The sequence below is a fragment of the Periweissella fabalis genome (assembly GCF_012396505.1).
In the GTDB taxonomy this organism is placed as follows: Bacteria; Bacillota; Bacilli; order Lactobacillales; family Lactobacillaceae; genus Periweissella; species Periweissella fabalis.
In genome coordinates, this window is the sequence record NZ_JAAXPN010000006.1 from 57,672 (window position 1) to 113,402 (window position 55,731).

The 55,731-nt window shown below is 38.8% G+C and carries 64 protein-coding genes and 5 tRNA genes (1 of these 69 cut by a window edge); 6 read left to right on the forward strand and 63 right to left on the reverse strand.

The window, feature by feature from the left end; translation table 11 throughout:
• From rpsI to HF964_RS06370, 6 genes are all read right to left on the reverse strand, one after another.
• Nucleotides 1-368, reverse strand: partial view of a 30S ribosomal protein S9 gene (rpsI, locus tag HF964_RS06345; RefSeq protein WP_168722215.1) — the 5' portion only. The gene continues 25 nt to the left of window position 1, outside the view; the window shows 368 of its 393 coding nt (coding positions 1-368); the start codon lies at nt 366-368; the stop codon falls past the left edge of the window.
• 14 nt (nt 369-382) lie between these two features.
• Complete coding sequence (rplM, locus tag HF964_RS06350) at nt 383-826, reverse strand: 50S ribosomal protein L13 (protein WP_168722216.1); 444 nt, start codon at nt 824-826, stop codon at nt 383-385.
• A gap of 157 nt (nt 827-983) precedes the next feature.
• Nucleotides 984-1,748 carry a tRNA pseudouridine(38-40) synthase TruA gene (gene truA / locus HF964_RS06355; protein ID WP_168722217.1) on the reverse strand — a complete coding sequence of 255 codons (765 nt, stop codon included), beginning with the start codon at nt 1,746-1,748 and terminating at the stop codon, nt 984-986.
• Between the two features lie 10 nt (nt 1,749-1,758).
• A complete protein-coding gene (locus tag HF964_RS06360; protein ID WP_168722218.1) occupies nt 1,759-2,559 on the reverse strand; it encodes an energy-coupling factor transporter transmembrane component T family protein in 801 nt (266 codons plus the stop codon).
• Complete coding sequence (locus HF964_RS06365; protein ID WP_168722219.1) at nt 2,552-3,421, reverse strand: energy-coupling factor transporter ATPase; 870 nt, start codon at nt 3,419-3,421, stop codon at nt 2,552-2,554. The genes HF964_RS06360 and HF964_RS06365 overlap by 8 nt, the downstream gene beginning before the upstream one ends.
• Nucleotides 3,397-4,245 (reverse strand): energy-coupling factor ABC transporter ATP-binding protein, encoded by an 849-nt coding sequence (locus HF964_RS06370; protein WP_210727002.1) that lies wholly within the window; start codon nt 4,243-4,245, stop codon nt 3,397-3,399. The genes HF964_RS06365 and HF964_RS06370 overlap by 25 nt, the downstream gene beginning before the upstream one ends.
• 296 nt (nt 4,246-4,541) lie before the next feature.
• Between HF964_RS06370 and HF964_RS06375 the strand changes: the two genes are divergently transcribed.
• Nucleotides 4,542-5,525, forward strand: a complete 984-nt coding sequence (locus tag HF964_RS06375; RefSeq protein ID WP_168722221.1) for a polyprenyl synthetase family protein — start codon at nt 4,542-4,544, stop codon at nt 5,523-5,525.
• A 21-nt stretch (nt 5,526-5,546) separates the two neighbouring features.
• Here HF964_RS06375 and HF964_RS06380 read toward each other — a convergent pair whose 3' ends face one another.
• Together HF964_RS06380 and HF964_RS06385 are read right to left on the reverse strand one after the other, a co-directional pair.
• Nucleotides 5,547-6,209 (reverse strand): 2,3-bisphosphoglycerate-dependent phosphoglycerate mutase, encoded by a 663-nt coding sequence (locus HF964_RS06380; RefSeq protein WP_168722222.1) that lies wholly within the window; start codon nt 6,207-6,209, stop codon nt 5,547-5,549.
• Between the two features lie 100 nt (nt 6,210-6,309).
• Nucleotides 6,310-7,284 carry a beta-ketoacyl-ACP synthase III gene (locus HF964_RS06385; RefSeq protein WP_168722223.1) on the reverse strand — a complete coding sequence of 325 codons (975 nt, stop codon included), beginning with the start codon at nt 7,282-7,284 and terminating at the stop codon, nt 6,310-6,312.
• A 259-nt stretch (nt 7,285-7,543) separates the two neighbouring features.
• On the opposite strand from HF964_RS06385, the gene HF964_RS10115 reads away from it, so the two are divergent.
• Entirely contained in the window at nt 7,544-9,607 is a 2,064-nt protein-coding gene (locus HF964_RS10115; RefSeq protein WP_420850129.1) for an IMP dehydrogenase, read from the forward strand.
• Between the two features lie 33 nt (nt 9,608-9,640).
• Entirely contained in the window at nt 9,641-11,188 is a 1,548-nt protein-coding gene (guaA, locus tag HF964_RS06395) for a glutamine-hydrolyzing GMP synthase (protein ID WP_168722224.1), read from the forward strand.
• A gap of 217 nt (nt 11,189-11,405) precedes the next feature.
• Here the strand turns inward: guaA and HF964_RS06400 are convergent, their stop codons facing one another.
• From HF964_RS06400 to HF964_RS06440, 9 genes are all read right to left on the reverse strand, one after another.
• Nucleotides 11,406-12,143, reverse strand: coding sequence for a glycerophosphodiester phosphodiesterase (locus HF964_RS06400; RefSeq protein ID WP_168722225.1), 738 nt, complete (start codon nt 12,141-12,143; stop codon nt 11,406-11,408).
• A 16-nt stretch (nt 12,144-12,159) separates the two neighbouring features.
• Nucleotides 12,160-13,503 (reverse strand): extracellular solute-binding protein, encoded by a 1,344-nt coding sequence (locus HF964_RS06405; RefSeq protein ID WP_168722226.1) that lies wholly within the window; start codon nt 13,501-13,503, stop codon nt 12,160-12,162.
• An 11-nt stretch (nt 13,504-13,514) separates the two neighbouring features.
• Nucleotides 13,515-14,336, reverse strand: a complete 822-nt coding sequence (locus HF964_RS06410; RefSeq protein ID WP_168722227.1) for a carbohydrate ABC transporter permease — start codon at nt 14,334-14,336, stop codon at nt 13,515-13,517.
• Nucleotides 14,333-15,253: a carbohydrate ABC transporter permease gene (locus HF964_RS06415; RefSeq protein WP_168722228.1), complete on the reverse strand. Its 921-nt coding sequence runs from the start codon at nt 15,251-15,253 to the stop codon at nt 14,333-14,335. Before HF964_RS06415 ends, HF964_RS06410 begins: the two co-directional genes overlap by 4 nt.
• Complete coding sequence (locus HF964_RS06420) at nt 15,243-16,367, reverse strand: ABC transporter ATP-binding protein (protein WP_168722229.1); 1,125 nt, start codon at nt 16,365-16,367, stop codon at nt 15,243-15,245. The genes HF964_RS06415 and HF964_RS06420 overlap by 11 nt, the downstream gene beginning before the upstream one ends.
• A gap of 274 nt (nt 16,368-16,641) precedes the next feature.
• Nucleotides 16,642-17,082, reverse strand: a complete 441-nt coding sequence (locus HF964_RS06425) for a hypothetical protein (RefSeq protein WP_168722230.1) — start codon at nt 17,080-17,082, stop codon at nt 16,642-16,644.
• A gap of 171 nt (nt 17,083-17,253) precedes the next feature.
• On the reverse strand, nt 17,254-17,841 hold the full coding sequence (locus HF964_RS06430) for a DUF1349 domain-containing protein (RefSeq protein ID WP_168722231.1): 588 nt from the start codon (nt 17,839-17,841) through the stop codon (nt 17,254-17,256).
• A 71-nt stretch (nt 17,842-17,912) separates the two neighbouring features.
• Complete coding sequence (locus HF964_RS06435) at nt 17,913-18,125, reverse strand: DUF2798 domain-containing protein (RefSeq protein ID WP_168722232.1); 213 nt, start codon at nt 18,123-18,125, stop codon at nt 17,913-17,915.
• Nucleotides 18,109-18,969 (reverse strand): NAD-dependent epimerase/dehydratase family protein, encoded by an 861-nt coding sequence (locus HF964_RS06440; RefSeq protein ID WP_168722233.1) that lies wholly within the window; start codon nt 18,967-18,969, stop codon nt 18,109-18,111. Before HF964_RS06440 ends, HF964_RS06435 begins: the two co-directional genes overlap by 17 nt.
• Before the next feature lie 100 nt (nt 18,970-19,069).
• On the opposite strand from HF964_RS06440, the gene HF964_RS06445 reads away from it, so the two are divergent.
• The gene (locus HF964_RS06445) at nt 19,070-20,410 is read left to right on the forward strand and encodes an aminotransferase-like domain-containing protein (RefSeq protein ID WP_168722234.1); all 1,341 of its coding nucleotides are present in this window, start codon (nt 19,070-19,072) and stop codon (nt 20,408-20,410) included.
• A gap of 53 nt (nt 20,411-20,463) precedes the next feature.
• On the opposite strand, the gene HF964_RS06450 is transcribed toward HF964_RS06445, so the two are convergent.
• The 30 genes from HF964_RS06450 to rpsJ all read right to left on the reverse strand — a co-directional run bounded on the left by HF964_RS06450 (nt 20,464) and on the right by rpsJ (nt 35,460).
• A complete protein-coding gene (locus HF964_RS06450) occupies nt 20,464-21,342 on the reverse strand; it encodes a sodium:solute symporter (protein WP_168722235.1) in 879 nt (292 codons plus the stop codon).
• A 200-nt stretch (nt 21,343-21,542) separates the two neighbouring features.
• On the reverse strand, nt 21,543-21,926 hold the full coding sequence (rplQ, locus tag HF964_RS06455) for a 50S ribosomal protein L17 (RefSeq protein ID WP_168722236.1): 384 nt from the start codon (nt 21,924-21,926) through the stop codon (nt 21,543-21,545).
• 30 nt (nt 21,927-21,956) lie between these two features.
• On the reverse strand, nt 21,957-22,901 hold the full coding sequence (locus tag HF964_RS06460) for a DNA-directed RNA polymerase subunit alpha (protein WP_168722237.1): 945 nt from the start codon (nt 22,899-22,901) through the stop codon (nt 21,957-21,959).
• Between the two features lie 94 nt (nt 22,902-22,995).
• Nucleotides 22,996-23,382, reverse strand: a complete 387-nt coding sequence (gene rpsK, locus HF964_RS06465; RefSeq protein ID WP_168722238.1) for a 30S ribosomal protein S11 — start codon at nt 23,380-23,382, stop codon at nt 22,996-22,998.
• A gap of 32 nt (nt 23,383-23,414) precedes the next feature.
• The gene (rpsM, locus tag HF964_RS06470; RefSeq protein ID WP_168722239.1) at nt 23,415-23,780 is read right to left on the reverse strand and encodes a 30S ribosomal protein S13; all 366 of its coding nucleotides are present in this window, start codon (nt 23,778-23,780) and stop codon (nt 23,415-23,417) included.
• Nucleotides 23,781-23,843: 63 nt separating this feature from the next.
• Entirely contained in the window at nt 23,844-23,963 is a 120-nt protein-coding gene (rpmJ, locus tag HF964_RS06475) for a 50S ribosomal protein L36 (RefSeq protein ID WP_010621648.1), read from the reverse strand.
• Between the two features lie 28 nt (nt 23,964-23,991).
• Nucleotides 23,992-24,207, reverse strand: coding sequence for a translation initiation factor IF-1 (infA, locus tag HF964_RS06480; protein WP_168722240.1), 216 nt, complete (start codon nt 24,205-24,207; stop codon nt 23,992-23,994).
• 148 nt (nt 24,208-24,355) lie between these two features.
• Nucleotides 24,356-24,916, reverse strand: coding sequence for an adenylate kinase (locus tag HF964_RS06485; protein WP_168722241.1), 561 nt, complete (start codon nt 24,914-24,916; stop codon nt 24,356-24,358).
• A 3-nt stretch (nt 24,917-24,919) separates the two neighbouring features.
• Nucleotides 24,920-26,224, reverse strand: a complete 1,305-nt coding sequence (gene secY, locus HF964_RS06490) for a preprotein translocase subunit SecY (RefSeq protein ID WP_168722242.1) — start codon at nt 26,222-26,224, stop codon at nt 24,920-24,922.
• Complete coding sequence (gene rplO, locus HF964_RS06495) at nt 26,224-26,658, reverse strand: 50S ribosomal protein L15 (protein WP_168722243.1); 435 nt, start codon at nt 26,656-26,658, stop codon at nt 26,224-26,226. The genes secY and rplO overlap by 1 nt, the downstream gene beginning before the upstream one ends.
• Before the next feature lie 34 nt (nt 26,659-26,692).
• Nucleotides 26,693-26,875, reverse strand: coding sequence for a 50S ribosomal protein L30 (gene rpmD, locus HF964_RS06500; RefSeq protein ID WP_168722244.1), 183 nt, complete (start codon nt 26,873-26,875; stop codon nt 26,693-26,695).
• Nucleotides 26,876-26,890: 15 nt separating this feature from the next.
• Nucleotides 26,891-27,394 (reverse strand): 30S ribosomal protein S5, encoded by a 504-nt coding sequence (rpsE, locus tag HF964_RS06505; protein ID WP_168722245.1) that lies wholly within the window; start codon nt 27,392-27,394, stop codon nt 26,891-26,893.
• Nucleotides 27,395-27,414: 20 nt separating this feature from the next.
• Nucleotides 27,415-27,771 (reverse strand): 50S ribosomal protein L18, encoded by a 357-nt coding sequence (gene rplR / locus HF964_RS06510; RefSeq protein ID WP_168722246.1) that lies wholly within the window; start codon nt 27,769-27,771, stop codon nt 27,415-27,417.
• Between the two features lie 52 nt (nt 27,772-27,823).
• Entirely contained in the window at nt 27,824-28,360 is a 537-nt protein-coding gene (gene rplF / locus HF964_RS06515) for a 50S ribosomal protein L6 (RefSeq protein ID WP_168722247.1), read from the reverse strand.
• A 33-nt stretch (nt 28,361-28,393) separates the two neighbouring features.
• Nucleotides 28,394-28,792, reverse strand: a complete 399-nt coding sequence (gene rpsH / locus HF964_RS06520) for a 30S ribosomal protein S8 (RefSeq protein WP_168722248.1) — start codon at nt 28,790-28,792, stop codon at nt 28,394-28,396.
• Nucleotides 28,793-28,851: 59 nt separating this feature from the next.
• Nucleotides 28,852-29,037 carry a type Z 30S ribosomal protein S14 gene (locus HF964_RS06525; protein WP_133363096.1) on the reverse strand — a complete coding sequence of 62 codons (186 nt, stop codon included), beginning with the start codon at nt 29,035-29,037 and terminating at the stop codon, nt 28,852-28,854.
• 17 nt (nt 29,038-29,054) lie between these two features.
• A complete protein-coding gene (gene rplE / locus HF964_RS06530) occupies nt 29,055-29,597 on the reverse strand; it encodes a 50S ribosomal protein L5 (protein WP_168722249.1) in 543 nt (180 codons plus the stop codon).
• Nucleotides 29,598-29,629: 32 nt separating this feature from the next.
• Nucleotides 29,630-29,938, reverse strand: a complete 309-nt coding sequence (rplX, locus tag HF964_RS06535; protein ID WP_168722250.1) for a 50S ribosomal protein L24 — start codon at nt 29,936-29,938, stop codon at nt 29,630-29,632.
• Between the two features lie 39 nt (nt 29,939-29,977).
• Nucleotides 29,978-30,346, reverse strand: a complete 369-nt coding sequence (gene rplN / locus HF964_RS06540) for a 50S ribosomal protein L14 (protein ID WP_168722251.1) — start codon at nt 30,344-30,346, stop codon at nt 29,978-29,980.
• Nucleotides 30,347-30,406: 60 nt separating this feature from the next.
• Nucleotides 30,407-30,673, reverse strand: a complete 267-nt coding sequence (gene rpsQ, locus HF964_RS06545; protein ID WP_168722252.1) for a 30S ribosomal protein S17 — start codon at nt 30,671-30,673, stop codon at nt 30,407-30,409.
• Nucleotides 30,674-30,696: 23 nt separating this feature from the next.
• On the reverse strand, nt 30,697-30,891 hold the full coding sequence (gene rpmC, locus HF964_RS06550; protein WP_168722253.1) for a 50S ribosomal protein L29: 195 nt from the start codon (nt 30,889-30,891) through the stop codon (nt 30,697-30,699).
• A 2-nt stretch (nt 30,892-30,893) separates the two neighbouring features.
• Nucleotides 30,894-31,313, reverse strand: a complete 420-nt coding sequence (gene rplP / locus HF964_RS06555) for a 50S ribosomal protein L16 (protein WP_168722254.1) — start codon at nt 31,311-31,313, stop codon at nt 30,894-30,896.
• A gap of 1 nt (nt 31,314) precedes the next feature.
• Entirely contained in the window at nt 31,315-31,965 is a 651-nt protein-coding gene (rpsC, locus tag HF964_RS06560) for a 30S ribosomal protein S3 (RefSeq protein ID WP_168722255.1), read from the reverse strand.
• Between the two features lie 14 nt (nt 31,966-31,979).
• Nucleotides 31,980-32,330, reverse strand: coding sequence for a 50S ribosomal protein L22 (gene rplV, locus HF964_RS06565; RefSeq protein WP_168722256.1), 351 nt, complete (start codon nt 32,328-32,330; stop codon nt 31,980-31,982).
• Nucleotides 32,331-32,349: 19 nt separating this feature from the next.
• Nucleotides 32,350-32,631 (reverse strand): 30S ribosomal protein S19, encoded by a 282-nt coding sequence (gene rpsS, locus HF964_RS06570; RefSeq protein WP_168722257.1) that lies wholly within the window; start codon nt 32,629-32,631, stop codon nt 32,350-32,352.
• 45 nt (nt 32,632-32,676) lie between these two features.
• On the reverse strand, nt 32,677-33,510 hold the full coding sequence (gene rplB, locus HF964_RS06575) for a 50S ribosomal protein L2 (protein WP_168722258.1): 834 nt from the start codon (nt 33,508-33,510) through the stop codon (nt 32,677-32,679).
• Between the two features lie 24 nt (nt 33,511-33,534).
• A complete protein-coding gene (gene rplW / locus HF964_RS06580) occupies nt 33,535-33,822 on the reverse strand; it encodes a 50S ribosomal protein L23 (RefSeq protein ID WP_168722259.1) in 288 nt (95 codons plus the stop codon).
• Nucleotides 33,822-34,445, reverse strand: a complete 624-nt coding sequence (gene rplD, locus HF964_RS06585; RefSeq protein WP_168722260.1) for a 50S ribosomal protein L4 — start codon at nt 34,443-34,445, stop codon at nt 33,822-33,824. Before rplD ends, rplW begins: the two co-directional genes overlap by 1 nt.
• Before the next feature lie 22 nt (nt 34,446-34,467).
• Complete coding sequence (gene rplC / locus HF964_RS06590; protein WP_168722261.1) at nt 34,468-35,094, reverse strand: 50S ribosomal protein L3; 627 nt, start codon at nt 35,092-35,094, stop codon at nt 34,468-34,470.
• Between the two features lie 57 nt (nt 35,095-35,151).
• A complete protein-coding gene (rpsJ, locus tag HF964_RS06595) occupies nt 35,152-35,460 on the reverse strand; it encodes a 30S ribosomal protein S10 (RefSeq protein ID WP_133363110.1) in 309 nt (102 codons plus the stop codon).
• Nucleotides 35,461-35,767: 307 nt separating this feature from the next.
• Between rpsJ and HF964_RS06600 the strand changes: the two genes are divergently transcribed.
• Nucleotides 35,768-36,316 carry a cysteine hydrolase family protein gene (locus tag HF964_RS06600; RefSeq protein WP_168722262.1) on the forward strand — a complete coding sequence of 183 codons (549 nt, stop codon included), beginning with the start codon at nt 35,768-35,770 and terminating at the stop codon, nt 36,314-36,316.
• A gap of 209 nt (nt 36,317-36,525) precedes the next feature.
• Here HF964_RS06600 and HF964_RS06605 read toward each other — a convergent pair whose 3' ends face one another.
• The 7 genes from HF964_RS06605 to rpsL form a co-directional block, all read right to left on the reverse strand.
• The gene (locus HF964_RS06605; RefSeq protein WP_168722263.1) at nt 36,526-37,617 is read right to left on the reverse strand and encodes an ABC transporter substrate-binding protein; all 1,092 of its coding nucleotides are present in this window, start codon (nt 37,615-37,617) and stop codon (nt 36,526-36,528) included.
• On the reverse strand, nt 37,617-38,432 hold the full coding sequence (locus tag HF964_RS06610) for an ABC transporter permease (RefSeq protein WP_168722264.1): 816 nt from the start codon (nt 38,430-38,432) through the stop codon (nt 37,617-37,619). Before HF964_RS06610 ends, HF964_RS06605 begins: the two co-directional genes overlap by 1 nt.
• Nucleotides 38,432-39,238 carry an ABC transporter permease gene (locus HF964_RS06615; protein WP_168722265.1) on the reverse strand — a complete coding sequence of 269 codons (807 nt, stop codon included), beginning with the start codon at nt 39,236-39,238 and terminating at the stop codon, nt 38,432-38,434. Before HF964_RS06615 ends, HF964_RS06610 begins: the two co-directional genes overlap by 1 nt.
• A 10-nt stretch (nt 39,239-39,248) precedes the next feature.
• Nucleotides 39,249-40,334: an ABC transporter ATP-binding protein gene (locus tag HF964_RS06620; protein WP_168722266.1), complete on the reverse strand. Its 1,086-nt coding sequence runs from the start codon at nt 40,332-40,334 to the stop codon at nt 39,249-39,251.
• Between the two features lie 130 nt (nt 40,335-40,464).
• Nucleotides 40,465-42,582: an elongation factor G gene (gene fusA / locus HF964_RS06625; protein ID WP_168722267.1), complete on the reverse strand. Its 2,118-nt coding sequence runs from the start codon at nt 42,580-42,582 to the stop codon at nt 40,465-40,467.
• Nucleotides 42,583-42,688: 106 nt separating this feature from the next.
• Entirely contained in the window at nt 42,689-43,159 is a 471-nt protein-coding gene (gene rpsG / locus HF964_RS06630; protein WP_168722268.1) for a 30S ribosomal protein S7, read from the reverse strand.
• Nucleotides 43,160-43,176: 17 nt separating this feature from the next.
• A complete protein-coding gene (rpsL, locus tag HF964_RS06635) occupies nt 43,177-43,590 on the reverse strand; it encodes a 30S ribosomal protein S12 (protein WP_168722269.1) in 414 nt (137 codons plus the stop codon).
• Nucleotides 43,591-43,884: 294 nt separating this feature from the next.
• Between rpsL and HF964_RS06640 the strand changes: the two genes are divergently transcribed.
• Entirely contained in the window at nt 43,885-44,190 is a 306-nt protein-coding gene (locus HF964_RS06640; RefSeq protein ID WP_168722270.1) for a hypothetical protein, read from the forward strand.
• Between the two features lie 331 nt (nt 44,191-44,521).
• On the opposite strand, the gene rpoC is transcribed toward HF964_RS06640, so the two are convergent.
• From rpoC to HF964_RS06685, 9 genes are all read right to left on the reverse strand, one after another.
• Entirely contained in the window at nt 44,522-48,169 is a 3,648-nt protein-coding gene (gene rpoC / locus HF964_RS06645; RefSeq protein WP_168722271.1) for a DNA-directed RNA polymerase subunit beta', read from the reverse strand.
• 18 nt (nt 48,170-48,187) lie between these two features.
• Nucleotides 48,188-51,769 carry a DNA-directed RNA polymerase subunit beta gene (gene rpoB / locus HF964_RS06650; protein ID WP_168722272.1) on the reverse strand — a complete coding sequence of 1,194 codons (3,582 nt, stop codon included), beginning with the start codon at nt 51,767-51,769 and terminating at the stop codon, nt 48,188-48,190.
• A 307-nt stretch (nt 51,770-52,076) separates the two neighbouring features.
• Nucleotides 52,077-54,542, reverse strand: coding sequence for an ATP-dependent Clp protease ATP-binding subunit (locus tag HF964_RS06655; RefSeq protein ID WP_168722273.1), 2,466 nt, complete (start codon nt 54,540-54,542; stop codon nt 52,077-52,079).
• Nucleotides 54,543-54,566: 24 nt separating this feature from the next.
• Nucleotides 54,567-55,034: a CtsR family transcriptional regulator gene (locus tag HF964_RS06660; protein WP_168722274.1), complete on the reverse strand. Its 468-nt coding sequence runs from the start codon at nt 55,032-55,034 to the stop codon at nt 54,567-54,569.
• 152 nt (nt 55,035-55,186) lie between these two features.
• A tRNA-Arg gene (locus tag HF964_RS06665) sits at nt 55,187-55,260 on the reverse strand.
• Between the two features lie 15 nt (nt 55,261-55,275).
• Nucleotides 55,276-55,347, reverse strand: a tRNA-Gly gene (locus tag HF964_RS06670).
• Nucleotides 55,348-55,352: 5 nt separating this feature from the next.
• Nucleotides 55,353-55,425 (reverse strand) — tRNA-Thr (locus HF964_RS06675).
• A gap of 61 nt (nt 55,426-55,486) precedes the next feature.
• Nucleotides 55,487-55,560: transfer RNA gene (locus HF964_RS06680), tRNA-Pro, on the reverse strand.
• A 45-nt stretch (nt 55,561-55,605) separates the two neighbouring features.
• Nucleotides 55,606-55,679: transfer RNA gene (locus HF964_RS06685), tRNA-Arg, on the reverse strand.
• Nucleotides 55,680-55,731: the final 52 nt, after the last annotated feature.

The window sequence follows — 55,731 nt, forward strand, 5'->3', positions numbered from 1 at the left end:
TTACGGGCTTTCTTAAGACCTGGTTTCTTACGTTCCTTGATACGTGCATCACGAGTCAAGAGACCGGCACGCTTCAATGGACCACGGAAATCTGGATCAACTGTAAGTAATGCACGAGCAATACCGTGACGAGTTGCACCAGCTTGACCTGAGAAACCACCACCGTTTACGTTTACAAGAACATCGTAGTTACCTGAAGTTTCAGTTACTGCAAAAGGTTGCATAACAACTTCACGTAAGTTAGCGAATGGAACGTATTCAGTAATGTCTTTACCATTCATAGTTACTTTACCGTTACCTGGTACCAAACGTACACGAGCAACTGAATTTTTACGACGACCTGTGCCGCTGTATTGAACTGTAGCCATTTCCATTCTCCTCCTTAGATTAAGTTAGTGATATCTAAAACTTCTGGTTGTTGTGCTGAGTGGTTGTGGTTCGCATCAGCATAAACGTGAAGCTTCAAACCTTGCTTACGGCCCAATGAACCCTTTGGAAGCATACCCTTAACTGATAATTCAATTAAGCGTTCTGGGTTGTTTGAGCGCAAGTCACCAGCTTGACGTGACTTCAATCCACCTGGGTGGTTTGAGTGGTGGTAGTAAATCTTATCAGTAGCTTTCTTACCAGTCAATTTAACTGCAGAAGCATTGATAACGATCACGTTATCACCTGTGTCAACGTTAGGTGTGAATGTTGGCTTGTTCTTACCACGTAAAATTGAAGCTACAACTGATGAAAGACGACCTAATGAAATGTCAGTAGCATCAACAATGTACCATTTGCGTTCAATTTCGCCTGGTTTTGCCATAAATGTAGTGCGCATGGAAAATTCCTCCGTTTTTGTCTGTTTACAATCAATTTTTCAAATCTTACCGGGACTTTTAAAATGTGGATGGTAAACAATACCGTCCTTAATATTACTGGTAAGTATAGGTAAAGTCAATTAAAATGTGTGCAATTTTCGCAAAAATTTAACTTTATTATTTATCTGATTGATCGTAAAAAACTTTTTCTAAATATAAGCCATGAGCTGGTGCTGTTAATGGTGCCTCTAGCCGATTTTTGACTTCAAAAAGACGTAAAATATCATGAACCGGGCGTTTTTTAGTCCCGATTTCTAATAAAACTGCTGTCATAATTCGCACTTGATTATATAAAAAACCATTACCATTGAAAACAAAATGAATCTCGTTTAATTCTGGATATTCAATCAGTTGGACATCATAGATTTCGCGTACAAAATCTTTGGTTGAATTGCCAGCTGCCGCAAAACTCGTAAAATCATGTATGCCAATTAAATCCTTCATGGCAGTCTTAATTAATTCCAAATCTAAATTATACTTAAAATTGTAAGTATAGCGACGTTTAAATGGATCAACAAACTCGTTGCGGGCAATTTTATAGCGATATTGCTTGCCATGCGTATTAAAGCGACTGTGAAAGTCATCGTCAACCTGTTCGACTGCTACGGCCATTAAATCAAGCGGAAACATTGAGTTTAATCCATGGCGCAATCCTTCAGCTGGAATAGCAAATGGTAAATCAAAATGAACTACTTGACCATATGCGTGCACTCCTGAATCAGTTCGACCTGAACCAAATACTTCAATTGTTTCAGCTTCATTTTTGGCAATTTTATTAACCACTCGTGTAAGAACTGATTCGATTGTACGTTGTGCTGGTTGGCGTTGAAAACCAGCAAAATCAGTTCCATCATAAGCAATTGTTACTTTATATCTTGGCATATTAATCTTCCTAAATTATAAATCGTGTGGCGATTAGTACCACTAAAACACAAACAAAAATTAGTACAGCTACTGTATCTCGTCGCTGCCATTTTAAGACTCGAAACTTAGTTCGATTTTCTCCACCTTGGTAACCACGAGCCTCCATTGCATCTCCTAAATCAATTGCTCGTTGAATTGATCCAACAAAAAGTGGAATTAAAATTGGTACAATTGCTTTACTACGCTTAATAATCGAACCACTAGCAAAATCAACACCACGTGCACGTTGAGCATTCATTACTTTGACAGTTTCATCCATTAAGGTTGGTACAAATCGCAGTGCAATTGCCAACATTAATGACAATTCATATACGGGAAATTTAATTTTTAATAATGGCTTCATCATATATTCTAATGCATCTGCTAAAGCAAGCGGCGGTGTTGTCAATGTAAGAACAGTTGACATAAGAATAATAAAGACGAAACGTAAAAAAACATAGCAAGCATTTATAATCCCCATATCAGTTACTGTAAATGGTCCAAATGCTAAATAAACATGCCCTGCTGGTGAGAAAAATAACTGTAAGATTATTGTAAAAATAATTAACCATAAAACTGGTTTTAACCCGCGCAAATAAACAGCTAAACTAATTTTAGTACTTACTACTGCAACTAAAGTAAATAACCCTAAAACGACATATCCTAGCCAATTATTAGCCAAAAAGATTAATACAATAAAGCTAATACTTAAAATTAACTTTACCCGTGGATCTAGACGATGAATGATTGAATTACCAGGTACATAACGGCCAATTATCATATTACTCATTAAGCCCATCTCCTCTTAATTTTACTTGTAAACTCTTAGCTAATTGTTCAACATTTACAATATTTTTAGGTAAATCAAACCCTTGCGCCACAAGTTTATTCCTAAACATTACTGCATGTGGAACATCAAGTTGTTGTTCTTGTAGCCATGCTTCATCAGCAAAAATTGTTTGTGGATCTGCATGTTTAACTAATTTTCCAGCCGCCATTACAAGAACATCATCGGCATACTCTGCTACATCTTCCATTTGATGGGTAACTAAAATAATTGTCAGATTTTGTTTTGCATGTAACTGTGCAAACATTGTCATCATTTCCTTACGTCCAACTGGATCAAGTCCTGCGGTTGGCTCATCTAAAATTAAAATTTGGGGTTCAATTGCCAAGACACCGGCTATCGCCACTCGACGCATTTGACCACCAGATAAATCAAATGGTGACTTTTGCCAGTATTCGGCAGGTAAGTTAACTAATTTTAATGCTTTTTCAGCTAATTTTTGTGCTTCCATAGGCGTTTTTCCAAAATTTTGTGGACCAAACATAACATCCTTTAATACTGTTTGTTCAAAGAGTTGGCTTTCTGGAAATTGAAAAACAATACCGACATGTTGTCGTACTTTCGCTAGATCCTTTTGCGGTGTTTTATTATCAATGACATGGCCATCAAAAAGAATTTGGCCAGCTGTTGGTTTAATTAATCCATCTAATAGTTGTAAGATAGTCGACTTACCAGAACCTGTATGTCCAATCAAAGCTGTATAAGCATTAGGCTGAATTTTAAAGTTCAAATTTGTTAAAGCACTATTAGCAAAAGGTGTCCCTGCCTGATAGACATAATTTACATTTTTGAATTCAATTGCCATAACCAGTTGATCATTCCTTCCTCATCTAAATATTTCGATGGTACGCTTATACCTAAATTATTCAATGCACTCTTTAATTGTTCTGCAAACGGAACATCTAGTCCAAGTTCTAACAATTTAGGACCAGCACTAAAAATTTCAGCTGGGCGACCTTCATCAACTACTTGGCCGTCATTAATTACAATAATTCGGTCTGCATCTGCAGCTTCATCAATATCATGCGTAATTGATAGTACCGTCAATTCATCCCCTAAGCGCGCCTTTAGCTTAAGAATTGCTGCGATTACTTCCTTACGTCCTTTAGGGTCTAACATCGCTGTTGCTTCATCTAAAATAATAATTTTAGGTGCTACGGCAATAATCCCTGCCAAGGCCACCCGCTGTTTTTGTCCACCTGATAAATAAGTTGGTTCACGATCAGCAAAGGCCTCCATATGAACTTCCTTAAGGGCCATTGGGATAATCTCTAACATTTTCTGACGGGAGATACCACGATTTTCTAATCCAAAAGCAACATCGTCTGCTACTGTTGCACCAACAAATTGATTCTCAGGATTTTGAAATACCATTCCAACTTTATTACGGACCGTCCACATATTTTCTTCAATAACTGGTTGTTTATCAACTATAAGTTCCCCTGTATCCGGAACTAGTAAATAATTTAATAACTTAGCTAACGTCGACTTACCAGAACCATTATGACCAATAATTGCAACCCACTCACCTTTACGAATGGTTAATGACAAATTATCGAGTGCTTTGTAATCACTATTTGGGTACTGATATGAAACATTTTTTACTTCAATAATATTATCCACAAGCATTCCTTTCACATTATAGCTGCTATTTAGCTGCTTATTTTTTATAAGAATAGCCAAAATTTTATCATACTTTAGGTCTCAATTCTAACTAAACTCATTAACATCATTACGCTAGTTTAATTACTATCATAAGCTATTTATCAAAAATCACCATTTAAAAAATAATTATCTTAGGCAGTTAGTCTTTTTTTTGGTATTATTGGTATAAAGTATATTTTAGTAAGTAGATTATTTAGGTTTACGTATACTTAACTACCTTAAGTATACGGCTTAAATTCGGATTTAGAAGGGGAAGCTTTATGGCGCATACGCAACTTCACCCGCTTTGGATTAAATACCCCGCATTAAAAAGGGATCTTGGAGCGGTTGTTGAGCTAATTGAACAAAATATTAATCTTGATGAATCAGACGTTAAAAATGCAATTATTAAAATGATTGAAAATGGTGGTAAGATGCTTCGACCAGCATATACCTTATTAATGTCCTCGTTTTATGAAATTGATCATCAACGAATTCTAGGATTAGCTGCAGCCATTGAAACACTCCATGCAGCATCACTAATCCACGATGACATTATTGATGACGCACCTACACGCCGTCATCTAGCATCTATTCAACAACAATTTGGTAAAGACGTTGCTGTTTATGCTGGTGATTATTTATTTGTGGTTGTTTTCCGCTTATTAAGCAAAAACCACTTTGATTTAGAAGCCATTCAACGTGATACACAGTATTTAGATAATCTTTTAGCTGGGGAATTAAATCAAAAAGATGCTCGCTATAATTTTGCAATGACGATAGACCAGTATTTGAAGCAAATCGATGGTAAAACTGCTGAGTTATTTGCATTAGCAACCACAATTGGTGCTAACAAAGAAAATGCTCCTACTGATTTTCTAGCTATGGCGGATAAAATTGGGCGTAATATTGGGATGGCTTTTCAAATTTTAGATGACATTTTAGATTACGAAGAATCAAGTAAGGAGATTGGTAAACCCACACTTGAAGATTTACGTCAAGGTGTTTACTCGGCACCATTAATTTTTGCCATGACTTCACACAGTGATGAAATCTTACCGATTTTAAAAAAGAAAACGGCAATCACTGATGCTGAAGCATTGGCATTAGATCGTTTGGTTAAAGCATATGGCCTCTTACCAGCCAAAGAGTTAGCCAAGGAGTATACACGTAAGGCAATTACTGATATTCAAAAGTTACCTGATAAACCAGCAAAAAAAATATTATTACAGTTAACAACACAGCTCTTAAAACGCAAAAATTAAAAATACTAAAAAAGAGTTCGTCTAGACGAACTCTTTTTTTAGTATTTTTAATTGATCATCTAGTTGATAATGAATTGGGCTCCCATTATCAACCTCAACTTGCATAATATCATCATCTGCAATTTGTTCTAAATATTTAATCAGTGCTCGTAGCGTACTACCATGTGCAACTATTAATTGATTGTTTCCTTGCCGTAGTTGTGGTGCGATAATATCTTGCCAATAAGGTAACAACCTTTTTGAGGCCATCTCCAAACTTTCACCTCGTGGTTCTAATCCCAATGGATATTGCCGTTTTGGTGTGATATGTTCTAACAGCGGTGGTACTTTTGTGTAAGATCGACGCCACTGTTGAACTTGCCATTCACCAAATTCTAACTTAGTTTGCTCCTTATTCATACCACGTAATGCGCCATAATGTCGCTCGTTTAGATGCCAAGACTTTTGGATAGGAATGTATAACTGATTAATCTCTTCTAAAACAATATTAGCTGTTTGAATAGCACGTTTTAAATAAGATGTATGGACTTGACTAAATTGGATGCCTTCACAAGCTAATTTATGCCCAGCTATTCTTGCCTGTGTTATTCCTTGCTTAGTTAACGCAACATCACTCCAACCAGTGAAGATATTGTCTCGATTAGCTGTACTTTGACCATGACGCATAATATATAAATCAACCATTTCAGTTCCTCACAATTAGCACACAATAAATGTTTGTTGTTTTTTTCACTAATGATAGTCGCTTTCACACAATCTGCAAGTACTTTTAGAGCGTTTATGCCTAAAATTCCAGAATTACACTTCCGTAACTTAATCCAGCTCCGAAACCGGTTAACAATAGCCGTTTACCTGTCAAATCTTGCTCATTAATCAATTCGGCAAAGGCCATTGCAATCCCCGCTGAAGACGTATTACCATAATATGAAACATTCTCACGAAATTTTGCTATCGGTTGCTTTAACTTGGTAGCAATGGCTTCAATAATTCGCAAATTAGCTTGATGCATGATATAAAAATCAATATCATCCCCTGTTAAATTATTATCAGCAAGGAGCAATTCAATTTGAGCTGGCACAGTAGTAGTAGCAAATTCAAATACATCACGACCACTTTGATAAAACGCATCCGTTACTGGATAGTTTTGCGCACTAATTTCAGAAATCGGTGCTACGCGGCCTGAATGAATTGTGTCTGCATCGCCCATTGTTTGTAATTTCTCAGCTCGAATAACTGATTTTTGCCCATCTGCAACTAATAAAGCTGCTCCGGCACCATCTCCGAAAAATACCGTCGAAGTCCGATCAGTAAAGTCCATCATTTTGGTATTAACCTCAGCACTAATAACTAAAGCACTTTTATACATCCCTGATTTAAGAAACTTCTCGGCTGTACTTAAAGCAAATACAAAGCCCGCACATGCTGTACTTATATCATATCCCCAAGCATTAACAGCCCCTAACTTTTTTTGAACAATAGCTGCTGTGGCAGGTGTTTGAGCATCAGGTGTAATTGTACTAACAATAATTAAATCAACATCTTCAGCAGCATAATTAGCATTATTTAACGCCTTTTGCGCTGCCTTAGCTGCTAAATCTGATGTATTTTCCCCATTAAGCGAAAAATGACGGGTCTTAATCCCGGTATGACTTTGAATCCAAGGATCATTTGTATCCATGATTGTGGCTAATTGATTATTATCCACAACACTATTAGGCACATAATGCCCGGCCGCAATAATCTTTACCCCATCACCCATTCTATTACCTCTTTAATTACTCTCTTTGTTTTTTACAATAAATCAATTTTTTAGTTTTACTCAATTATTTTAGCTCATATTAGTCCAAATAATCAAAAAAATCACTTTTCTAATGCTTTTTTAGCATTCTTTTTTATTTAAACTATGCTAACATGAGAGATAGTTCGTTTTTTTCTAATAATTTATCATTTAAGTTTGACTTTTAAAAATTTCACTGGTAAATTAAGAACAATCAAAATTTGAAAAGAGGTTAAAATTCATGTCTAACTGGGACGAAAAATTCTCAAAACAAGGTTTCACCTTTGATGATATCGCGTTTTTAGCTGACGCTAATAATAATGTCGATACCACTATTAATTTGCAAACAACTATTGCAAATAACTTACACTTAAACATTCCTGTTTTAAGTGCTAGCATGGATACCGTCACTGAGGCTAATATGGCAGCAACATTAGCTAGTGCTGGTGGACTTGGGGTGATTCACAAAAATTTGAGTATTGCTGATCAAGCTAACGAAGTTGCTAAAGTTAAAGCTTTAACAATTGATACCAAATCAACACCAATGGCGGCCGTTGATGCCAAGGGTCGCCTTCTCGTTGCCGCCGCAGTTGGAGTAACCTCTGATACATTCGAACGTGCCAGTGCATTATTTAATGCTGGTGCCGATGCAATTATTATCGATACTGCCCACGGTCATTCAGCAGGTGTCCTTCGTAAAATTGCTGAAATCCGAACTAATTTCCCTAATAACACTTTAATTGCTGGAAACGTGGCAACTGCCAGTGGTACCCGTGCTTTATTTGAAGCAGGTGTCGATGTGGTTAAAGTAGGAATTGGGCCTGGTTCAATTTGTACAACTCGAGTCGTTGCCGGAGTTGGAGTTCCTCAATTCACTGCTATCCATGATGCCGCTGCTGTTGCTAAAGAATTTGGCAAAGCAATCATCGCTGATGGTGGTTTAAAGAGTGCAGATGACATTACTAAAGCCCTAGTCGCTGGTGGTAACGCCGTAATGGTTGGCTCAATGCTTGCTGGTACTGATGAAGCTCCTGGTGAAGTATTTGTTGCTGAAGACGGTAAAAAATATAAAGCATATCGTGGTATGGGTTCAATCGGTGCCATGCAACGTGGCTCATCTGATCGTTATTTCCAAGGTGGCGTTAATGAAGCCAACAAGCTTGTTCCTGAAGGTATTGAAGGTCGAACTGCTTACAAGGGAGCAGCTCTTGATGTCATTGGTAAAATGATTAACGGTTTAAAAGCCAATATGCAAGGTTTACAATTAACAGAACTTACATCATTAATTAATGACACAGCTGTTACTAAGGTAGCTAACCCATTCCCAGCTGATGCAGCTAAACATCTTTCATATGAAAATGTCCTTTTACAACCTGCTGCTTCAAATGTCTTGCCAAATAGCGTTTCATTAGCAACCCAAATTGCTCCAATGTTAACTTTAAACATTCCAGTTATTTCGGATCAAACAATTACTGATGCAACTTTAGCAACAGTCCTTGCTCAACAAGGTGGTCTTGGAGTTATTTCTGCTAAATTAAGTATTGATGCCCAAGCTAAAGAAGTCGGTTTAGTTAAATCAGTTTCAATTAGCACTATTTCAACCCCTAACGCTGCTACTGATGTTCAGGGTGAACAAGGTCACTTGGTTGTTGCTGCGGCAGTTAACATTGATGATGAATTAATGGTACGCGTTGAAAAATTAGTTGCTGCTAAAGTGGATGCAGTGGTTGTTAACAATGCTACTCCAGATGTAATTACTAAATTACACGCTGCTTTCCCAACACTAGTATTATTTGCTGATGACGTTACTTCAGCTGAAGATGCTGAAGCTTTGCTTACAGCAGGTGCAACAACATTAATTGCTAAAACAACTAACCATAACGAGCTTTCAACAATTTTAGCAGTTGCTAAAGTTGCTGAAGCTCATGGTGCTTTTGTCATCGCCCATGGTGATATTAAATACTCTGGTGATATTGTTAAAGCTCTTTCAGCTGGAGCCAATGCTGTGATACTTGATTCGATGCTTGCAGGAACTGATGAAGCCGTTCAAGGAGATATTGTTGCTACTGGTAATGAACATATGCTTGCTGGTTATGAAGAACACACAAGCTACAGTGGTTCTGCTGCTGATGTTATTTTCCAAATGCTTGGTGGCTTACGCTCTGGTATGGGATACACGGGTGCTGCTACCCCTGCTGAATTGATTCAAAAAGCTGCTTTTGTACAAATTACTACTGCTGGTTTAATTGAATCACACCCACATGATGTTACAATTACTAAGTCCGCACCTAATTACTCTAAGTAATCTGATTTTAAAATATTTAAGGAGTCCATATTAATGGCCAATAAAGAATTCGACAAAATTCTCGTGCTTGATTTTGGTAGTCAATACAATCAATTGATTACTCGCCGTATTCGTGAGTTCGGTGTCTTCTCTGAATTAAAATCACACAAACTTACTGCCGATGAGATTAAGGCAATTAACCCTAAAGCAATCATCTTCTCAGGTGGTCCTAATTCAGTTTATGCTGAGGATGCCTTCAAGATTGATCCAGCTATCTGGGAATTAGGTTTACCTATTCTTGGAATTTGTTATGGTATGCAATTGATGGCCCACGACCTTCCAGGTGGTGAGGTTCTCGGTGCCAAAGATCAAGAATACGGAGTTACAGATATTAATATTACTGTTCCTTCAACACCATTGTTTGCTAACACACCAGAAGAGCAAGTTGTATTAATGAGCCATGGTGACAAAGTTACTAAGTTACCAGATGGTTTTGAACCAGTTGCAGTATCTGCTAACACGCCATTTGCAGCTATCCAAAACTTAGAAAAAAACTTCTTTGGAATTCAATTCCACCCCGAAGTTCGACACTCAGTTTACGGAAATGATCTTCTTAAGAACTTTGTCTTCAACATTGCTGGTGCTACTGCTAACTGGTCAATGGACGATTTCATTGCTGAAACGATTGCTGAAATTCGTGAAACAGTTGGGGACAAAAAAGTCCTTCTTGGGCTTTCAGGTGGGGTTGATTCATCTGTTGTTGGGGTCTTACTCCAAAAAGCTATCGGTGATCAATTAACTTGTATCTTCGTTGATCACGGTTTACTCCGTAAGGGTGAAGCTGAACAAGTTATGGCTGACCTCGGGACTGGATTTGGATTAAATATTATCAAAGTTGACGCCCAAAAACGTTTCCTTGATAAATTAGCCGGGGTTACTGATCCTGAACAAAAACGTAAAATTATTGGTCGTGAATTCGTTGAAGTGTTCAACGATGAAGCCTTCAAACTTGAAGATGTTGACTTCTTAGCACAAGGTACCCTTTACACTGATATCATCGAATCAGGTACTGATACTGCCCAAACTATTAAGTCCCACCACAATGTTGGTGGTCTTCCAAAAGAAATGACTTTCAAATTAATTGAACCAATGAAGACCCTCTTCAAGGATGAAGTTCGTGCCATTGGTGAAAAGCTTGAAATTCCACATCACCTTGTATGGCGACAACCATTCCCAGGTCCTGGGCTTGGTATTCGGGTGCTTGGTGAAATAACGGAAGATAAATTAGAAATCGTTCGCGATACTGATGCAATCTTACGTGAAGAAATTGCTGCTCATGGTCTTGAAAGTGAAATCTGGCAATACTTCACCGTTCTTACTGGAATTCGTTCCGTTGGAGTGATGGGTGATGGCCGGACATACGATTACACAATTGCTTTACGTGGGGTAACTTCTATTGATGGAATGACTGCATCATTTGCAAAAATTCCATGGGAAGTTCTTGAAGATATTTCAATTCGCATTGTAAACGAAGTCGATCACGTTAACCGCGTCGTCTACGATATTACAAGTAAGCCACCTGCAACTATTGAATGGGAATAGTCATTAGGTAAACTAATTCTACACAAAATAGGACTGATGAATCTGAAATTAGATACTTTAGTGATAGTTTACTTATAGAACGTGTTTCAAAAGGCAGATATGACATAAGAAAATCCCGACTGAATTTTTTGAATTCAGTCGGGATTTTCTTATGTCATACCGTATCTACACGCCTTTTAAAAAATTATAAAACCTAACCTCTATAAAATTGCCGTATTTATCTTTCTAAAAACTTATTACGAACTTGTATGGCTCGTGCGGGATAGTCTGTATGAAATGCTTCAACGCTATAATCGAAACACTTCATCATCTCACATTCGTCATTAACAGTCCAAGGACGAATATATTTACTGTAATTAATTATCTTAGTCTCTGATTTACAAAGCCATTCAAAAGACGGATGAATACTATCAATTAATGTTAAATATTTTGAAAATAATATAGTAAATTTATCACCTACCATTATCCAAGCCTTCTTAGTTACAGGATCTATTTTTTCAAGGCGTTCTAATGTCAACGGATTAAAACTAGAATAAATTAATTCAAAGTTTAGTTGTTTCTTTTGAATTAAATCAACTAGCTTTTCTTCAATGCCGGGATAATCATTTTGATCTGTTTTTAATTCAATATTTAACGTGCCTGTAAAACCAACTTCCGTTAACAAATTTAGCACTTCTATAAACGTCGGAATTTTTTCATCTGCATACTCGCTTGAAAACGAACTACCAGCGTCGTAAGCTTTTAATTCTTTTACAGTCATCTCGCCAACGAGACCCTCACCGTCTGTTGTCCGATCAATTGATTCATCGTGAATGACAACTAACTGACCATCCTTTGACAACTGCACATCCAATTCGATACCATCACTTCCTACCCGCACGGCTTCTCTAAAAGCTACTAATGTATTTTCGGGATGTGTTCCTTTACTACCACGATGAGCAAAAATTTTAGTCATAATAACTCATCCTTTCCTATTTTATTTTCCCATTTGCCTGATTTGATTGTAATAATGCACTATTTACATCGGTAGTAACCTGGTTTAATGTTTGCTTAACATTCGCACCATTGAAGATACTGTCCATTCCAGCTTCCTCAATTGAACGTGCTTGTGTAATTACATTTGTTAATACCCCTTGAGTTTGTGGCACAATTTTTGTATCGTGCAATTGATTAGCTGCGACTTGTAGTTCGGGATTTTTAGCATATGCTTGCTTCATTACTGCTTGGTTATATGCCAATTTATTTGCTGGAAAGTAACCCGTTGCTAAAGACCATTCAGCTTGGCTAGATGGTTTTAACATAAATTTCATGAAATCCCAGGCACCATCTGTTTCAGCTGTAGACTTTCCTTTAGTTACCCAGACACTCGCCCCACCAATTGCAACTCCTGTACGGGTTTTCTTATTTGCAGGAATTGGTAAATACCCAATTCCGACGTGGAATTTTGCAGCTTTGAAAATTTGATTTGCTGATGATGAAGATGCTAAAATCATTGCTACATTTTGATTTAAAAAGCCTGCAGTAAGATCATTAGCATTTGTTGAATAGTTAATAGCGGTACCATTTTTAAGCATATTTTGTACCCAAGTTAACATGTACTGGGTATCATCGTTATTAAATGCTACTTTAGTTGGAACCCCTGTTTTACCATTATTATTATTCATTAACAAGTTGCCTTCATTTGCAATTAATTCTTCAAACAACCATCCATATACTTGAAGACTAAATGACTTTGTCTTGATACCTTTGGCTTTTAACTTGCGACCAACATCGGCAATTTGTTCATACGTTGTTGGAAATGTATTATAACCAACTGATTTTAATACATCCTTGTTATAAAACAATACAGGAGTTGAACTATTAAACGGAATTGATTGTAATTTACCATTCACACTATAATAAGTTGAAATTGGTTTTTCAATATTATTCAAACTCATCCCATCGCGTTCGAATAATTTATACGCAGGAATATAATTTTTATTATCAATCATTGTTTGTGTTCCCACTTCTGGAACTTGAACAAGGTCAGGTGCAGAGGAACTTCCAGCTACACTTTGGTATTTTGCCAAAGTTTCAGGATATATTCCTTGAAAACTTGGAATAACCTCATACTTGGTTTGAGATTTGTTATATTCTGCTACTAATTTTTCTAAAGCAACTTTATTGACCCCACCCATTGCGTGCCAAAAAGTTACTACTTGTCGATGATCTTTCGTTTTCGTATTGGCATGTACATTGGCAATTTGCAAGCCAATCGCACAAACAGTGGCAACACCTAATATTAAATATAGAATTCTGAAAATCTTCTTAGACACGTGCTTTTCTCCTATTTAACTGCACCTTCAGCCAAACCTTCTTGTAAACGTTTTTGACTTAAGTAAAGAATAATCAATGTTGGTAAAGCCACAATTACTGCTGAAGCCATCACGACTCCCCATTCTGTTAAAGCTTCTTCTGATTGAATTTGTCGCAAGCCGATTTGGACAGTCCGAACATTATTATTTGAAGAGACAAGCAATGGCCATAAATACATGTTCCAAGCCCCTAAAAATTGGTAGATTCCTAGGGTAATAAGACTTTGTTTGGAAATTGGCATCACCACATCTTTATAAATCTTCCAGTGATTAAACCCATTTACTTTACTAGCCTCAATTAATTCGTTTGGAATTTGCTTAAATGTTTGTCGCAAGAAAAATGTTGAAAATGCTGATGCCAAAGATGGTAATGCCATTCCAAAATAGGAATCAATTAAATGCATTTCTTTAATTGTTTGGAAATTGGCAATAAATGTTGCTTCAAAAGGTACCATCATCGTCATTAAAAAGATGAAAAATAGAGGTTCTTTCCATTTAAAATTCAAAAAAACAAAAGCATAAGCTGCTAAACTACTTACGATTAACTGACCACTAACGATGAGCAAAGATGTTACTGTTGAATTAATCATCATTCGTGGAACATTTGCATTTTGAAATGCTTTCACATAATTTTCAAAATTTAAACTCTTTGGAAATAATGAACCGCTTAAATAATCAACTCCAGGAATAAAACTAATCATTATACCTGAAAGAATCGGTAAAATATAAAGTAATGCTAAGACAATTAAAATAAAATACAGAATGCCAATTTGCCATTTATTCGATTTAATCATTGGTAGTGTACCTTACTTTCACTAAATTTTGTTTGAACTAATGTAATAACTACAATGATAATAAATAAAATTACCGCTTCAGCACTCGCACGTCCACTGTTCAAATTAATGAATGAATCTTGATAGATTTGATAAACAAGGGTATTAGTCGCATTATTTGGTCCTCCTTTGGTCAACAAATCAATTTGACCAAATGCTTGGAAAGCGTTGATAATACTTACAGTAATAACAAAATAAAATGTTGGTGAAAGAATTGGGATAATCACTTTCCGCATTAAATATGTTTTTTTCACACCTTGAACTGCTGCTGCTTCAAATAATGAAGAATCAATCGATTGAATTGCACCTAAAAAAATAATATAGATAAAACCAATATTCATCCAAATAGTCGCAAATGAGACCGCATAGATAGCATACTTAGGATCTGTTAACCAACCAATTGGTTTTTGACCCAAAAAGAGCATTAATTTATTCAAATAACCATTTACTGGATTAAACATAAATTGCCAAAATATTGATGAAGCGGCTACGGAAATCCCCATCGTTGAAGAAAAAATAAGTCGGAAAAAAGCCATACCACGTAATTCTTCACTAGTTAAAAAAGCTAACAAGAATCCAATAATGACCGTTAGTGGGACTGTTACTAACACAAAAATAATGGTTGATTCAAACCCAGTTTGAAATACACTTGATTTAATTGCTGTTACATAATTCTCAATAGCAGCAAAAGCAACAAGTTTTGAACCAGTACTAGTTAGAAATAAGCTTGTATAAATGGTTTTTAACATTGGATAAAAAATAAACAAACTAAATACTATAATCGATGGTAATAAAAATAACAACGCTACTTTTAAGTCTTTTACATCAAAATTTTTAGTATTTCCATGTTTACTTTCTGATAATAATTTATTTTGCATTAGCCAACACATCCTCTGCCATACTTACTTGCTTTATGTCAAAAATACGTTGCTTAGTTGTGATTTCAAATAGATGGATATTCATCAAATCTACCTCAAAATAAATTTTCTGACCTAATTCAAATGATTGTTGGCCTTTTAATTTAGCAACCATTTTATGTTCTAAATAAGAAAATATAACAATTGTTTCATTACCTAATTGTTCTACATTGATTACCGTACCTGCTAAATGAGAATTTACTACTTCAGAAATGTGCAAATGTTCAGGTCGAATTCCCAATTTAACAGCCTGATGTTGACTTAGAGAATTTACTTGAGTTAGTGTTAATGGAATATTTACTTCGTGATTATTATCAGTAAGCACATTTCCTAAACGATTTAATGTAAAAAAATTCATTTTTGGTGTACCGATAAATCCAGCAACAAATTTGTTAGCTGGATTATTGTAAACCTCTAAAGGTGTGCCCACCTGTTGTATTGCACCGTCATTTAAGACAGCAATTCTATCCCCCATTGTCATAGCTTCTGTTTGATCATGTGTAACATAGATAATAGTTATACCTAAGTTTCGTTGTAATTCTTTTATTTGTGTACGCATTTTTTCACGTAATTCTGCATCCAAGTTTGATAATGGTTCGTCCATCAAACATACTTTACGCCTACTTGCTATTGCGCGAGCTAATGCAACACGTTGCCGTTGCCCACCTGATAAATGTTTCGGTCTACGATCCATATATTCTTCTAAGTTTGTCAATTTCACCGCTTCGTTCAATCTATCTTGCAATTCTTTTTTAGATAATTTTTTCGTATCTAAACCAAATAAAATATTTTCACGAACTGATAAATGTGGAAATAATGCATAACTTTGGAAAACCATTGATATGTTGTGATCTTGTGGTGATAACTGACTAACATTACGTCCGTCAATATAAATATCACCACCTCGAACAGTTTCAAGACCTGCAATCATTCGTAATAACGTACTCTTTCCACATCCCGAAGGACCAACCAAAACAAAAAATTCCTTATCGTCGATAGTTAAATTAATATCTGATAAAACTTTCTCATGGTTTTCGTAGGATTTTGATAAATGTTGCAGCTGAATTAATGGCATTACTATAGCTCCTTTTTTCTTATTGTCTTTAAGATATCATCCCTTTGTAAAAAAGAAACTTACAACAGGTAAATATCCGCTACACCTTTTGTAAAATGAAATCTTAAGAAAATAGTATTTTTTTATAAACTTTTTCGAAAAATTAACAAAAATAATGCTATTTTGCAATAATATGCTCTCCACTTACTTAAAACTACATAATAAAAAAACCTTGAATTAGATTTGTTCTAATTCAAGGTTATTAGTTTAACTTATAAGTCTTTTTAATTTATTTCTAATTTGAAAACACTTCACTAGCAACGTCCCGTTGATCACCTTGACTGTCTTTAACACAGTTTGCGAGTAAGCGTTTTGAAATTTCCAATGAAAAATCACCTTTATCTTCATCGCTCACATTCATCGTTTGCAATAATCGATAATGAAATTCATTTAAGCTTGGCTTGGGTAGACCAGCCGCACAATCTTTGGTAACTTTCATTAAAAATAAGCCAATATTTATTTTGTCTTCTGCACCTAAATCTTGCTTTAGAATACTAAAGTTTATATCAAATAATAAATCACCAGCTCCACTATATTCTTCAATTAGCTTAATCATTAATGAACGCATCGCTTCGCTTTGTGTCACTAAGTCTGCTGTAACTTGATCTTGTAATTCAATTTTTTGTTCAAGTTTATCTAACCGTTCCTCTAATGATTCTATTGTTACTGCGTCCATTTAGCTCCCCCCTTATGCCGTATTGAACCTACTAAATAATTTAAATGTGTCAATTAAATCATTCATTACCTATAATAATATCACTTTAATAAAAAATAAGCATATCTAACCTATTAAATACAATTAAAAATCACTATTAAAGCAACTGTTTAAGAATTTTTACTATAAACCCTATTTATGGGCTTCCCAAACACATTCGCCTAGTTGCATTTTTGAAAAATGGGCCGTAAAACTTGAATCTTCCGGACTACATGCATAGACGCCAAATTTAATCGTTTGATCTCCATGTTTTAAGTGTGCAATGCGCATTTGATGATAAATTTGTCCATCAAATGAATATTCTAAACGATAATCACTTGCACGGCGGCTTAAACGATACCAAATCGCTTTATGCTCGGTTGAAACATCCATCGTTGCCCAATCAGAATAGCCTTCATTGGTTACCACACTGCCTAAGCGTTGAAACTCTTCATTTTCGTATTCGGTTGATGATTTTAACCAGTTATCACTATCTAAATACAAGACAATTCCACATTGATCAAAGCGTTGGTGGGTTTTAAATTCCGTTTTAACAGCAAAAGAAAAATATTGCTCGGCCGTCGTCATTTGTAAAACCGGTGCATTATCATTTTGAAAGCCATAATACGTCCGTTGCCATAAATCTGTATGGGGTGCAGTTGTAATATCAATTGTTGTAGCCGTAATCTTGGCCGCTTGTGGTTGGCGCATCCAAACTAGTTCTTGTGTGTTAAATTCCATGAGTTAACTCCTTTGAGAACTTTCTCTATTATGCACCTCCCATTATAAATTAGCCTTACGGTAAATTAAAGCTATTTCAATGAACCTGTACGTACAAGTAGTTTTTGAACTAACCATGGAGTTAAATAGCTCAATGGTAAAATACATATGAATGCTATCAACCAGGCATGTAACCACACGCCCCATGCGATTGTCAGAAATTGTGGATGACTGACGTAATAAAAAATCAATGATAAAACGCCGGTATTAATGATGCCGATAATTATTTTAGTGACGTGCTTCATGATTAACCACTCCTTGAGCAAATGTCGGATATTGCAACTGCCCACCGTTAGCTAACCATTTAGCATTACTAACACCGCGTTCAAAGGGCTGGGCTGGAATAAAGCTTGGGGCTTGTGGGCTGTGCATAACTTGTGCATAAAGCTGTGACCATGTTTCGTTTGCCATTGGTTGGTTATCCACAATGTTATACACACCTTGTGGTAATGTTAAGGCTTGCATTGCTGCTTGAACCGCATCATTAATGTGGATAAATGAAGTTATCCCCAAGCTCAAAGTTAATTCCCCCGCTGCCATCTGTTGATTAATTAAATTACCTTGATCGTACCACGTCCCGGGACCATATAATGTGCCATATCGTAGAATTGTCCACAAGGGTAATGTTTTAACCGCTTTTTCGAGTGCTAAAATCCCATTAACCGTCGTTTGCCGTGGGGCTGGTGCAGTAATATCTAACGGAGTCTCCTCCGTGGCCAAGTTATCCCCAGGTGCATAACTCCAGGCAATACTTTGTGCGATAATTTGCTTAACTCCGACAAGTTGGGCCGCTTGGACCAAATTTCGGGTCCCAATCGTGCGTACATGGGCATTAGCTGCCGAGCTCCCATCCTTTAACGCCGTAACTTGATGCATAATCACTGTTGGTTTAAACGTAACTAAAGCCGCTTTAACATCATCATAGACTAAAATATCACCTTTAAAGGCCGTTATTCCGGCAGCGTCTAAACGTTGTACGCCGTGCTCTGAAGTCGTTAATCCTCCCACTTCATAACCTAACTTAAGTAATGCTTTACCTAATTGAAAACCGATTAATCCTGTAGCGCCTGTAATAAAAATTCGTTGCATGTTCTGACCTCCGTTATTGTCTAAAACTATTTTAAAGTCCTTTCTACTGGGCTACAATGGACTTATTATCTAACTGTCTGGGTACAGAAAGGAATTGCTGATGACTAAATACGCGACCGTCTTAGCTTATATCACAAATATGATTAACAACGGCACTTGGCCAGTTGGTACCAAACTACCTTCCATTCGTAGTTTAGCGACCCAATTTCAATGTAATAAAGATACGGTTAGCCATGTATTACAAGAACTTAAATACCAAAATATTATTTATGCGGTTGCTAAAAGTGGAAATTACGTTTTAACTGGGGTTGAACAACCCACCCCAGTGATTAAGCAACCCATTAAATTTGCTAATTCGATGCCCGATGAGACGTTGTTTCCCTACAATGATTTTCGGGCGTGTTTAAATCAAGTTACCCAAACCTCCCACGAACACTTATTTACGTACTTTAATAATCCCGCGGGTTATCCACCGTTAATTACCGCGATTAATGATTACTTTAATACCCAACATCTCTTCACTCACACTGGTCAAATTGCGATTACTTCCGGGATTCAACAAGCGTTATACATTTTAACGCGGATGCCCTTTCCCAATCACAAACAGACCATTTTATTAGAGCAACCTACTTATCATCAAATGAATGCTTTAGTGGAAAACTTAACTACCGATTATTTAACGATTACCCGGAATGCAAATGGCTTAGATTGGGATGCATTAGAAAATATTTTTAAAACTCAGCCAATTAAATTTTTTTATACGATTCCACGATTTAGTGTTCCTTATGGGCAAAGTTATACCAACCGCGAGCGGGCCAAACTATGTCACCTGGCCCAAAAATACGATGTCTATCTTGTCGAAGATGATTATTTTGCTGACTTTGAAAATAATTCACGGGTTAAAACCCTTTATGAACAAGCACATGTCGATCACGTTATCTATTTACGCTCTTTTTCTAAAATAATTTTTCCCGCTTTACGGCTTGGCGCAGTCATTATGCCCCCAAAATTATTTGACTCGTTCATTAACGAAAAACAACTGATTGACTACGATACTAATATGTTTATGCAGCGCGCATTGGCCATCTATTTAACGAGTTCAATGTTCACCCGCCATCGCCACCAAATCACAACCGCTTATCATCAAAAAGCACGGCGACTAAATACTTTTTTGCAACAACATGGCATTAAAAAAAATAATCTGGCAACCCAAGTCGTCTTGCACTTTGATACTACTAAAATCAGTGCATTAATGCTGACAGAATTACTGAAACAGCAAAATTTGGAAGTTAATATGTTGACCACTAATTATATTGGTCAGCGGCCATTAAATCTTTTTAGTATTGACGTCCGGAATATGCCTTCTGCCACGATTACAGCCAATTTAACCACTCTTTGGGCTGTAATTGGCATATATATCATCCGTGACGTTGATGCTTGAAACCGGCTTATAGACAAAATAAAGGAAGGTCTTTAACAGACCTTCCTTTATTTTTAATGTTCTTTTATATATTGTTTAAAGAGACTAAACGCCGTCAATACTGCAATCAAAATAATTAACCAGTTTAAAATATTAAGTGGTAATTGCTTAACAATTTTAACCGCCACAAAAACCCCAATCACACCACCGATAATAATGCCAGCAAACCCGCGCCATTGGACTCGATCCATTTTAATAAACTGACGACCAGAAATTGACATAATCATTGCTGCATCTAACATCATCACCGGAAAGGCAATCGTTGGATTAACTCCAATTAACGTAAAGAAAATTAATTCAGGAGCATAATTTCCTAAACCAATTGTCATTAAATTTCCAATGATAAAGTTAAATATAACTCCCAGTGGTAACAACCATCCATGTAAGCCATGGGCACCATTAGAAGCCACTATTACTGGCAAAAAAAAAATCCGATAAATAATAATTGCCGCAGCGATTACCAAGGCTATTCCTAATGCAATTCGAATAAGTTGGACATTCCACTTTTTAGTTAAATTAGGGCCAACATATGCCCCTAAAATAGCCGCCATTGTCATTGGAATCAATGTTGTGATTTCAATCTTAACGGTAGTGATAAACAATAACGCCTCAAACATTACCGGAATAGCATGTACCGCATTTAAAGTTCCTGGCAATTTAGCATCATCTTTCGTAAAGTGCAAGATTTTAAATAAGCCAGTTGTTGTTGCAAATGATCCAATCCCTAGAGTATCACCTAAATCGGTAATGAATCCAATTACTGCACCGGCACCAAAAGACTCAAAAAGATTAACTTTACGTTTATGCGCCGTTTTAATAATAAGAGCAATGAAAAATAACATCGTTAAAATAATAATAATTTGAATTAAATGTAAAACTATATTTTGGTCCATTTGTGTAGTTCCATTCTTAAAAATAATATGTGTTAGTTACTTAAAAATATGTACAAAAAAATCTCACATAAATGCGGTGCGACATTACTGCCCTTCAAGCTAGACTTAGATAGCATGCTATCCATCATCATGACGCTTTATACCATCATTCATGGAGATTGATTTGATCTACAAGTAGAATTTAATTGGAGTCAATGAGATTAGTCAACGAGTTCCAAGACAACCATTTGCGCCGCGTCACCACGACGTTGAACTGTCTTAAGAATTCGAGTGTAACCACCATTACGTTCAGCGTAATGTGGTGCCAATTCATCAAATAACTTTTGCAAAGCAGTTTGAACTTTGATGTTATCGCCGTCTTCCTTCACATCAGCAACAACGTTACGAACGAACGCAGCAGCCTTACGACGAGAAGCCAAATCACCATGCTTACCAAGTGTGATCATCTTGTCAGCAGTCTTACGAACTTCCTTAGCGCGTGCTTCAGTAGTTACGATACGACCATTAACAAGCAAGTTAGTAGTCAAATCACGTAAAAGTGCTTTACGTTGTGAGCTAGTACGACCTAATTTACGGTAACTCATGAATGGATACCCTCCTTTTACTTAAAATTCTTAGTCTTCCTTACGGAAACCTAAACTTAATTCTTGAAGCTTGTGTTGAATTTCTTCTAATGATTTACGACCAAGATTGCGCACTTTCATCATGTCAGCATCTGACTTGTCGGTTAACTCTTGAACAGTGTTAATACCGGCACGTTTCAAACAATTGTAAGAACGAACTGAAAGATCTAATTCTTCAATTGTCATTTCTAACATTTTTTCTTTATGCGTTTCTTCCTTTTCAACCATGATTTCAGCATTCATAGCAGTATCTGTCATTTCGACAAACATTGCTAAGTGTTCTGTTAAAATCTTAGCTGCAAGGCTAATCGCTTCACTAGGAGTGATTGAACCATCAGTAGTAACATCCATTGTCAACTTGTCATAATCGTCACGTTGACCAACACGGGTGTTTTCTACTTGATAATTCACTCGTTCGATTGGGGTATAAATTGAATCAATTGCTAACACACCGATTGGTAAATCGTCGCGAAGTGCTTTACTGTCATCAGCTGACAAGTAACCACGGCCACGGTTAGCAGTTAAAGTCATATGCAATGTTGCACCATCAGCAACAGTTGCAATTGCTAATTCTGGATTCAAAATAGAAACATCAGCGTCGCCAAGAATATCACCGGCAGTAACTACCGCTGGACCTTGAACGTTCACTTCTAATGTCTTGTCTTCATCGCTATCGATGCGCAATGAAACCTTTTTCAAATTAAGAATGATTTGCGTAACGTCTTCTACAACACCATCAACAGTGGTAAATTCGTGCAAAACACCATCAATTTGGACTGAGCTAATTGCAGCACCTGGAAGTGATGATAACAAAATGCGTCGAAGTGAGTTCCCTAATGTTGTACCGTAACCACGTTCGAGCGGTTCGACAACGAACTTACCATAGTTGCTATCTTCTTCAATCTTGTAAATGTTAGGCTTTTCAAATTCGATCATGCTTATTGTAACCCCTTTCAAAACGCGTACGTTGTATAATTGATTCGATTCCTAAAGAGAATTGAGCTAATTCCCAAAATATGAATTTCCTCGACTAGACACGACGACGCTTTGGTGGACGAGATCCATTGTGAGGAACTGGTGTAACATCTTTAATTGCTGTTACTTCTAAACCGGCAGCTGCTAAAGCACGAATAGCTGCTTCACGACCTGAACCAGGTCCTTTAACAGTTACTTCAACAGTCTTCATTCCGTTTTCCATTGAACCTTTTGCAGCAGCTTCCGCAGCCATTTGAGCTGCGAAAGGAGTTGACTTACGGCTACCCTTGAAACCAAGTGAACCGGCTGATGACCAGGCAACAGCGTTACCTTGCACATCAGTAATCATAACAATCGTGTTGTTAAAAGTAGCGTGAATATGAGCAACACCGGCTTCAATATTCTTCTTAACACGACGCTTGCGGTTTGTACGACCTGCCATGAGATATAATCCTCCTTTTCTTTAAAAATTAATTACTTCTTCTTACCAGCAATTGCTTTAGCTGGACCCTTACGAGTACGAGCGTTGTTCTTAGTGTGTTGTCCACGCACTGGAAGACCCTTCCGGTGACGGATACCACGGTAAGAAGCGATTTCTTGCAATTGTTTGATGTTCAATGATACTTCACGACGAAGGTCACCTTCGACTTTGATGCCGTCAACAACGGCACGGATAGCATCTTCTTGATCAGCAGTTAAATCGCGTACACGAACATCTTCAGAAACCTTAGCGTCAACCAAGATTTGCTTAGCAGTTGTGTTACCGATTCCGTAAATGTAAGTCAAGCCAATGACAATACGCTTGTCACGTGGCAAGTCAATACCTGCAATACGAGCCATGAAATTTACCTCCATATATTTTTTTGAGAGCTTTATTATACACCTTAAAGTGTATTCAGGTAATTACTTACCTTGACGTTGTTTGTGCTTTGGGTTTGCTGAGCAAATAACCATAACACGGCCGTTACGCTTGATCACTTTGCAGTGTTCGCACATAGGCTTAACTGATGGACGTACCTTCATAATCTATTCCTCCTATTCGGTTAACTGATTATTTAAAGCGATAAGTAATACGACCTTTGGTAAGATCGTATGGTGACATTTCAACAGTCACCTTGTCTCCAGGTAAGATACGGATGAAGTTCTTCCGAATTTTACCTGAAACGTGAGCCAAAATAACATGTCCATTTTCGAGTTCTACTTTGAACATTGCATTAGGCAAAGTTTCTCTAACAATACCTTCGATTTCAATAACATCACTAGCCACGCTAAATTCCTCCTTGTTTTTTTATCTTAATTATTAGATGAGTTTTAAAACCTAAATCATAGATTACTTAATTACCTTAAGCTGAACCCGTTACTTTAACTAATGAAAACTCACAATTAAAATAAGTTAGTCGCAAATCTGGCGAGCATTACAGTGATTTTAAAATTTCTTGTGTGTCAGCAAAGACAACATCAATATCACGGGCTCCATCAACTGTGTGAAGTAAGCCTTTACCATTGTAAAAATCAATCAATGGTGTGTTCATCTTAATGTTAACTTCAAGACGATTTTTAATCGTTGCTGGAGTATCGTCAGCACGACCACGTGCAAGCAAGCGGTCAGCTAACAATTCAGGCTCAACATCAAAGTTGATCACTGCTGTTAAAGGTTTGTTAAGTTCTGCCAAGATTTCATCCAAAGCATTTGCTTGAACTAAAGTCCGTGGAAAACCATCAAGCATAAAACCATCCTTAGTGTCAGGTTGTGCTAAACGATCCTTAACAATCCCAACTGTAACTTCGTCGGGAACTAATTCACCTTTATCGATGAACTTCTTAGCTTCCAATCCCATTGCAGTTTCATTAGCCATTGCCTCACGGAAAATATCACCAGTTGAAATATGCGGAATCGCAAATTCCTTGATAATTTTTTCTGCTTGGGTACCTTTACCTGCGCCAGGCAAGCCCATAAGTACTAAATTCAATGCCATGATTTATTCTCCTTCTCTGATGAAACCAACATATTGACGCTTCATCATCAAGCCATCAAGTTGGCGAATCAATTCAATAGCAACACCAACTACGATAAGCAAGCTGGTACCACCAAGACCAATTGACTGGTTTAAGCCCCATACGTTAGTTGCAATCAAAGGCAACAACGCAATGAACCCTAAAAATAGTGATCCAACAACTGATAAACGCATCAATAAGCCTGAAACCCATTTCTGAGTTTCCTTACCAGGCCAGATTCCTACAATGTATGAACCTTGCTTTTGTAAGTTTTCTGATAACTTTTCAGGATTAACTTGAACAAATGCATAGAAAAATGTGAATAACACAATCAATACAGTGTACAAAATTGATCCTGAAGTAGTTTGCATACTAAAGACGTTTTGTAGAATTTTAAACCAAGTTGTATCACTATAGTTACCTTGGAAGAATAACAAGAACGTCTGTGGCGTCGCAACAAATGAAGAAGCAAAGATAACTGGGATAACTCCCGATACATTAACCTTAAATGGTAAGTAAGACGAATCACCGGAACCAGTAGAACGTCGAGTGTATTGCATTGGAATCTTACGAATTGCTTGTTGTACAAAAGTAACAAACACAACAATTGCAATAATTGCAATTGTTAACGCAGCGATAAACAACCACCCTTGCCATTGTGAGCCTTGTGGGGCTTGCACAACTTCTTCTTTATAAATTTGATAGACACCTGCAGGCATCCGTGCAATAATTCCAGCGAAAATCAACATTGAAACGCCATTCCCAAGTCCTCGCTCAGTGATCATTTCACCAAGCCAGGTAGCAAACATCGTTCCAGCGGTAAGAATCAGACCAATCATAACATATGTTTGGACATTTGGAGTTTTAACAAGTCCCATTGAACTCAATGAGTTAAAACCTGCAGTAACTCCAATTGACTGAACAAACGCCAACACGATAGTTAACCACCGTGTTGCTTGATTAAGTTTGCGTCGACCAACTTCACCTTGCTTTGACCATTCCACAAATCGTGGCACAATGTCCATCTGGAGTAATTGAACCACGATCTGTGCAGTAACGTAAGGTGAAACCCCCATTGCGAACAATGAGTAATTAGTCAACCCACCACCACTGAAAATATTCAAGATGCCAACCAAGCCCGAATTCGCAAGATTTTGAATTGCATGGGCATTGATACCAGGAACGGTGATATAAGCACCAATCCGGTAGATAATCAAAATACCAAGTGTGAAGAGCATCTTGTTCCGGATGTCTTTGACTTTAATGGCATTCTTGATTGTTGTTAGCATTAGAGTACCTCTACAGATCCACCAGCAGCTTCAATAGCTACGACAGCTGAGTTTGAGAACTTGTTAGCTTTAACAGTCAACTTCTTAGCCAATTCGCCATTTCCAAGCACTTTGATACCAGATTTTTCGTTTTTAACGATTCCGGCTTCAACCAACAATGCTGGTGTAACAACAGCACCGTCTTCGAACTTGTTCAAAGTGTCAAGGTTAACGATTGCGTATTCTTTGCGGTTAATGTTAGTGAAACCACGCTTAGGAATACGACGGAAAAGAGGCATTTGACCCCCTTCAAAACCAACACGAACCTTGCCACGAGCCTTTTGACCCTTTTGACCACGTCCAGCGGTTTTACCGTTACCAGAAGAAGTACCACGACCCACACGGTTACGTGTTTGACGTGAACCTTCTGCAGCTTTTAATTCGTTCAACTTCATTAGGTAGGCACCTCCTTATTTTTTTATTTTTTAATTACTTAGCTTCTTCAACAGAAACCAAGTGAGCAATCAAGAATACAGCTCCACGAGTAGCTTCGTTGTCAGGCTTAATAACTGATGAGTTAACCTTGTTTAAACCAAGGGCCTTAACGATCGCACGTTGCTTAGGAAGACGGTGAGCAGCACTCTTAACAAGTGTAATTTTTACATTAGCCATGTGTAAATCCTCCTATTAATCAGCAAGGTGTTCCAATGAAACACCACGTAAAGCAGAAACTTCTTCAGCCTTCTTAAGTGACTTCAAGGCTTCAAACGTTGCACGAACAACGTTAACTGGAGTACTTGAACCAAGAGACTTAGAAGTAACGTCGGTAACACCTGCAAGTTCCATAACGGCACGAACGGCACCACCGGCAGCAACCCCAGAACCTTCAACGGCTGGTTTGATCATGATGCGACCACCACCCCAGATTCCGAGAGTTTCATGAGGAATAGTTGTAGCAACAGTTGGAACTGCAATCAAGTTACGCTTAGCGTCTTCAATTGCTTTACGGATTGCTTCAGGAACTTCCTGAGCTTTACCAGTACCAAAACCAACGTGACCGTTCTTATCACCTACAACCACGAGGGCTGCAAAGCGAAGACGACGTCCACCTTTAACAACTTTGGTAACACGGTTGATAGCAACCACGTTTTCTTCTAATTCACCAAGAGTTTTTGGATCAATAAATGCCATGTTTTTTATTCCTCCTTTCCTTAGAACTTAAGACCGTTTTCACGAGCTGCTTCAGCAAGCACTTGTACACGGCCGTGGTATAAGTAACCACCACGATCAAAGACAACGTCTTCAATACCAGCCGCAACAGCGCGCTTAGCAACTTGAGCACCAACAAACGCAGCCTTTTCAGACTTAGTTGTGCCAGTAACGTCCTTGTCAAGTGTTGAGGCACTTGCTAACGTCACACCCGCTACGTCATCAATCACTTGAGCGTAGATGTTTTGGTTTGAACGGAAAATGTTCAAGCGTGGGCGTTCAGCAGTACCAGAGATTTTTGCGCGAACGCGGCCGTGGCGACGTTGGCGAGTTTTGTTCTTATCTGGTTTTGAAATCATTTGAGTAACCTCTATTTTCTAATCTAGAAAGATATACTAGTTAAGTAATTAATTACTTACCAGTCTTACCTTCCTTACGACGAACTTGTTCATCAATGTAACGAATACCTTTACCCTTGTAAGGTTCAGGTGCGCGAACTGAACGGATTTCTGCGGCTAAGTCACCAACAGATTGTTTTGAAACACCAGAAATGATCACAGTAGTTGTGTCAGGTGATTCAATTTTCAACTCAGCGGGAGTTTCGAATTCAACTGGGTGTGAATAACCCACGTTCAATACGAGTTTAGTACCTTGCATTTGGGCACGGTAACCAACCCCAACAAGCTTCAAAGTCTTTGAAAAACCTTCGCTTACACCTTCAATCATGTTAGCAAAGTTGGCACGAGTAGTACCGTGCATTGCCTTCATACGGTTATCGTCTGATGGACGAGTGAAAGCAGCTTCGTTGCCTTCAATGTTCAAAGTAATATCTGAACTAAGTGTGCGAGTTAATTCCCCTTTAGGACCTTTAACAGTCACAGTGAAACCATCTTGCTTAACTTCAACGCCTGCTGGAATAACAACAGTCTTATTACCAATACGACTCACGAGTAGGTACCTCCTTTTTTTAAATTTTTTATATTACCAAACGTAAGCGATAACTTCGCCACCAATTTTCTTGGCGCGAGCTTCTTTATCAGTTACCACACCTTCAGAAGTTGAAATGATAGCAATACCTAAACCATTCAACACCTTTGGCACAGCATCGGCCTTAACGTATGAACGCAAACCTGGTTTTGAAATACGTTTCAAACCAGTGATAACGCGTTGCTTGTCAGTACCGTATTTAAGGAATACACGGATGATGCCTTGCTTGTCATCTTCAATGTATTCAACATCGCGAATGAAACCTTCATTTTTCAAGATTTCCGCAATGTCCTTTTTGATCTTTGAGGCAGGAGCTTCGACAACTTCATGTTTTACCATGTTCGCGTTACGAATACGTGTCAAAAAGTCTGCAATAGGGTCAGTCATAGACATTGATGTTTACCCTCCTTCATCATTAATATTTTTAAAGTTTTTGTTTTAGTAAACTGTGCTTACCAAGAAGCTTTTTGCATACCAGGAATTTGACCTTTGTGAGCTAAATCACGTAGGCAAATCCGGCATAAACGAAACTTACGGTAAACACTGTGTGGACGTCCGCAACGTTCACAACGAGTGTATTCTTGAACCGCGAACTTAGCTGGGCGCTTGTTCTTGGCTACCATTGATTTCTTTGCCATTTATATTATCTCCTAAATTACTTAGCGAAAGGCATACCCAATTGACTCAACAATTCACGTGATTCTTCATCAGTGTTTGCTGTAGTAACGATAACGATATCTAAACCACGAACGCGGTTAACGTTATCAAAGTCAATTTCAGGGAAGATTAATTGTTCACGAATTCCAAGTGTGTAGTTACCACGACCGTCAAACGCTTTGTTTGAAACACCGTGGAAGTCACGAACACGTGGAAGTGAAACAGAAACTAACTTGTCTAAGAAGTCATACATACGTTCTCCACGCAATGTAACCTTAGCACCGATAGCCATTCCTTCACGAAGACGGAAGCCGGCGATTGACTTCTTGGCGCGAGTTACAAGTGGTTTTTGACCTGAGATCAATGCCAATTCAGCAACTGCTTCATCCAAGTTTTTTGAGTTTGATACAGCATCACCAACACCCATGTTAAGCACGATCTTGTCGAGCTTAGGAGCTTGCATTGATGAAGTGTAATTGAATTTTTCAATTAATGAAGGTTGAACTTCATTAACATATTTTTCTTTTAAACGATTAGCCATGAAAATGATTTCCTCCTTTCAAGTCAAAATTATTAGTCAAGATTCTTGCCTGACTTTTTAGCATAACGCACTTTTTTGCCATCTTCAACCTTGAAGCCAACACGAGTTGGTTCGTTAGTAGAAGGGTCGAGCAACATTACGTTTGAAACGTGAATAGGTGCTTCGACATCAATGATTCCACCTTGTGGGAAAGCATTGCTTGGCTTTTGGTGCTTTTTAACGATGTTGATACCTTCAACAACAACACGGCTTGAAGCAGCGATAGTCTTTAAGATTACGCCGTCCTTACCTTTGTCCTTGCCTGCGATAATACGAACTTTATCACCAGTCTTAACAAACATTTGTAGCGCACCTCCTTTTTTTAGAATGATGGTTTTATATTATAATACTTCTGGTGCGAGAGAAACGATACGCATGTAATCATTTTCACGCAATTCACGGGCAACAGGTCCAAAGATACGAGTACCTACTGGGCTCTTGTCATCCTTAACAATAACAGCGGCGTTTTCATCAAATTTGATGTATGAACCGTCTGCACGGTGTACACCTGAAACTGTACGAACGATAACGGCTTTAACAACGTCACCCTTCTTCACAGTACCACCAGGGATAGCTTGTTTAACGGTAGCAACGATCATGTCACCAATGTTGGCGAACTTACGACCAGAACCACCAAGCACCTTGATAGTCAAAATTTCACGTGCACCTGAGTTATCAGCAACTCGTAAACGACTTTCTTGTTGGATCACAGTTAGTGTCCTCCTTCCATCCAAAAATTAAGAATACGAAATATATTTTTTAAAAATATATTAGATAATCACAGCTTCTTCAACGATTTCAACTAAGCGGAAGCGTTTAGTGGCAGACAATGGACGAGTTTCCATGATCTTAACAATGTCACCAGTCTTAGCTTGGTTGTTTTCATCGTGAGCTTTGTACTTTTTAGTGTACTTAACGCGCTTACCGTAGATTGGGTGGTTCTTATAAGTTTCAATGGCAACAGTAATTGTCTTATCCATCTTATCTGAAACAACTCGACCTTGGTAAACTTTACGGGCGTTACGTTCTTCACTCATGCTAATGGCCTTCCTTTCGTATTCTACTTGTTCAATTCTTGTTGACGAAGGACCGTCTTGATACGCGCAATGTTCTTACGAACTTGTGCCAAACGGGCAGTGTTTTCAAGTTGGCCTGTTGCTAATTGGAAACGCAAGTTGAAAAGTTCTTCTTTGTAGCCCTTTTCTTTTGCAACCAATTCAGCAGCGGTTAAATCTTTAATTTCACTTGCTTTCATTCTTATTCACCCTCCACTTCGCGGGTTAAGACCTTAGTCTTAACTGGCAACTTGTGTGAAGCGAGACGTAAGGCTTCGCGGGCGATTTCTTCTGAAACCCCACCGACTTCAAACATCACCTTACCACGCTTAACAGGGGCAACCCATCCTTCAGGGGCACCTTTACCGTTACCCATACGGACACCAACACCCTTAGATGTATATGATTTGTGAGGGAAGATCTTGATCCAAACCTTACCACCACGCTTCATGTAACGAGTCATAGCAATACGAGCTGCTTCAATTTGACGGTTAGTAATCCAACTTGAAGTAGTCGCTTGTAAACCGAATTCACCGAAAGCAACAGTCTTGCCACCTTTGGCTTCACCACGCATCTTACCGCGGTGTTCACGACGGTGTTTTACACGTTTTGGTACAAGCATCTTATTTCCCTCCTTTGTTCTTAGTTGGGAGAACTTCACCACGGTAAATCCAAGTCTTAATACCTAACTTACCGTAAGTGGTCATTGCTTCGTCCCATGAGTAATCAATGTCAGCACGCAATGTGTGCAAAGGAACAGTTCCTTCAGTGTAGTGTTCGATACGGGCAATATCTGCACCGTTTAAACGACCAGCGACTTGTGTCTTGATACCTTTGGCACCGGCGCGCATTGCACGTTGGATTGCTCCACGCATTGCACGACGGAAGGCAACACGGCGTTCCAAGTCGTTTGCGATTTGTTGACCAACAAGGTGGGCATCCAAATCAGGCTTTTTAATTTCAACAATGTTGATGTGTACTCGCTTACCAGTCAATTTGTTTAATGATTGACGGAGAGTTTCAACTTCTGAACCACCTTTACCAATAACCATTCCTGGTTTGGCAGTGTGGATTGAAACGTTCACGCGCTTAGCAGCACGTTCGATTTCAATACGTGAGACAGAAGCATCAGCGAGCTTTTGTTCGATAAATTTACGAATCCGTAAGTCTTCGTGCAAGTAGTTTGCAAAGTCTTGGTTGTTTGCGTACCACTTAGCATCCCAGTCACGGATAATACCAACACGGAGACCGGTTGGGTTAATCTTTTGACCCATTTGCTAATACCTCTCTACTTTTTTTCTGAAACCACAATAGTGATGTGGCTTGTACGTTTGTTAATTGGTGATGCAGAACCCTTCGCACGTGGACGGAACCGTTTCATAGTTGGTCCTTCGTTTGCGAATGCTTCTGACACTACTAAATCTTCTTGATCTAATGAGAAATTGTTTTCAGCGTTTGCTACTGCAGACTTCAATACCTTGTATACATCTTCAGATGCACCACGTGGTGAGAATTGCAAGATTGCAAATGCTTCGGCAACACTCTTGCCGCGAACAAGGTCGAGCACTAGGCGGACCTTACGAGCTGCGACACGTACAGTTTTGGCAGTAGCCGTTGCTGATGTGATTTGTTCAGCCATGTTGTTTGTCCTCCTTTAATTACTTGCGACCAGTTTTTTTGTCGTCACTGGCGTGACCTTTAAATGTCCGAGTTGGTACAAATTCACCTAATTTATGACCAACCATGTCATCTTGAATGAACACGGGAACGTGCTTACGACCATCATAAACCGCGATTGTGTATCCAATAAAACTTGGGAAAATTGTTGAACGACGTGACCAAGTTTTGATAACTGATTTCTTTTCAGAATCAGCTTGTGCTTCGATCTTCTTCAACAAGTGAGCATCGGCGAATGGGCCTTTTTTAAGACTACGAGCCATCGTATGTCCTCCTCTTCTGGATTAGTTTTTTTGATTAATGGTTAATTACTTACCTTTACGACCACGAACGATGAACTTAGTAGAACGTGCGTTAACGTTACGAGTCTTCTTACCGGCAGTCTTCTTACCCCATGGAGACATTGGAGAAGGACGACCAACAGGCGCCTTACCTTCACCACCACCATGTGGGTGATCGTTAGGGTTCATTACAGATCCACGAACGTGTGGACGTTGACCCTTCCAACGGTTACGACCGGCTTTACCCCAGTTAATCAATGAGTGTTCTGAGTTACCAACTTCACCAATTGTGGCACGGTTAGTAGCAAGAATCATACGAACTTCACCAGAAGTAAGACGTACAAGTACATACTTACCTTCTTTACCAAGTAATTGAGCTGAAGTACCGGCTGAACGAACAAGTTGTCCACCTTTACCTGGCTTCAATTCGATGTTGTGAATCAAAGTACCTTCTGGAATAGCTGACAATGGAAGGGCGTTACCTACCTTAATATCTGCATTCACACCTGATTCAACAACCATACCTACCTTAAGACCCTTAGGTGCAAGGATGTATGCTTTAACCCCATCAGAGTAAACAATTAAAGCGATGTTTGCAGTACGGTTTGGATCGTACTCAATAGCTTTAACAGTTGCTTTGATATCGTCCTTAGTACGCTTAAAGTCAATAATACGGTAAGCGCGCTTGTGTCCACCACCACGGTGACGAACAGTCATATGACCGTAAGAATTACGACCACCAGACTTTGATTTTGATTCCAACAAGCTCTTTTCTGGCTTTGACTTAGTGATTTCAGCAAAGTCTGAGCTGGTCATGTTACGACGACCGTTTGTTGTTGGTTTGTACTTAATAATAGCCACTATCGATTCCTCCTATATTAGATTTTATTCTTCAGTGAATAATTGAATTTCTTTAGAATCTGCTGAAAGAGTAACGATAGCCTTCTTACGCTTCTTAGTGTAACCTGAGAAACGACCTTGGCGCTTTAATTTACCCTTCACGTTTGCTACGTTGATTTTAGCAACCTTAACTTCGAAGATTTCTTCGATAGCTGATTTAACTTGCGTCTTAGTAGCGCGTGTATCAACGTCGAATGTGTAACGCTTGCTATCTAAACCAGCCATAGTAGCTTCAGTAATGATAGGGCGTAAAATGATATCGCGTGCGTCCATTATGCAAGCACCTCCTCAACTTGAGCGAGTGCTGATTGAACGATGAGCAACTTATCGTTGTTCACAACGTCCAAGACGTTAACGCCTTTAGCAGTCATAACAGTTACATTAGTAAGGTTACGAGCTGATAAAGCTGCGTTTACGTTTTCATCATCAAGCACTACAAGTGTCTTTTCGTTTACATTCAAGTTGTTTAATACAGCTTTGAATGCTTGTGTCTTTGGTGCGTCGAAGCTAAGTGCATCGACTACAACCAATTTGTTGTCAAGAACCTTTTGAGAGAGGACTGACTTAAGCGCCAAACGGTAAACCTTCTTTGGCAACTTGTATGCGTATGAACGTGGAGTAGGTCCGAAGACGATACCACCACCACGCCATTGTGGTGAACGGATAGAACCTTGACGGGCACGACCAGTACCCTTTTGACGCCATGGTTTCTTACCACCGCCTCGAACAGCTGAGCGGTTCTTAACGGCGTGAGTTCCTTGACGGAGTGACGCGCGTTGCATAAGAACTGCGTCGAAAATAGTGTTGTTGTTTGGTTCGATACCGAATACGGCAGCGTTCAATTCAACTTCACCAGCGTTTGATCCGTCTTGCTTAAATAAAGCTACTTTTGTCATTAACTAATTCCTCCTCTCTGAATTACTTGCTCTTTACTGAGCTCTTAATAGTTACAAGTGACTTGTTGGCACCTGGTACGTTACCTTTAATCAAGATAACGTTGTTTTCAACATCAGTACGTACGATGCTCAAGTTTTGAACAGTACGCTTGTTGTTACCCATGCGACCAGGAAGTAACTTACCCTTGAACACACGGTTAATAATTGCACCGAGTGAACCAGGACGACGGTGGTAACGAGAACCGTGAGCCATAGGACCACGAGCTTGACCATCCTTCTTAATGTTACCTTGGTAACCATGACCCTTAGTGATACCAGTTACATCAACTGATTCGCCTGCTTCGAAGATATCAACTTTGATTTCGTCTCCAACAGTAAATTCCCCTTCTGCGCCGCGAATTTCACGAATGAAGCGCTTAGGGGCCGTGTTTGCTTTCGCAACGTGACCTTGTTCAGGTTTGTTTGAAAGAACTGCGCGTTTATCTTGGTAACCAAGTTGAATTGCTTCGTAACCATCGTTTTCGATAGTTTTAACTTGAAGCACAACGTTTGGAGTTGCTTCAACAACAGTTACTGGGATAAGTTCGCCGTTTTCAGTGAAAACCTGAGTCATACCGACCTTACGGCCTAAGATTCCTTTGGTAGTCATGACTAACCTCCATGTAATTTGTTAAAATAAATTTTTTTAAAGCTAAAACAAATCAAATTATAATTTGATTTCGATGTCAACACCGCTTGGCAATTCAAGCTTAGTTAAAGCATCAACTGTTTTAGCAGTTGGGTTAACAATATCAATTAAACGCTTGTGAGTGCGCATTTCGAATTGTTCACGTGAATCCTTGTGCTTGTGTGGTGAACGTAACACCGTGTAAAGAGTACGTTCAGTAGGCAATGGGATAGGACCTGAAATTTCAGCACCTGTCCGCTTTGCTGTTTCCACAATCTTTTCAGCAGATTGATCAAGAATCCGGTGTTCGTAGGCCTTTAAGCGAATACGAATCTTTTTGTTTGCCATTTTTAATTCCTCCTTCGTCTATTTTCTAATAAGACTAGCTCCATGGGAGTTACCGTCACACAGGTCCGTGGCAACGTAACCGCGTGTGTCGCAATCTTCCACATCATAGCTGAATGTTGATACATCTAGATCAGAGAATGAATAACCACCCTCGTCTGGCGTACTAGAATATAATACCGCATCCTTTATATAAACGCAACAATTTTATCTACTTTTTTCAAAAAATTTTTTCTATGTTTTATCTCATCGTATTTAGTACTATATTATAGAAGAAAGTACATTATAAAATCCCAAAGGAGTTATTATTATGACCAAAGCTTTGCTTATTATTGACTACACTAATGACTTTGTTGCAACAAACGGTGCTCTAACTGTCGGTACCCCTGCACAAATTTTAGAACCTAAAATTAATCAATTAGCTCAAGAATTCCTCATTAATAATGATTATATTATTCTACCAACTGATCTCCATAATGCAAACAATCCGTTCGAAACTGAAGCTAAGCTATTCCCACCACATAACTTACTTAATACTTGGGGGCGCCAATATTTTGGTAAGTTAAACGATTGGGTTCAAGCGCAAAAAAATAACGAGCATGTTTATGCTTATCCAAAAAATCACTATAATAGTTTTGCTAATACTAACTTGGATAATTTTTTACGTGAACGCCATATCACTGATCTTCATTTAGTCGGTGTATGTACTGATATTTGTGTTTTGCATACCGCGGTAGCTGCTTATGACTTAAACTACACCGTTACAATCCATTCTGATGCTGTGGCTACTTTCACGCCAAATGGACAAGAATGGGCTCTTAATCACTTTACTAATAGTTTGGGATTCAAAGTTATCTAATTTTATATACACTAGCTAGGCTAATATCGAAAACTCATTAAAGTGATAAATAAAAAAGGATTATGGCGTAATATCTTTATTATTAATCGACTGTCAAATATGCTGCTAAAGTCTGCTATATTTAAAATATACTCAAAAAAGCTAGGAAAAATAAATTTTCCTAGCTTTTTCACTTGCTATATCAGTATAAATTTATCATAGCCTGACTTTTAACGATGTACCATTTTAAATTCAAGGTATAAATCATTATACTCTTCGGTCTTAGCTTGACTTAAATTTGTATAAACTTGAAATTTCTTCATCATTTCATCAGTTGGATAAAAGTTTGTTTGGGCCGTTATTGCTTTGGGTAATAACTTCTTAGCCGCTGCATTAGGTGTTGAATAACCAATGTATTCCGCATTTTGTGCGGCATTTTTGGGTTCATTAATGAAATTAATGAATGCATATGCCGCCTTTAGATGTTTAGCATTTTTTGGAATAACTAAATTATCAAACCACAAATTAGTGCCATCTTTAGGAATTACATAATGCAAATGACTATTCTCAGCAATCATTTCTGATGCATCACCAGAATACCCTACTGCAAGTGGTGCTTGATCTTGTGCCATATACATTTTGATTTCATCAGCTGCAATTGCCTTAATATTTGGAGCTAATGCATCTAATTTACCCTTGGCAGCCATCAAATCACCATTGTTAGTTGTATTCACAGATTTATTTAATGAAATTAATGCAAATCCAAAGACATCTCGGGCGTCATCGGTAAGCATAATACTATCACGAAATTCAGGTTTCCATAAATCATTCCATGTTTGAATCTGCTCAGGTTTTACATATTTATCATTATATGTAATTCCTAATGTTCCCCAGAAATATGGTACTGAATATTGATTATGTGGATCAAAAGCCAAATTCAAAAAGTTTTTATCATAATACTTAAGCGTTGGAATTTTATTCAAATCCAATTTATGCAATAAGCCTAGTTGTTTCATTTTTTGAACTGTGTATTCTGACGGAACTGTTATATCATAACTAGTTCCACCTTGTTGAATTTTTGTTAGCATTGCTTCATTACTATCAAAGGTATCATAGTTAACTTTATAACCGGTTTGTTTTTCAAACTTAGCTATTAAATTTGGATCAATATATGCACCCCAATTATAGATATTTAACACTTTTGTGCTGCTACCAGCTTTCCCCGTAGCTGCACTTTGTTCTTTTTCAAAATGATTAGCACCTAAAGCAAGTAGCCCAGCAACAATTAGTACGGCAATGGCCGCATATAGTAAACGTTTCATCAGCCATTTCGTCCTTTCTTATACTGCTTTTTACGTTTTAAATTATATTGATTGATGAAGAAATAACCTGTCACTAACAGTAATGAAATAATAAACATTAATGCTGATAACGCATTAATTTCTAAACTAACTCCTTGACGAGCTCGTGAATAAATTTCAACTGCTAACGTTGAAAAGCCATTCCCAGTTACAAAGAATGTAACAGCAAAATCATCTAATGAATACGTAAAAGCCATAAAAAATCCTGCATAAATTCCTGGGGCTAGATATGGTAAGATTACTCGAGTTAGTACTTGCCAAGAATTAGCACCTAAATCTTGAGCTGCATCAACCAAAGTAGTGCTCATTTCATTTAGCTTAGGTAAAACCATTAAAACAACAATTGGTATCGAAAATGCAATATGACTCATCAATACTGAGCCAAATCCTAATCCTAGGCCAAGTAATGTGAAAAAAATTAAGAAACTAGCCCCGATAATTACATCAGGTGATACCAATAAAATATTATTTAAAGATAATAAAACATTCTTCATTAAGGGATTTTTGACACCATAAATACCTAATGCTCCAAATGTTCCTATAATTGTAGCTAACAACGAAGATAGCAGGGCAACAACAAACGTATTTAAAACAATTTGCAACATTCGATTGTCAGCAAATAATTCTCCATAATGTTTCAAAGAGAATCCCGAAAAATTTTGCATATATTCGCCTGCATTAAAAGAATAAAAAATCAAATAAAAAATCGGCAAATATAGAACTATAAATATAATAATCAAATAGAGGTTTGCCCAACGGCTTTGTTTTTCAACCATTACTTACGCCCCCGTTTCTTTCTTTCTCGTGTCAATACCATTGTAATTACCATTGCAACAATTAGTACTACCCCGATAGTTGAACCAAGTCCCCAATTTTGCGTTACTAAAAAATGTTCCTCAATTGCCGTACCTAGAGTAATAACACGATTTCCACCAATCAAGCGTGTAATCATAAAGAGTGATAACGATGGAATAAAGACAGCTTGGATTCCAGCACGAATTCCATCTGCTGATAACGGTAAGATAACTCGCCGAAAAGTTTGCCAACGTGTTGCACCTAAATCATAACTTGCATTAATCAAACTATTATCAATCTCATTAATTGAGTTAAAGATTGGCAAAATCATAAATGGAATTTCAATATATGCAGCTACTAAAATAAAACTAGCATCTGTAAATAATAATTGTTGCGGTGCAAATCCGAGCAATTGAATAAAGTGATTGACAGAACCGTTTTTAGACAATAGACCGATAAAGGCATACGTTTTTAATAACAAATTTATCCAAGTTGGTAGAATAATAAGCAGTAACCAAAATTGTTTATACTTTAAATTACTTAAAAAAAGGGCTGTCGGAAAACTAATCAACAATGTGATAACCGTAATTAAAAATGCATACCAAATCGAATTAAACATCATTTGTAGATAAATTCCAGAACCTAAAAAATTTTGATAATTCGCAAATGTAAAATGATGCGCCATTGAAAGAAATGATTCACCAAACATTAATACAATCGGGGCACCAACAAATAAAATCAACCAAAGGCCGTATGGAATAAAGTAAAATAATCGATTTTTCAACATCTACGCCTCCTTAATCCTCATAATTTTCTAGACGAGCATCAAAATCATCTTCTGATTCATCAAAACGCATAATATGGATATCCTCGGGGTCAAATGTAAGACCTTGACGCGTATTTATAATTGATGGATTTGTAGCTTGAATACGCCATTCATTATTGTCGTCATCATGGGCACTAATTTCATAATAATCGCCACGAAACGATTGAGCATCAATTGTTACAACTAACTTTCCATTTTCAGGTGTTGTTAAATCTAAATCTTCAGGTCGTAAAACAACTTCAACTCGTTCATTAGGTCGCATTCCTGCGTCAACATTTTCAAATTCTTTACCTGCAAATGAAACTAAATAATCTTCGCGCATTACCCCTTCAATAATATTACTTTCACCAATAAAGTTTGCTACAAAGTGATTAATTGGTTCATCATAAATATCAACCGGGGTTCCATTTTGCAAAATTTTACCTTCATTCATAACAAAGATCCAATCTGACATTGCAAGTGCTTCTTCCTGGTCATGAGTTACAAAAATAAATGTAATTCCTAATCGCTGTTGTAATTCACGTAATTCATATTGCATATCTTTACGCAATTTATAATCCAAAGCTGATAATGGCTCATCTAATAGTAAGATTTCTGGATCATTTGCTAAAGCCCGTGCAATTGCTACTCGTTGTTGTTGACCACCAGATAGTTCATCAATACTACGGTCTTCATAACCTGCCAATTGAACCATTCCAAGCATACTGGTTACTTTTTCTTTAATTTTTCCTTTACTAACACCTTTTAAAGTCATTCCAAAAGCAACATTCTCAAACACATTCATATTCGGGAATAAGGCATAATTTTGAAAGACTGTATTCACTCGCCGCTTATTTGCAGGGACATCATTAATTCGTTGTCCATCAAAAATAATATCCCCACTAGTTGCACTTGAGAAACCCGCAATCAACCGTAAAATTGTTGTCTTACCACTACCAGAAGGTCCTAGTAATGTATAAAATTTTCCAGCCTCAATTGTTAAGTCAACCCCTTTTAAAACTTGGGTTTCTTCATAACTTTTTACAACATTTTTAAACTCAATAATTGTTTGCGCCATTTTACCAGTTTCCTTTACTAAATTTTATCTAAATGTTAATCATAACTGATAGTATATCATTTATCTACTTTTTAAAAAAATGATACGAAAAAAGCCACCGCAAATGCGGTAGCTTTTTTAGGCAAGGTGATTATTCACCATCTTTACCATTCTTTTTGATAATATCTTCTTGGATGTTCTTAGGAACAGCTTCGTAGTGGTCAAATGCCATTTGGAATGTACCACGACCTTGCGTTGATGAACGTAAAGTAGTTGCGTATCCAAACATTTCTGACAATGGAACCTTCGCGTGTAACATCATAACGTTACCACGTGATTCTTGACCTTCAACAAGTCCACGACGAGCTGAAACGTGACCCATAACATCTCCCAAGTTGTCTTCAGGAACAACGATGTCAACCTTCATAATTGGTTCAAGGATAACGGCACCAGCTTCCTTAGCAGCGTTACGCAATGAAAGTGAAGCGGCAATCTTAAAGGCTGCTTCAGATGAATCGACATCGTGGTATGAACCATCGTACAATTTGGCTTTCAAGTCAACCAATGGGTAACCAGCCAATGGACCAGCATTCATTGCTTCCTTCAAACCAGCTTCAACTGAACCGATGTATTCACGAGGCACAACCCCACCAACGATGGCGTCTTCGAATTCGAAACCTGCACCTTCTTCGTTTGGTGAAAATTCAACCCAAACGTCCCCGTATTGACCTTTACCACCAGATTGGCGTTTGAAGAATCCACGAGATTGAACAGTCTTAGTAAAGGCTTCACGGTAAGCAACTTGAGGCGCACCAACAGTTGCTTCAACGTTGAATTCACGTTTCATACGGTCAACGATGATATCCAAGTGAAGTTCACCCATTCCTGAGATCAAAGTGTCACCAGTTTCTGGGTTAGTTTCGGCACGGAATGATGGATCTTCTTCAGCAAGCTTTTGCAATGCATTAGACATCTTATCTTGGTCGGCCTTAGTCTTAGGTTCGATAGCCAATTGGATAACTGGTTCTGGGAATTCCATTGATTCAAGGATCAATGGACGATCAACAGCAGTCAATGAGTCCCCAGTAGTAGTGTCCTTCAAACCGATAGCGGCAGCAATGTCACCTGAGAATACTTCATCAATTTCAGTACGGTTAGTTGCGTGCATTTGAAGCAAACGACCAACACGTTCACGCTTGCCCTTAGTTGTGTTAAGGACATATGAACCTGATTGTAAAGTACCAGTGTAAACACGGATGAAAGTAAGACGACCAACGAATGGGTCAGTCATAACCTTAAATGCCAAGGCAGCGAAAGGCTTTTCATCATCGGCAATCAAATCAACTTCTTCTTCAGTATCTGGATCAGTTGAAACGTATGGCTTAACTTCAAGTGGTGATGGCAAGTAGTCAACAACCGCATCAAGCATCATTTGCACACCCTTATCCTTGTAGGCAGAACCAGCAAGAACTGGGAAGAATTCTAAGGCTAAAGTAGCCTTACGGATAGCAGCCTTCAATTCAGCAACTGAGATTTCTTCACCTTCAAGGTATTTGTCCATGATGTCTTCATTAACGTCAGCAATTGCTTCAATCAATTCGTTACGCTTTTCTTCAGCTAATTCTTGGTAATCGGCTGGAATATCACGCATTTCCCAAGTTTCACCAAGGGCATCAACTGGGTATTCAGCTTTCATTTCAAGCAAGTCGATGATGGCTTCAAAGTCATCTTCGGCACCGATTGGCCATTGAACAGCCTTGGCGTTAGCTTGTAAACGTTCACCAAGTGAGTCCACTGACATTTGGAAATCAGCACCCATTTTGTCCATCTTGTTAACAAAAACAACACGAGGAACATCATAAGTAGTTGCTTGTCGCCAAACAGTTTCAGTTTGTGGTTCAACCCCTGCAGCACCATCAAGAACCGCTACGGCACCATCAAGAACACGAAGTGAACGTTCAACTTCGATAGTAAAGTCAACGTGACCTGGAGTATCGATGATGTTAACACGGTATGGGTTTTTGTCAAATTGGTTGTGGAAACCGTGCCAAACAGCAGTAGTAGCGGCTGATTGGATAGTGATACCACGTTCCTTTTCTTGATCCATGAAGTCCATTTGTGAAGCCCCATCGTGGGTTTCACCAATCTTGTGAATCTTACCAGTGTAGTATAAAACACGTTCAGTTGTAGTAGTCTTACCCGCATCGATGTGGGCCATGATACCGATGTTACGAGTATGGTCGAGCGGGTATTCACGCTTGTTTGCCATTTTGGTTATTCTCCTCTGGAAATATTAATTATACAATACGACAAAATGTAAAAAATATACAACAAAATTGACTATCAAATTTTATATGATAGCCAATCCTGAAATCTTACCAACGGTAGTGAGCAAAGGCACGGTTGGCTTCCGCCATCTTGTGAGTGTCTTCACGTTTCTTAACAGATGCACCAGTATTGTTAGCTGCATCCATGATTTCCTTCGCAAGACGTTCGTCCATAGTGTGTTCCCCACGCAAACGAGCGTAGTTAACCAACCAACGAAGACCAAGAGTAGTACGACGGTCAGGACGTACTTCGATAGGAACTTGGTAGTTAGAACCACCAACACGACGTGCTTTAACTTCAAGCACTGGCATGATGTTGTTCATAGCTTCTTCAAAAACTTCTAATGGATCGTTACCAGTAGTAGCTTTGATAGTATCAAAAGCTGAGTATAAAATAGTTGAAGCAGTTCCGCGCTTACCATCTAACATAAGACGGTTGATCAAACGAGAAACAAGCTTTGAGTTGTAAATTGGATCGGGCAATACTTCGGCCCGTTTTGTATAACCTTTACGTGGCATATTACGTTACCCTCCTATTATTTTTTAGGTTTCTTAGTACCGTACTTAGAACGGCTTTGACGACGGTTATCAACACCAGCAGTATCAAGTGCACCACGGATGATGTGGTAACGAACCCCAGGTAAATCCTTTACACGGCCCCCACGAATCAATACAACAGAGTGTTCTTGCAAGTTGTGGCCTTCACCAGGAATGTAGGCAGTAACTTCGAACAAGTTTGAAAGACGCACACGCGCATACTTACGTAAGGCAGAGTTAGGCTTCTTTGGAGTCATAGTACCAACACGGGTAGCAACACCACGTTTTTGTGGGGCTGGTGTGTTAGTTTGCACTTTCTTTTGGCTGTTGTAACCAAAATTCAAGGCAGGTGAGCTAGATTTAGTTGTTCGGCTCTTACGTCCTGAACGAACCAATTGGTTAATTGTAGGCATCTAAAATGCTCCTTCCCATTTTCGTTTGTTTTTATAAGTTTTAGTCCACACATCCAGGAGTATCATTTTTTAATCAAAAAAATAGCCCCTAAACTATGGTTTGGCTGATGTCCCTTCGAGGCAGTCAGCACGGCTGAAATGGTCGCAACCATCAGCGATAACTGTCCTGTAAAAAGCACAACTATAAATATATCACTTTGGATACCATGCGTCAACAAAATTAAATAGTTTATTGTTATTTTTTCTTAGTCTTCGTAGTTTATAGTAACTAAATCGAATACAGAGGACTTATTAATGATTAACATACTGCTCTACGTTACTATAATAACTATTATTTTGATTTGGGCAATTTGGGATTGCTTTGAAATTAGTCACATCACTAAATATCATCAATTTATTATCCCACACCTTTTAGAACATCAGCATCGAAAAACGTTACTAACTTTAATTTTAGGTAGTAATGGCTTGATGCTTGTATTAAAACCATACCTTCAATCTTATCCACTTACCTTGGTTTGCTTAGCGTTATTAGTAATGAGTGTTCAAGATTTATTAACAGGCTATGTCAACATTTTATTTGCATGGGCTATCTTTTTTTAGTGTTTTATTTGCAAATACACACACTGACATTTGCTAAACTAAATATCAACTTATGCTTAGCATTAATTCTAATGATTTGTATCGATTATCAAATACTTGGAAGTGGCGACTTTCCTTTAATTCTAACGTTTCAAATTCTTTTAAGTCCACAAGCATTTAGCTACTTACTCATTTTAGCAGCTATGTTAACTTATACTTGGTTAACTATTAGCAAGCACCATATCGTGCCCTTCATTCCTAGCCTTAGTACCGCTTATTGGAGCCTAATATTACTTAATTTAATATAAAAAAAGACATGGAACTAAAATTCCATGTCTTTTCTGCAGTTATACTACTTTGATTCAGCTTCAAGTTGAGCTTCAATATCAGCAATTGAGTAAACACCTTCAGCAGTAGCTGATGGAGTAGCAATTGTCTTTGACTTAATGTCACGGTATTGTTGCATACCAGTACCGGCAGGAATAATCTTACCGATAATAACATTTTCTTTCAACCCAATCAATGGATCGTTCTTACCACGAATAGCGGCATCAGTAAGCACACGCGTTGTTTCTTGGAATGATGCGGCTGACAAGAAACTGTTAGTTTCAAGTGAGGCCTTAGTAATACCAAGAAGCACTGGACGTGCAGTTGCTGGAATACCACCCTTGATTACTGTTTCAGCAACAGCATCGCGGAAGTCGTTGATATCCATCAAGTTACCTGGAAGTAAGTCAGTATCACCCGGATCCATCACGCGAACTTTACGGAGCATTTGACGCGCCATAACTTCAACGTGTTTATCTGAGATTTCAACCCCTTGCAAACGGTAAACCTTTTGGATTTCACGTAAGATGTAGTTTTCAGTTGAAAGCACATCACGCACTTGAATCAAGTGCTTAGGATCAACAGAACCTTCGTTCAACGCATCCCCACGGTGAATGTGATCACCTTCGCCTACACGCATGCGGGCTGATAGTGGTAATGTGTATGTCCGGCTGTCAGTATCACCTGCAATTGTGATTTCCTTAGTCCGTTCAGCTGGGTTTTCTTCGATTGATTCAACAATCCCAGTAACCTCAGTAATTTCAGCACGCCCTTTAGGGTTACGTGCTTCAAAAATTTCTTGGACACGAGGAAGCCCTTGAGTGATATCATCCCCGGCAACCCCACCGGTGTGGAAGTTACGCATTGTAAGTTGCGTACCAGGTTCACCGATTGATTGCGCAGCCACAGTACCAACTGCTTCCCCAACTTCAACTTCATCACCAGTGGCCATGTTACGTCCATAACAACGTTCACAAACCCCGTGCTTAGTGTTACAAGTGAAGGCTGAACGGATAGTTACCATTTGGATACCAGCTTCAACAATTGCCTTAGCTTCATCTTCTTGGATCATATCGTTAGCTTTAACAATCACCGCACCAGTTTCTGGGTTCTTTATTGACTTCATTGCGTAACGACCTAAGATACGGTCATAAAGTGATTCGATTACTTCGTTTCCTTCCATAATGGCAGAAACGTCAAGACCACGGTCAGTACCACAGTCAACTTCACGAATAATAACGTCTTGAGCAACGTCAACCAAACGACGAGTCAAGTAACCAGAATCGGCAGTCTTCAAGGCCGTATCAGTCATCCCTTTACGAGCCCCGTGGGTTGAAATAAACATTTCAAGCACTGAAAGACCTTCACGGAAGTTGGCAATGATTGGCAATTCCATGATTCGTCCGTTAGGCGCAGCCATCAAACCACGCATCCCGGCAAGTTGAGTAAAGTTAGAAATATTACCACGCGCTCCTGAATCTGACATCATGAAGATTGGATTGTTTGAATCGAAACCTTCAATAAGCTTTTGTTGGATTTCATCCTTTGCAGCGTTCCAGATTGCAATAACACGTTCGTATCGTTCATCGTCAGTAATCAATCCACGACGGAATTGCTTAGTAACAACCGCAACCTTTTCGTGGGCGGCATCAACGATTTCATTCTTTTCTTTTAATTCAGTAACATCGGCAGCCCCAACAGTTAAACCTGAAATAGTTGATTCTTCATAACCTAAGTCCTTCATACGGTCCAAGAGTAATGAAGTTTCAGTAACCTTGTAACGCTTGTAAACTTCAGCGATGGCATCAGATAAGAAACCTTTCTTAAATGGTGCTACAACTGGTTGGTCGCGCAAGAATTCTTTCAAGTTAGTACCTGGTGCGATGAAGTATTTATCATCAACCCCAGTTGTTAAAGCAGCTTCAGTTGGTTCGTTCAAGTAGAAGAAGTCGCCTGGTAAGATGTTGTTAAAGATTAATTTACCAACAGTCGTTACCAAGATCTTGCTACGTTGGTCAGCAGTAAATGGCTTATCTGCTGGGAAGCTTGAAGTTTGCACCCCAATCCGCGTGTGCCAGTGGACATACTTGTTTTGGTAGGCGATTTGGGCTTCGTTAAGATCCTTAAAGATCATCCCTTCACCTTCACGACCAGCTTCTTCAGTAGTTAAGTAGTAGTTACCGATAACCATGTCTTGTGATGGTGCAACGATTGGCTTACCATCTTTAGGCGCCAAGATGTGACCAGCGGCAAGCATAAGCAAACGAGCTTCGGCTTGCGCTTCATCAGACAATGGCACGTGGATGGCCATTTGGTCACCATCGAAATCGGCATTGTACGCTTCCGTAACCAATGGGTGAAGACGCATCGCTTTACCAGAAACAAGCACTGGTTCAAAGGCTTGAATCCCTAAACGGTGAAGCGTAGGTGCCCGGTTCAATAGAACTGGGTGTTCCTTGATAACATCTTCCAAGACGTCCATAACATCATCATCACGACGATCAATCTTACGCTTAGCATTCTTAATGTTAGAAGCTAATTCACGTGAAACCAATTCCTTCATGATAAATGGTTTGAACAATTCCAACGCCATTTGACGTGGAAGACCCATTTGGTTCATCTTCAAGAAAGGACCAACGTCGATAACAGAACGACCAGAGTAGTCAACCCGCTTACCAAGCAAGTTTTGACGGAAACGTCCTTGTTTACCCTTCAACATGTGTGAAAGAGACTTCAATGGACGGTTACCTGGACCAGCAACTGGACGGCCGCGACGACCGTTATCAATCAAGGCGTCAACAGCTTCTTGAAGCATCCGCTTTTCATTTTGAACGATGATACCAGGGGCATTAAGATCTAACAAACGCTTCAAACGGTTGTTCCGGTTAATAACCCGACGGTATAAATCATTCAAGTCAGAAGTTGCAAAACGGCCACCTTCAAGTTGCACCATTGGGCGTAAATCAGGTGGAATAACTGGAATAACATCCATTACCATCCAATCCGGACGGTTACCTGATTTCAAGAAAGCTTCGATAATGTCAAGACGACGAACGGCACGAGTCCGTTTTTGTCCTGAAGCTTCTTTTAATTCGGCTTTCAATGCTTGTGCTTCCTTAGCCAAATCAACATCAGCAAGTAATGTTTGAATAGCTTCGGCACCCATAGCAGCGCTAAATTCGTTACCGTATTCAGCCTTTAATTCACGGTATTCACGTTCTGAAAGTAATTGCTTCTTTTCAAGTGGTGAGTTACCAGTTTCAGTAACTACGTATGAAGCAAAGTAAATAATTTCTTCAAGTGAACGAGGGCTCATGTCAAGCACAAGACCCATCCGTGAAGGAATACCCTTGAAGTACCAAATGTGCGTTACAGGGGCAGCAAGTTCAATGTGTCCCATACGTTCACGACGTACTTTAGCACGCGTAACTTCAACTCCACAACGGTCACAAACAATACCCTTGTAACGAATACGTTTGTATTTACCACAAGCACATTCCCAGTCCTTGGTTGGTCCAAAGATGCGTTCATCAAAGAGTCCATCTTTTTCAGGTTTTAAAGTCCGGTAGTTAATTGTTTCAGGCTTCTTAACTTCACCATAAGACCAGCTGCGAATTTTGTCTGGTGATGCCAGACCAATTTGCATGCTTTCAAACTTATTAACATCAATCAAAGGATTGACCACCTTTCATTATTCTTGTTCGATTGTATCAGTTGCCGGCTTCGCTGTTTCAGTATTTTCAGCAGCGTGTTCAGCAGCATACTTAGCAAGGGCGTCAACGTTTACAACGTCATCGTCGTCTTCGTCCATATCACGGAGTTCAATTTCTTCTTTATCTGCATCCAACACCTTCATATCAAGACCAAGTGATTGCAATTCTTTTACAAGCACGCGGAATGATTCTGGAACTCCAGGTTGTGGGATTGGTTCACCCTTAACGATCGCTTCATAAGTCTTAACACGACCAACAACGTCATCTGACTTGTAAGTCAAGATTTCTTGAAGAGTGTAAGCAGCCCCATACGCTTCAAGGGCCCAAACTTCCATTTCCCCGAAACGTTGTCCACCAAATTGCGCTTTACCACCAAGTGGTTGTTGCGTAACAAGTGAGTAAGGTCCGATTGAACGGGCGTGAATTTTATCATCAACCATGTGGGCAAGCTTCATGTAGTGCATTGTCCCAACGGCGATCCGATTATCAAATGCTTCCCCAGTCCGACCATCGTAAAGGACCGTCTTACCATCAGCTGGGAGACCAGCTTCACGAACAGCGTCCCAGATATCTTTATCTGTGGCACCATCAAATACTGGTGAGGCCATGTGAATACCTAATGTCCGAGCAGCCATCCCCAAGTGCAATTCAAGCACTTGACCGATGTTCATCCGTGAAGGCACACCCATGGGTGAAAGCATGATATCAATTGGGGTACCATCTGGCATGTATGGCATGTCTTCTGATGGCACAACGATTGAAACAGTACCCTTGTTACCGTGACGTCCCGCCATCTTATCCCCAACTTGAATCTTACGTTTTTGGGCGATGTAGACACGAACCATCATGTTAACACCTGGTGAAAGTTCATCACCGTTTTCACGAGTGAAGATCTTAACGTCTTGAACGACCCCTCCACCACCGTGAGGTACACGAAGTGATGTATCACGAACTTCACGAGCTTTTTCACCAAAGATGGCGTGAAGCAAGCGTTCTTCGGCTGATAATTCAGTCACACCCTTAGGAGTAACTTTACCAACTAAGATATCACCATCTTCAACTTCGGCCCCGATACGGATAATACCCATTGCATCAAGGTCTTTTAATTGTTCTTCCCCAACGTTAGGGATTTCACGCGTCATTTCTTCAGGTCCAAGCTTTGTGTCGCGGGCTTCTGATTCAAATTCTTCGATGTGAATTGAAGTGTAGACATCTTCACGAATCAAACGTTCGTTCAAGATGATGGCATCTTCAAAGTTGTAACCTTTCCAAGTCATGAAGGCAATCAATGGGTTTTGACCCAAGGCTAATTCACCTTGTTCCATTGATGGACCGTCAGCAAGGACTTCATCGGCTTCAATCATTTCACCAACACGGACAATTGGGCGTTGGTTGTAGTTTTTACCTGAGTTTGAACGACGGAACTTCATCAACTTGTAAGTATCTAATGAACCATCTTCGCGACGGATGCGAATTTCACGACCGTCAACGTATTCAACTTGACCAGCATGTTTAGCAATCATAGCAACCCCTGAATCGTGGGCCGCTTTGTATTCAATACCAGTACCAACAAGTGGTGCGTGTGGGTTAACCAATGGCACCGCTTGACGTTGCATGTTGGCTCCCATCAAAGCACGGTTTGAGTCGTCGTTTTCCAAGAAAGGAATGTTGGCTGTCGCCACGGCAACTACTTGCTTAGGTGAAACGTCCATGTAATCAACGTTTTCGATTGAAGTTTCAATATTGTCATCAGCATCACGTGCCATTACAGCTGATTCAACAAATGAACCGTCATCGTTCAATGGTGTGTTGGCTTGCGCAATAACAAAATTAGCTTCTTCATCGGCTGTTAAGTAATCAATCTTTTCAGTAACCTTGTGATCATCCCATGAAACACGACGGTATGGTGTTTCAACAAATCCGTAACGGTTAACCTTTGCATATGATGAAAGGGAGTTAATCAAACCGATGTTAGGACCTTCAGGAGTTTCAATTGGACACATCCGACCATAGTGCGTGTAGTGCACGTCTCGGACTTCATATCCGGCCCGGTCACGCGTCAAACCACCAGGTCCAAGCGCTGAAAGACGACGTTTGTGTGAAAGTTCTCCAAGTGGGTTAGTTTGGTCCATGAATTGTGACAATTGTGATGAACCAAAGAATTCCTTGATTGAAGCAACCACTGGTCGAATATTAATTAATTGTTGTGGGGTCACTGTTTCGGCGTCTTGAATTGACATCCGTTCGCGAACCACACGTTCCATCCGTGATAAACCAATCCGGAATTGGTTTTGTAATAATTCACCAACTGAACGGATCCGACGGTTACCCAAGTGGTCAATATCATCAGTTGCGCCAAGACCTTCTTTTAAGTTAAAGAAGTAGTTCATTGATGCGATAATATCGGCTGGAGTAACTGTCCGCGTTGTTGCGCCAATGTGGCCGTTACCAATTACCAAGAGTTCCTTTTCAGGATCGTTTGGTGATTCAACCTTAATTGTTTGAATCGTCATTGGTTCAGTCACAACAGCATCTTCAGTTGGGTAGAATGTTGTCGCCTTGAAATCTTCCTTATCAAGGAATGGTGCCAAGTCAGCCATTACATTCTTGTCAATCTTAGTCCCCTTAGCAGCAATAACTTCACCAGTTTCTGGATCAGCTAAAGTTTCAGCTAATGTAAGACCAAGTAAACGGGTCTTCAAGTTCAACTTTTTGTTGATCTTGTAACGACCAACTGGAGCTAAATCATAACGTTTTGGATCAAAGAAACGGGCTGTCAACAATGAACGTGATGAATCAGCTGTCTTTGGTTCACCTGGACGTAGACGTTCGTAAATGTCTTTCAAGGCTTCTTCAGTACGTGATTCAGAAAGTTCTTTGTGAACATCCTTTTCAAGGGTGTTCATCAATGAATCATATGATGAGCTAAAGATTTCCAAGATATCACTATCTGAAGCAAATCCAAGTGCACGTACTAATTCAGTCAATGGAATCTTACGCGTACGGTCAATCCGGACGTATGCCACATCTTTGGCATCCGTTTCAAATTCCAACCATGCACCACGGTTAGGAATTACCGTTGTACCGTAACTTGGGCGGCCGTTTTTGTCGAGTTCTTCATTAAAGTAAACCCCAGGAGAACGCACTAATTGTGAAACGATAACACGTTCTGCCCCGTTAATAATGAAAGTACCTTGGTCAGTCATTAATGGGAAATCACCAAAGAAGACATCTTGTGACTTGATTTCGCTTGTTTCGTTGTTAATTAAACGTAAAGTTACGTGTAATGGAGCTGAGTAGTTGGCATCGTGTTCACGTGCTTCTTCAACTGTATACTTAGGTTCCATTAACTTGTAGTCAACAAATTCCAATGATAATTTTCCTTGGAAGTCTTCGATCGGAAGAATGTCGTTAAACATTTCCCGTAACCCCTCGTCTAAAAACCATTGATATGAATCTGTTTGAATTTCGATTAAGTTAGGCAAATCAAGGATTTCTTTGATTCGCGCGTAACTGCGACGGGTACGGCGCTTGCCGTTTTGAATTAAATGCCCTGCCAAAATTGGTCACCTCATCTCAAATTTTTGCCCTACGTTTACGTCCTGAAATGTTACATTATGATTACAAATCACTATATATCCAAATTCAAGGCATAAAAAAGACAACTTGCAGCTTTTTCCGAAGCTCCAGTTGTCTTAATATACAGGTTTCTGCGGACAATATATCACAAAAGCCATTTTTATTCGTAGTTTGTTCTCTATATATGTTACTAAAAATAATATTTTTTTGCAAGTAATACTTGACATTTATCCCAAAAAATATTATTTAGAAAAAAACAAGCCTTAAAGCAAGACTTGTTTTTAATATTTACCGTGAAGTTTCTGGATCTTTAATCGTTAGTTTAATTTCACCTTTTGCAGCCCCAATCGTCACATGACTGTTAACTGTAATATGACCTGAAAGTAACTCTTCACTAAGTAAATCTTCAACTTTGGTTTGCAAAGCTCGGCGTAATGGCCGAGCACCATATTCCGGATCAAAACCCGCAGCAGCAACTACATCAATTGCTGCAGGAGTAATTTTAATATCAATACCTTGTTCTTTAACTCGATTAAGTAAACTTTGCGCCATCAATTTCACGATTTCATGCAACTCAGGTTTATCTAAGCTGTGGAAGATAATCGTTTCATCAATCCGGTTGATAAATTCAGGTCGGAACTGTTCTTTCAAACTTTCACGAACCTTTGCTGCCATTGCCTCATAATCAGCCTCAGCTTTTTTAGCACCAAATCCCATCGTCTTTTCATCTCGGATACGAGTCGCTCCAAGGTTAGATGTCATAATAATAATCGTATTACTAAAATCAACGCGGCGGCCCTTAGAATCAGTTAAGTACCCATCATCTAATACTTGTAGTAAGAGATTAAAAATATCTGGATGTGCTTTTTCAACTTCATCTAAAAGGACAACTGAATATGGTTGTTGACGAACTTTTTCAGTCAGTTGGCCACCTTCATCAAAACCTACATACCCAGGAGCAGCTCCAACTAAACGGCTACTTGAATATTTTTCCATATATTCAGACATATCAATCCGAATCATATTCTTTTCAGAGCCAAAGATAGCTTCAGCTAATGCTTTAGCTAACTCAGTTTTACCTACTCCAGTAGGGCCAAGAAACATGAAACTTCCAATTGGTTTTTTAGGATCTTTCAACCCTGACCGTGCCCGCCGAATAGCACGCGAAATCGCAGAAACTGCTTCATTTTGACCAATCACTCGTTCGTGTAAAACTTTTTCTAAATTAATTAAGCGTGTTTGTTCTGATTTTTGCATCTGTGTTACCGGAACACCAGTCCATTCAGCTACAATTTCAGCAACATCTTCAGTAGTCACAAACAATGAATATGCATCATCTTTTTTAAGTAATTTTTGGGTCGCTTGCTGGCGTCGCTTAGCTTCTAACTCTTCATTAACTTCGACGAATTCACGGCGTAATTTTGCTGCCTTTTCAAAATCTTGTTGCAAAAGTGCTTCATCACATTGTTGTACTAATTCAGCAAGCTTTTGTGTTAATGGTGAAAATTCATCACTTACTTCTGGATTGTTAATTCGAACTTTAGCCGCTGCCTCATCGATAACATCAATTGCCTTATCAGGTAAAAAACGATCAGGAATATAGCGCACCGATAACTTAACAGCAGCTTCAATTGCCTCATTAGTAATGTTTACTCGGTGATGTTTTTCATATTGGGACTTCAAACCAACTAAAATTTCAGTTGTGTCAGCCTCCGAAGGTTCATTGACAATTACTTTTGCAAAACGACGTTCAAGAGCTGTATCTGTCTCGATATACTTTTGATATTCATTGAGTGTTGTCGCCCCAACAATTTGCACTTCTCCACGTGCTAATGCTGGTTTGAGCAAGTTAGAAGCATCAATTGCTCCTTCTGCACCCCCAGCTCCGATTAAAGTGTGTAATTCATCAATAAATAAGATTACATTCCCATCATTATAAACTTCGTCCACAATTTTACGAAGTCGTTCTTCAAATTCACCACGATACTTAGTACCAGCAACTACCGCTGCCATATCAAGCAATACCAAACGCTTCCCTTGTAAGTTAGCTGGTACTTCTTTACTAATAATTTTCTGCGCTAGACCTTCTGCGATTGCAGTTTTACCTACACCAGGTTCACCAACAAGAACTGGATTATTTTTAGTTCGACGACTCAAAATTTGAATAACCCGTTTTACCTCTTGTGCTCGACCAATCACTGGATCCATTTGTTTACCGGCTGCAATTTTGGTTAAATCACGACCCAAGCCATCTAAAGTTGGTGTACCTTTAGCTGTGCTGTGGCCACCTTTACCACGAATAGAATCAGTATTAACACCGATTTTTTTTAAAACCTGCCGCTGAATATCAGCTGGCTTAACATTTAAATCACCTAACATTCGTGTCGCTAAATTGCTTTGTGTACCAAGTAATGCTAGCAAAATATGTTCTGTACCAATATTTTTAGCTTGTAAATTACGAGCCTCTTCACCAGCTGATCGTAAAGTTGCCGCTGCTTTAGGTGAATAAGGTAGGTAATCTTCCCGTTCAAGCGGATTTAAATTACCATACCCCGTATAGTTTTCAATTTCACGTCGAATTTTATCGGCATCTAAACCAAAGCGTGCCAAAACCTTACCAGCCATACCTTCATACTCCATGGCTAAAGCTAAAAGTAAATGTTCTGTCCCGACTGCTTGATGCTTAAAAAACTTCGCTTGTTCTTGTGCTAATACAAGTACATTTCGAGCACTTTTTGTGTATTCGTTTCCCATTTGTACACCTCGCTATTTGCTATCTCAACTTTTAAACCGTAATCGATTTAAAATTCCAATTAAAATACGTGCACGCATCGCGTTTTCTGTTTGAGTATCATGAATTCGAAGGGTATCTTTATCGATTGTCGCCAAAATCAAACCAGCTTCGCGTGGTGAAATCAACTTATCTTCAAATAGACTCTGTACGACGGCGATGGCATCATGTTGTGAAACTGTCGTTCCAATCGCTGCAATTAATAAATCAAGAACTTGATTATCCTCTAACAACCGTACTTTTGCAATCCGTATATAACCACCGCCACCACGTTTACTTTCAACTAAGTACCCATTTTGAATAGTAAAACGCGTTTTAATTACATAATTGATTTGCGACGGTACCACATCAAATTGCTGTGCAATCTCAGCACGACGTATCTCTATGTGCTGATGTTCTTGCAAAATATTTTTTAAATATTGCTCAATCATGTCTGAAACATTTTGAGTTTCCACTATCCGTCGCCTCCTTTCCGTGCAGAATATCACTTTGACTAATCCTGACTTTATTATCCTTAATACACTCAAAAAATGCAAGATATCAAATCACATCTAAAAGATTAACAACAAAAAATCACGTCTTTATTAAAAGACGTGATTTTACACGATGCACCTAGCAGGAGTCGAACCTGCAACCTTCTGATTCGTAGTCAGACACTCTATCCAATTGCGCTATAGGTGCATAATATTAAATTTAAGCGAAAGACGGGATTCGAACCCGCGACCCCCACCATGGCAAGGTGATGTTCTACCACTGAACTACTTTCGCATTAATGCCGACTAAAGGATTCGAACCTTCGACCCCATCATTACTAGTGATGTGCTCTGCCAACTGAGCTAAGTCGGCGTCTCAAAAAATTGAGCCCAAGATCAAACAACGGTGACAACCACAGCGTCATTAAATCTTATCGGGAAGACAGGATTCGAACCTGCGACCCCCTGGTCCCAAACCAGGTGCTCTACCAAGCTGAGCTACTTCCCGAGACGAAACAATCTATTAAATTTAAACGTAAATCTAAATTCAATATGCACCTAGCAGGAGTCGAACCTGCAACCTTCTGATTCGTAGTCAGACACTCTATCCAATTGCGCTATAGGTGCATAATATTAAATTTAAGCGAAAGACGGGATTCGAACCCGCGACCCCCACCAT

Bases quoted from the DNA above. Each gene is read 5' to 3' on its own strand.
- HF964_RS06380 (WP_168722222.1), bottom strand. From the start codon at position 6,209: ATGGTTGATTTATATATTATGCGTCATGGTCAAAGTACAGCTAATCGA.
- HF964_RS06445 (WP_168722234.1), top strand. From the start codon at position 19,070: ATGACTAAATACGCGACCGTCTTAGCTTATATCACAAATATGATTAAC.
- rpsG (WP_168722268.1), bottom strand. From the start codon at position 43,159: ATGCCACGTAAAGGTTATACAAAACGGGCCGAAGTATTGCCCGATCCA.
- HF964_RS06440 (WP_168722233.1), bottom strand. From the start codon at position 18,969: ATGCAACGAATTTTTATTACAGGCGCTACAGGATTAATCGGTTTTCAA.
- rpmJ (WP_010621648.1), bottom strand. From the start codon at position 23,963: ATGAAGGTACGTCCATCAGTTAAGCCTATGTGCGAACACTGCAAAGTG.
- rplV (WP_168722256.1), bottom strand. From the start codon at position 32,330: ATGGCTGAACAAATCACATCAGCAACGGCTACTGCCAAAACTGTACGT.
- HF964_RS06365 (WP_168722219.1), bottom strand. From the start codon at position 3,421: ATGGCAATTGAATTCAAAAATGTAAATTATGTCTATCAGGCAGGGACA.
- rplR (WP_168722246.1), bottom strand. From the start codon at position 27,771: ATGATTTCAAAACCAGATAAGAACAAAACTCGCCAACGTCGCCACGGC.
- rpsM (WP_168722239.1), bottom strand. From the start codon at position 23,780: ATGGCTCGTATTGCAGGTATTGACTTGCCACGTGACAAGCGTATTGTC.
- HF964_RS06370 (WP_210727002.1), bottom strand. From the start codon at position 4,245: ATGCTTGTGGATAATATTATTGAAGTAAAAAATGTTTCATATCAGTAC.
- HF964_RS06425 (WP_168722230.1), bottom strand. From the start codon at position 17,082: ATGGACGCAGTAACAATAGAATCATTAGAGGAACGGTTAGATAAACTT.
- rpsS (WP_168722257.1), bottom strand. From the start codon at position 32,631: ATGGCTCGTAGTCTTAAAAAAGGCCCATTCGCCGATGCTCACTTGTTG.
- rplQ (WP_168722236.1), bottom strand. From the start codon at position 21,926: ATGAGTTACCGTAAATTAGGTCGTACTAGCTCACAACGTAAAGCACTT.
- HF964_RS10115 (WP_420850129.1), top strand. From the start codon at position 7,544: ATGTCTAACTGGGACGAAAAATTCTCAAAACAAGGTTTCACCTTTGAT.
- HF964_RS06400 (WP_168722225.1), bottom strand. From the start codon at position 12,143: ATGACTAAAATTTTTGCTCATCGTGGTAGTAAAGGAACACATCCCGAA.
- HF964_RS06620 (WP_168722266.1), bottom strand. From the start codon at position 40,334: ATGGCGCAAACAATTATTGAGTTTAAAAATGTTGTAAAAAGTTATGAA.
- HF964_RS06430 (WP_168722231.1), bottom strand. From the start codon at position 17,841: ATGGAATTTAACACACAAGAACTAGTTTGGATGCGCCAACCACAAGCG.
- HF964_RS06410 (WP_168722227.1), bottom strand. From the start codon at position 14,336: ATGATTAAATCGAATAAATGGCAAATTGGCATTCTGTATTTTATTTTA.
- rpsE (WP_168722245.1), bottom strand. From the start codon at position 27,394: ATGGCATTTATTGATCCAAAAACTCTTGGTGAATTAGAAGAAAACGTG.
- rplD (WP_168722260.1), bottom strand. From the start codon at position 34,445: ATGACAAAAGTAGCTTTATTTAAGCAAGACGGATCAAACGCTGGTGAA.
- HF964_RS06640 (WP_168722270.1), top strand. From the start codon at position 43,885: ATGATTAACATACTGCTCTACGTTACTATAATAACTATTATTTTGATT.
- fusA (WP_168722267.1), bottom strand. From the start codon at position 42,582: ATGGCAAACAAGCGTGAATACCCGCTCGACCATACTCGTAACATCGGT.
- rpsJ (WP_133363110.1), bottom strand. From the start codon at position 35,460: ATGGCAAACAAAAAGATTCGTATTCGCTTAAAGGCCTACGAACACCGG.
- HF964_RS06360 (WP_168722218.1), bottom strand. From the start codon at position 2,559: ATGAGTAATATGATAATTGGCCGTTATGTACCTGGTAATTCAATCATT.
- HF964_RS06655 (WP_168722273.1), bottom strand. From the start codon at position 54,542: ATGGGAAACGAATACACAAAAAGTGCTCGAAATGTACTTGTATTAGCA.
- guaA (WP_168722224.1), top strand. From the start codon at position 9,641: ATGGCCAATAAAGAATTCGACAAAATTCTCGTGCTTGATTTTGGTAGT.
- rpsL (WP_168722269.1), bottom strand. From the start codon at position 43,590: ATGCCTACAATTAACCAATTGGTTCGTTCAGGACGTAAGAGCCGAACA.
- rplM (WP_168722216.1), bottom strand. From the start codon at position 826: ATGCGCACTACATTTATGGCAAAACCAGGCGAAATTGAACGCAAATGG.
- HF964_RS06610 (WP_168722264.1), bottom strand. From the start codon at position 38,432: ATGGTTGAAAAACAAAGCCGTTGGGCAAACCTCTATTTGATTATTATA.
- HF964_RS06415 (WP_168722228.1), bottom strand. From the start codon at position 15,253: ATGCAAAATAAATTATTATCAGAAAGTAAACATGGAAATACTAAAAAT.
- rpsH (WP_168722248.1), bottom strand. From the start codon at position 28,792: ATGTCTATGACTGACCCTATTGCAGACTTTTTGACACGTATTCGTAAC.
- rplW (WP_168722259.1), bottom strand. From the start codon at position 33,822: ATGGACGCACGCGATATCATTTTACGCCCTATCATTACTGAAGCTACT.
- HF964_RS06420 (WP_168722229.1), bottom strand. From the start codon at position 16,367: ATGCCATTAATTCAGCTGCAACATTTATCAAAATCCTACGAAAACCAT.
- secY (WP_168722242.1), bottom strand. From the start codon at position 26,224: ATGCTAACAACAATCAAGAATGCCATTAAAGTCAAAGACATCCGGAAC.
- HF964_RS06600 (WP_168722262.1), top strand. From the start codon at position 35,768: ATGACCAAAGCTTTGCTTATTATTGACTACACTAATGACTTTGTTGCA.
- rpsC (WP_168722255.1), bottom strand. From the start codon at position 31,965: ATGGGTCAAAAGATTAACCCAACCGGTCTCCGTGTTGGTATTATCCGT.
- truA (WP_168722217.1), bottom strand. From the start codon at position 1,748: ATGCCAAGATATAAAGTAACAATTGCTTATGATGGAACTGATTTTGCT.
- HF964_RS06605 (WP_168722263.1), bottom strand. From the start codon at position 37,617: ATGAAACGTTTACTATATGCGGCCATTGCCGTACTAATTGTTGCTGGG.
- HF964_RS06615 (WP_168722265.1), bottom strand. From the start codon at position 39,238: ATGTTGAAAAATCGATTATTTTACTTTATTCCATACGGCCTTTGGTTG.
- HF964_RS06525 (WP_133363096.1), bottom strand. From the start codon at position 29,037: ATGGCAAAGAAATCAATGGTAGCCAAGAACAAGCGCCCAGCTAAGTTC.
- rpmD (WP_168722244.1), bottom strand. From the start codon at position 26,875: ATGGCTAATGTAAAAATTACACTTGTTAAGAGTGCTGCTCACCGTCTT.
- HF964_RS06375 (WP_168722221.1), top strand. From the start codon at position 4,542: ATGGCGCATACGCAACTTCACCCGCTTTGGATTAAATACCCCGCATTA.
- HF964_RS06435 (WP_168722232.1), bottom strand. From the start codon at position 18,125: ATGAAGCACGTCACTAAAATAATTATCGGCATCATTAATACCGGCGTT.
- rplE (WP_168722249.1), bottom strand. From the start codon at position 29,597: ATGGCTAATCGTTTAAAAGAAAAATATGTTAATGAAGTTCAACCTTCA.
- HF964_RS06460 (WP_168722237.1), bottom strand. From the start codon at position 22,901: ATGATCGAATTTGAAAAGCCTAACATTTACAAGATTGAAGAAGATAGC.
- rplC (WP_168722261.1), bottom strand. From the start codon at position 35,094: ATGACTACCAAAGGAATCTTAGGCCGTAAGGTCGGTATGACTCAGGTT.
- HF964_RS06385 (WP_168722223.1), bottom strand. From the start codon at position 7,284: ATGGGTGATGGGGTAAAGATTATTGCGGCCGGGCATTATGTGCCTAAT.
- rpsQ (WP_168722252.1), bottom strand. From the start codon at position 30,673: ATGAGTGAAGAACGTAACGCCCGTAAAGTTTACCAAGGTCGAGTTGTT.
- rplX (WP_168722250.1), bottom strand. From the start codon at position 29,938: ATGTTTGTTAAGACTGGTGATAAAGTTCGTATTATCGCAGGCAAGGAC.
- HF964_RS06450 (WP_168722235.1), bottom strand. From the start codon at position 21,342: ATGGACCAAAATATAGTTTTACATTTAATTCAAATTATTATTATTTTA.
- HF964_RS06485 (WP_168722241.1), bottom strand. From the start codon at position 24,916: ATGGCATTGAATTTAGTACTTATGGGCTTGCCTGGCGCAGGTAAAGGT.
- rplO (WP_168722243.1), bottom strand. From the start codon at position 26,658: ATGAAGTTGAACGAATTAAAAGCTGCAGAAGGTTCACGTCAAACACGT.
- rpsK (WP_168722238.1), bottom strand. From the start codon at position 23,382: ATGGCAGGTCGTACAAACCGCAAGCGTCGTGTTAAGAAGAATATTGAA.
- rplP (WP_168722254.1), bottom strand. From the start codon at position 31,313: ATGCTTGTACCAAAACGTGTAAAACACCGTCGTGAACACCGCGGTAAG.
- rpmC (WP_168722253.1), bottom strand. From the start codon at position 30,891: ATGAAAGCAAGTGAAATTAAAGATTTAACCGCTGCTGAATTGGTTGCA.